A 57,671-nucleotide genomic window follows, 5' to 3' on the forward strand; every position below is an offset into this window, starting at 1 on the left:
GATCCCAGGTCGAATCGCGGCTATCTGCATCGCCGGCATGCTGAACAGCCGTGGTCGCATCGATGACCGACGTGGGCTTTGTGAGCAGCACCTTGCCGTCGTCATCGCGCCAGTCCACGGACATGGGCAGCGCCAAGCCGCTGGCGCAATCCACCCGGATTGTCACGGACGCACGACGCATGTTCACGACGCGCGATTCGTCCTTGGGGCTCAACTCGGGAAGCTCCATAAAACGCGCTGGCCGAACGTACTCCAGGACATCGCCAGGCAGCACGCGCACCGAGCCGATGTCGCTGGGCGTCGCTTGCTGCGAGTACGCGCTGAGCTGGCGCTCGATGTCGGCCCCATTCGGGGCCGCCAAGCTTGGCGTTGCAGCGGCGGGGCCGATTACAGACTGCCGCCATTGCGCCCACTGCTGGCGCACGCGACCAAACACCGTCTCGGCCGTGGCCGGCGGGCGTTGGTGCGGAGCATTCACGACGTAGTGCGGCCGGGCCCGGCCCATCAAGGCATCGCTTTCGGCGGCTAGGTCGGTGATGATGGGCTTGGACGACAGCAGCGGCTGCACCGTGCGCGCCGAGTGCGCACGGTGCTTCTTCAAACCGGTGTCTGATGCGGCAGCGCAGGCGAGCAGGATTTCGTCACGCTGGGGCCAGGGCTTGGTCTGACTATCTGCCAACTGCCGCTGCAGACTCTCGACCCAGTCCTGCGGTTTGAAGGAGCGTGATGCGATGACTTTGCCATCGCCGTCCAGCAACTGGACATCGGTCGTGACGTAGAAGCCCAGGTTGCAATCAATCAGCCGCCGCTCATAGTTGTACCAACCGCGGCTGGATTCTTCTTCCGACCAGGTCTCGCCCGAGTAGCGGGGATAGCGCGTGGCCGATGCCAACAGGCCATCGGGCCGCCAGCTCAGCGCACGCAAATCCACGGCATGTGCCGTGTCTCGTGCGTACATCGGAAAGTAAAGCCAATCCGTTTCATCGGCTTGCGCGGTGGTCATGCATGCCAGTACGGCAAGACCACACGCAGCCAGACGTCGTAGGACGGTTGTCACATTCGGCATCGTTGCTCTATCTCTTCGTTATCCCGTGCGGATGACCCGCGCCCGTCATCGCCCGCGCGTTCGACCGCGCGTTCGACCGCGAGAATAGCGTGCGCCCTGCGAGAAAGAGATTAACGATTCGAAACCTGCGCCGCATGGACCTACAAGCAATTGCGAACACCGAAGAGCTCGACAATAGACTGCCTGTTCGTACACCGGCATCCGTTGATGCCACTGCCAGTTGATTCAAGAATGACGCCCAATCTTGCTTCGATTTGATTCAGGGCTGCGCACAACGCTGGCAGCCGCGCCTTCGCAGCGGGCGTGAACTGTGGCTTGTTTTTTGATCCTCCAAACAATCTCACACCCAGTCCTAGCTTAAGTTGGCGGACCCGGCGGATTATCGCACCCGGCGTAACGGTGATCCCATAGGCGGCAGCAGCCTCGAGCTCAGGGGCTGGCGCTCAATTCGCGAACACCATGCCATCGTGATCGAACTGGAGCTGGCTTGCTACAGTGGGATATACGGGACGTCCACGAGCTTCGGTAAGCGGCCTTCTCCCTCGAATCGGGGTGGGCATCCCGTAGCCGCATTCTCACTCCATCCAGTAGCACTGGCGCCTTGCACGCTCTACGCCCATTCCTGCTAATTCAGCACACGACCCTCACGGCCGATGATGCCAATGTCAACGTACTGCGAGCCCTCAAACTGAGACAGGCCGTATTTCAGCTCAAAGCCGCCCAGATCGAAGGAGCCGCGCGTCTGCAATGCGGTACGTACTGCGTCACCCGTCACCGGGCCAGAGATCTTGCGTAGCACTTCCACAAACAGCCTCGCCGACACATAGCCCTCCAGGGCGGTCGTCGACTTCGCCAAGTCGGGGCGACCCACTGCGATCATGTCGGCCGCAAAGGTCCGCGTGAGCTTCGTATCGTGCTTGTCGAGCGCCGGCATGACTTCAGCTACGCAAACACCCCGAGCCAGATCTGCGCTTGATGCGCGCACGAGTTCGTCAGCTGACAACGCCGAGTTGGTTGTCACCAGTGCAGTGCCGCCACGTTCACGATATGTCTTCAGGAAGCCGCCAACATTGACGCTGTCCGAGAACATCAGGATCACGTCAACGTTCGCATTCAGCACCGTCTCCGCAATCTTGTTCAGCGACGAAGCATCCATCGCCTTTGTTTCGAGTGGAACGGTCAGGACCGGCTTGATACCAAGTGGCTGCATCGCAGCCGTACTTTTATCTCGCCCGTCCTCGCCAAATGCATCCCTCTGATACAACACGGCAACACGCTTGCCACCCACGGTAACGCTTTGCCGAACCATCCGCTCCGCCTCGGCCTTCACGCCCGCGCGAATGTAGAACACCCATCGGTTCTCTGGGCGCTGGCGGAGTTGCGTTGCTGACACAATGGCGCCAATAACTGGGGTATGAGCGGCATCTAGAACACCGCTTTTGATGAGGGCCTCGGTTCGGGAGGAGCCGTAATAGTTCAGCAAGGCTGCCGGATGCTGCTGACGTACGACCTCCGCGGCACGCTGCGAGGCGGTATCTATATTGCTTGAGCCGTTGATCGTCACGACTTTGATGGTATGTCCGTTCACACCGCCAGCCTCGTTGACACGACGCAGATACAGCTCAGCCGCCTCTGCTGTAGCACGCGTTGACGGCGCCATCGAACCCTCCAGCGGCAACACTTGAGCGACGGTGACGACATCCGCGCCAGCGTGACCGGAAAGGAGCGCAGCAACCAAAGCCCCCAGCGAGCCAATGCGTTTGATCTTCATATCAGGTGAACCATGCGCGTTCGTGACGTATACCTTTCCATCGTGAGCGGGCACACGCTCCAAACCAAGCGTGAACTGTCGGGACGCGACATCACGGTCAACCGCAGACGCAGCTCGATCGAACCGGCCATCGGGCATATCAGGGCTGACGGTAAGCGTGACCGGAATTGGCTCCAGGGTGCCCTGGGCTATGCGGTGCACGCGGAGTTGTGCGGCGCCGGCCATAACTTGCACGTGATCCTCACGAACGAAAAACGTGCGGAACCGATATGCTCAAAGATCGCTGGCATCGTTAGCTCGGCGGTGCAGGTAGGCGCGCACCGGTTCAAGTTTCACGAGCGCCGGCATCTGTGCCAAGGCCTGCAGGGCTGTGTTCCACGGATATGCCAGCTGGCCGAGCCAGTCATCGAAGATTGCCTGCGTGGTGTCAGGCGGTAGCACTTCCATGGCATCGATCACGATGTCCAGCGTTTGTACGCGCCACCCCCGTTCCTGCAGGGTGAATGTCCATACGTAGCTGCCGCAGCCAACGCGCACGTTGCCATCAACCTTGTTGGACATCCCGACGAGCCAGTCGCACTCATAGCGCGTTGTGTCACGAGCGGGGCGCGAATTTGTCAGGCAGAACGTGTAGACATTGTCGTAGGTCTGCCCGAAACGCCTGACAAGCACATCGGCGATGGCGGCCAGGCCTTCGCTGCGCGCGGGGAAACTGATGGCCTCCGACTTGACCGTCATCTGGAGTGTCGCGTCCGCTGCGAATGCATGCGGCATCAGGTGCGGGCGGTTCTCATCCTTTGCGCGCACATAAGTTCGGATCAAGGCCTCGGGATCAAGAGATGTCGGCATCTGCGGTGTCGTGAGTGTGTTCATGAACAGTATTGCAAGGCACTGATGGGACGAGTGCAGTCAGATTGTGATGCAAGCAATTGCCGATGGATTGGCGACCATGCGCGGGAGATCGCCTTCGACCAAAGACGCTACAACCGACAGCAGCGGTTGCGGCGTCTACCACAATCCATTGCGGACCTTCTTTCTTCTATGCAACCCACAACGCCCAAGGCTCACGGCGCGACGGCTGGGTCTGTTAGCAGCTCTTAGCGGGCTGTTCCACCTGAATAGCAACGCTGCGTCTCGCCAACCGATAACCCTCGCCCCGCACCGTCTGAATCAGGCCATCACAAGCAGTCCCGGCAAGGGCCACGCGCAGTTTTCGGATATGAACGTCGACCGTGCGCTCGCCGACGTACGCACTCCCGCCCCACACCCGGTCAAGCAACTTAGCGCGCGAATGCAGATGCTGAGGGTGCGTGGCCAAAAAGTGCAGTAGACGGAATTCCAATGGACTGACTGGAATTGGGCGCTGGCCAGACGGCGTCTCAGCAGTCACCCTCAGCGTGAGGGGGTCCAGTCTTAAGTCATTCAACCGAACACTGTTATCGACATGCTGTGTCGGACATCGACGCAGTATCGAACGAATACGCGCATGAAGCTCGGCAGGATCACATGGGTCGACGACATAGTCGTCGGCCCCAGCATTCAATGCTGAGATCTTGGCCGGGATACTACTGTGACGAGAGACTACGATAACGGGCAATCGCCGCAGGTGTGCATCAGAGCGCAGTGCCAGTAATTGGTCAATCGCTTGCTGTGACTGCGGCCAATCCCACTCCATCAGCATCATGTGTAGGCATGACTTGTACACCATGGCCTGAACCTGCTCAACCCCATCTGCGTACAGAACGCGATGTCCAGCGTCTCTCAGTACGAAGGACAGCCGGTCGCGCTGCGCCTGATCTTGAACCATCAATAAGATCTCATTGCCCATGGATACTGCTACTTTCTATCGCTCCGTCCCAGATCTACTGGCGTACCAGCCCCCGTTTTGCTTGCAGTGCACACCTCTTCGGTACGAGCGCGTCAAGACGCACGTTTTTTTTCAAGGGGCAGATCGTAGCGCCCTCAATAGAGTTCTTGTGCCTAGCAAACGGCAGTTGAGAGACTAAAGCAGCATCGTTTCTTTTGCCACCGAATTATTTCGATCGATCAACATCGACTTTATCGATGGCGGAGACTTACGTTATCGATTTATCTATTCTTTATTCAATCTTATAGGAACGTATCACGGCGTATGTTTTAACAATTGATAATCAGGCATTTCATCTGCCTGACATCCGGTTTTGGCGAAATGCGGCTGAAATTCCATTGCATATACGCAATCAGCCAATCACTCTCGCGCCCAACCGCCCTCACCATGAACCACGCCCTGAGCCCCCTCATGCACACCAAGATGCATGAGGCCTCTCGCCGATGCATCTACGCTCGACTCCTCACACGACATGACCTGCCTGCGTTGCTCAAGCTGGAGCACGACAAGTGGGACACCGATCAGGCGGCCTCGCAGATCGAATTGGAAGAGCGCATCGCAGCCTGCCCTGACCTTGCGCTGGGTGCCTTCTGTGCCCAGACGGGACAATTGCTTGCGTCTCTTTTCCTGAAGCCAGTAGCGCATGACTTCCATCGTCACGTCCGAACTTGGCGAGACTGTACGTTGCTACCCGCCCCTCAGGAGACAACAACACTTTTCGGTATCAGCCTGACCAGCCGCCGCGGCGACGGCGTTGACGCGCTGCTGGCATTCTTCTGGCCTTATGCGCTTAAGTGCGGCTGGCGCCATGTCTATCTTGGGTCTCCCATTCCCGGATTGGGCCAATGGCGGCAACAACATCCGCAGGGTCCAATCGAAGCGTACGTGGGCGCGCGACGCTCCGGCATGCCGCTCGATCCGCAATTGCGCTACTACCGTGGGCGAGGCTTCACGAAGATCGTCGACGTCAAGCCCAACTACTTCCCCCACAAACGCTCGCTCGACTATGGTGTGCTCTTGCGCGGCACCATTCCGCTCTCAAGCCTGTGCCCGCTTTGGCGGGTGATGCCGTTGCAGACGATCAAACGCGTCACGCGCCATCTGGCGTGCCTGCTGTAGGAGGAGCCATGTCGTCAACAGTGACGCACCATGGGCATCGGCAACCAAGCTGGCATGACGATCTGCCCAGTCTTCTCTTCCTCGCGACCGTGCTGCTCAATACGGCGTTAATCGCGGTAACGTCGTCTCCTTGGCTGCACGTATTGCTGGCGCTTTCCCAAGCGCTATTTCTGGCGGGTTGCCAAGAGGCAAAGCATATGGCCGTACATCGCACGTTCCTATCGCACCATGGCGCGAATGACGCGATCGGCATCGTTTGCGCTGCATTGTTCGGCGTGAACTTCATCGCGTATCGCTACTTTCATCTCCGCCATCATCACGCTACCTGCACCAATGCAGACCCCGAGGGCCGGCTTTATGTGCTGAGCTGGAAGACACGCTGGATCTGGTTGCTTGCACCGCTTGAGGTGCCTTGGGTTGCCTATCATCAGAATCGGGTTGGCTGGACGATGGTGCCGCCGTCACGATATTGGCAGCGAACCATGGCGCTTGCCTGGATGGTCATATTCATCGTTGCCATCGGCTTCGGTGCCTGGCAGTCGGCTGCGGTCAGACAGCTGCTCCTGTGGGCCTATGTTGTGCCTGTGACCGTGCTGTCATGGTTCGACTTCGTGCTGACGCAGGCCGAACACTATGGTGTTCCGGTCACAGCCACCGCCCCTCGACGCGATCCAGGCGCGATCACGCAAGACATCTTGCTTCCGCCTGCCCTGGGATGGATGACCTTACACCGTTCGCTGCATCGGGTGCATCACTGCTACCCGGCCGCGCGTTGGCATCACACGCCTAGGCTTCTGCACAGCGATCCAACAGCTGCTCCCATGACGTATCTGGCATTCGTTCGCCGCTGGATGGCGGAAGGGCCCCGGCTCTGGTGTCCCTCGGAGACGATGCCGATAGCGACCAACGTGGACACTCCGATGGTGGAAGGTGGGCAGTCGTCGTGAGTTGCTACACGTTCTCACTTGCGCATGCGAAAGATGACGCGCAGTTGCGCGAGCGCATGGCCTCAGATTGGATTGAAGGTGCGACCGCCATTAGCCTGCGCCGTGAGCCTTCCTATTTTTCGGCCAGTCGTCTGCAAGGTGACAAGGTGCAAGTCATCATGGGCCGCGATACCGTGACAAGGCGCGTGGTGGCCGCAGCCGCCCGTAGCATCACGACTGTTGTTCTGAACGGCAGTCCCCAGCGCGCGGCACTTCTTTCTGACATCCGCGTCGATCGCGCCCATCGCGGGCGAGGGCTGGCCACACAGCTGTTCTGTGCACTACGAACACTCGATGCTACCGACCCGTTGCCAACCTACGCGCTCGTCTACGATGACAACGAGCCGGCGCTTCGAAGTCTCACCGCCACGCGTGCCGGCATGCCTCAATGGAAACAGTTTGGCGAGCTGACCGTGTTGGCACTGCGCTTAGGACAACGACGGCCCGAACTGGAACTTGACGGCGTTGAACTACGGCGTGCCGATGCCAATGCGTTGCCCGCGGTCGTTCACTTTCTCAACGCTCACCGGACGCGTAACTGGGCGCCCGTTCTCGACATTGCCGACTTCCAACCGGGAGGTCGTTGCGATACCTTGAAAGCCCGCGATTTCTTCTTGGCAGTGAGAGGCGGACAACTGTGTGCCGTTATGGCTGCCTGGGACCAGTCCTCACTACGGCAGGCGCACGTGGAACGCTACGCGCGCCCATTGGCATGGATGCGTCCTGCCTACAACGCTTACGCATGGCTGCGCGGTCGGCCCCCTCTTCCTGCTCATGGACAGGCGCTCCCTTATCTCTACCTTGCCTTCATTGCTGTCGAGCACAACGATCCCTCTATCTGTGCTGCGCTACTGCGTTACACCCGAAATAGGCTGGCCGATGGTCCGTGGCTCTACGCATTGGCCGCGTTGAACAACGATGATCCGCTGCTGTCGGTATTCAGCGCCTACCCTGCCACCCATTCGGCAGTAAGGCTCTATGAAGTGGATTTCGAGACGGGAGCCGACACTACGGATGCTCCTTCTCCCCACTCGCGCTCGTGCGTGGAGTTTGCCTTGACATGAGCGCAGTCAGCACATCGAAGCCTAAGAGGCGGTACGCGAAACCTGGCATCGAATGCTGACCCTTGGTCGATTTGTCGATCCGCTTTGTTCGCGATATCAAAGGAGGTCTCTTAGGCAACAGGGCCGCTACTTTGTGCTGTGTCATGGCGTTGCACTGCGTCAGTCATCGCCCCTAGGAATGACAGAAAGATGACAACATCCTGAACACAATGCGCGCACCACGCCCAAAACAATCCATGGGTCTGCATCGTTACCATCGCAAGACACCAACCCACCACTGCGGAGCCGCTGACAACGGCAAAACCGGAGGCTTGCCCACGGACATGCGCCAGTGCGAAAAGAACCGCCGATAAGAGCGCGACTTGCGATGGCTCCCACAGCTCCCGCGCTACTGCAATGATCGCCCCCCGATAAATGAGTTCTTCTGACAGCGCATTGACCGCCGATATCGCGATCACCCAAAAACCAAACTTGCCGAAAAAAGCCGGCCAATTTTGAATGTTGCGCAGAGAACCGAACACGAGTGCCAACGTGGCCAGGCCGAAACCAAGTGTCAGCAAGCAGCCGCCCTGCACCCAAGAGACACCATCTACGTGAGGGAGGCCAAAAGCTTCCATTTGGACTGGCGACGCGAGTGCTCCAATACTGAACATTCGCGCGCGCTCCGGGGGAGATAGCTGGTGAGCAAGTACGACGACAATCGCCGCCAGCGCACCGAATGCGATTTGGTAACGCACCTGCCTTCGAATGAACCCCTGGGGGGATTCCCCGGCGGCACCTTCTGTAAGCCGCGCAGGATAGCGCCAAAGTGCCCACGCCGCTGAGGTGACGAGGCAGACAGCAGCAATGATCAGGACAAGAGACAGCATATTGATGGGGATCGTCGCTCACTGACAGCAGTGAGTGAAATCGATGGCTGGCCCGGCCAATAGCGGGAGCTGTGCATCAGACCGTCGGGATGAGGAAGCTCTGCTAGGGCTAGGCGAGAGTCGCTCTGGGTATCGATCGGGAGTGAAGTAGCGTTCGACTCCAATGCTGACGTCTCTCAATAGCCTGGGGCTGTGTCACACGCAGAGATCGCTTGCATCAGCACTTCGGTGTGCATGCCACGAACCTGGCAAGCATGGGGTCGAGCAATGGCGCCTGAACACGCATCGTCCGGTGCCTGACGACCTCATCTGCATCGCTGGCCAGTCGCGCCACCACATCCGGCGGCAGGTTCGGGATAACGGCGACGGCGCGGCGGACGACGGTACAGGGATCACCTGCCATCCGTATCACCCATTCGGCCAGACCACGGCCGTGCGCATGCACCACGGCCGCCCGGACGTCAGCCGCGGCGTCCACGGCGAAACCTGTCAACAGGTCGGAGGGACAGCGCGCGTGGCTGGCCACCGCTACCCTCACAACGTGCGCTGGATCATTAGCCAACTGCCGCAATAGCACTTCCGACACGTCTGGAGCGGTCGCTAGCGCCCAGCGCACGCGAGCATCGGAGTGGTCCGCTAGCAAAACCTGCAGCTCAGGCTCGAGCTTGGGGCGCATGGCCACGTCCCAGCCGTGGCTGGCAACCAGATCGACCAGGCGCGCGAGCACGGTATCTGGGTGCAGCGCTTCGCGCCAGACGGTGGCAGGAGCGGGCGCCGGTGTGGAAAAGGCCGAGCGCCGCTGGGCGTCAGCGGCCTTCACGTGAGCGATGACTTCGGCTGAGCTCGGGGTCTCGAAGTCATCGTATTCGTCCTGTTCTTCGTCTTCGCAGCCCTCGGCGCTCGCGGCTTCGACCTTGCACCCGTCCTCTTCGCATTCGAGCAGACCGAGCATTCGGTAGGGCCTAAGGCTGCTCTTCGCATCGAAGTCCAGAGTGGAGTAGTAGCCTTCGAGATCGGAACGATTCAGATCGAACAGGCACGACTTGTCGGCGCCGATGAAGGCCCGTGCGGCAACCTGCCCGCCGCACTCAAAGACCCAGTCGTTGTGATATTGCAGGTTCAGACCTTGCACCAACAGGTCGCGAGCAACATACAGCGTGTACCACGAGAAAACATGGCGGCAGCGCATGGAGCCAAATACGGCCAGCAACCCGCCTCCAAGGTAGTCGTCATACCAGCCGTCGACGATCACATCGCCAGTCACAATCAGGTTGATGTCGTTCACGACGTTGGAGGGCAAACGCAAGTCGCCTTCGTGGATCCACCAGGTCCAGTCCCGCAGATAGACGTCGACGGTACTTGCCCCGCCCGGTGCCACGCGGTGGCACGCTTTGATCAGGTCGCGGCATTCCTCCTTGGATGCGCGGCGGAAACGATATTGCAAGCTAGAAAGATTGATCATGGGACATTCGATGTCATCGCAATACCGTTGGCCATACGCCGTAGCAATTGGAATCCCTTCCCCGACGCGTCCGAGTCCTCCTTTGCGCCACGTCGTCAACACGGTACGGACCAGCGCTTGATGCCCCGGTGTTGTGGGCGGGTCGAATCATCATGGACCGTCAGACTGCACCGTCTCTGCCGATCCATTGGGTAGGTTCAGAAAGACAAAAAGGGATTCGAACAGTGCATCTAGATGTCCAGACGCCGGATCTTCCCGGTAAGTGGCGGAAAGAGGAAGAGGAGCCAGGGTTGCTGCGCTGCGCAGGCGTGTCAGTCGACTTCGCCCTTTTGCACGTGAGATGACGCTTTCCGGTAGCGTGGCGATACCGAAGCCGTCTTCTGCCAGTTGCACCAATGCGGAGATTGAAGAGATGGTGTGAATGCGAGGTGGCTCGACCCCATGCTGGCGAAACAGTTGCAGAAGCTCCTGGTGTGGTTGTGAGCCACGTTGAAACGTCAGGAGGTCGGAGCCCGCAATGTCGCTCAGCTCATAGGCGTGCGTGTCTGAAAAAGAATCGTCCCCAACGAAACACATTTGCATGGGTGGCAGCGCGAATGTTCTGAGTTCCTTTTCGGGCACCGCCCCCGCTGCAAAGATGATATCGAGAGCGCCTTTCTTGACGGATTCCATCAAAACCGGCGACGTTTCGATGGTGAGCTGCAACTCAAGGTTAATGTTCCCCTGGCGCACGTGCCTGAGCCAGGAAGAAAGCCAGCTATGGGCGACCGACTCGACAGCGCCCAACCGCAGCACGGTCGGCGTGTCATCGACGCCCCCCATAGCCAGCTTGATCTCGCGGTGCATTCCCAGCAGCTTTACAGACATCGTCAAGAACCGCTGGCCAGCGCTAGTCAGCCGGAACTGCTTGGACCGCCGATCGAGCAGCTTGACGCCAAGCTCGTCTTCCAAGGTGTTGATGCGGTTCGAGAGAGAGGACTGCGTGACATGCAGCTTTTCTGCAGCACGGGTAATGCTCCTGAGGGAGCATGCCCAATAGAAGGCCTCGACGAACTTTAGATTCATATCACCCGACGTGGTAAACCGCTTTTCCCAGGGCTTCGGAGCGCTCTCGGCCGTTCTATCGTCCAGTCGAGAGCGGCCCCGCGATCAGACGTGGTCGCTGCCGTATCCACCACCGCCCGGCGTCTCCACAATGAAGACGTCATCAGCCTCCATCGCCACGGATGCACAGGAGTCGAGATCCTCCGTGACCCCGCTGGCGCGCACCACCCTGTTTCGACCGACGCATCCGGGTGCTCCACCCTGAGCGCCGAAGGCCCCGTGGCTACGCCCGTTGCTCAGGATGGCTGCGATCATCGGCTCCAAGAATCGGATTCGGCGATGGCCGCCATTGCCGCCTTTCCAGCGGCCTGCACCGCCGGAACCGTGGCGGATCTCATAGGCGTCAAGGCGAACGGGATAGCGCAACTCGAGCACTTCGGGGTCGGTCAGGCGCGAATTGGTCATATGTGTCTGGACGACACTCGTGCCGTTAAATCCGTGGCCGGCCCCCGATCCACCGGAGATGGTCTCGTAGTACTGGTAGCGCTCGTTGCCGAAGGTGAAATTGTTCATCGTGCATTGGGCGCCAGCCATCACACCGAGGGCACCGTAGAGTGCGTTGGTAATACAGCTGGAGGTTTCCACATTGCCGGCCACAACGGCGGCAGGTGCGCGCGGATTGAGCATGCAGCCTTCCGGAACAATCACCTCGATAGGCTTCAGACAGCCCGCGTTGAGCGGAATCGCGTCATCCACCAGCGTACGGAACACATACAGCACCGCCGCCATGGTGATGGATTTCGGTGCGTTGAAGTTGTTGGGCAATTGCCCGCTTGTTCCCGTAAAGTCGAGTACCGCGCTACGGCGCTGCGCATCTACCTTGACCGACACGCAAATTTGCGCGCCGTTATCCAGCGGGAGCGTGAACTGGCCATCCTTGAGCGCCGTAATAACGCGCCGCACCGACTCTTCAGCATTGTCCTGCACGTGCTGCATGTAGGCGCTAACCGTGTCTCGCCCATAGTGGGCAACCATTGCGCGCAGCTCTTGCACACCCTTCTCATTGGCTGCAATCTGCGCTCGCAAATCCGCCATGTTTTGCGAGGGATTGCGTGACGGATACGTTCCGCTGCTGAGCAGCGCCACCATTTCAGCTTCGCGCAGTCGGCCTTGCTCAACCAACTTGAAGTTATCGATCAGCACGCCCTCTTCCTCAATCGACGTTGAGAATGGAGGGACCGAGCCTGGAGTCACCCCGCCGATATCGGCATGGTGACCACGCGATGCAACATAGAAGCGTGGGCGGGTGTCCTCCTCAAGGAACACGGGCGTGACCACCGTGATATCGGGAAGGTGCGTGCCACCGTGGTATGGGTCGTTTAGCACGAACACATCGCCAGCGTGCATATCGGGGTTACGCGTCATCACCGTCTTGATGGACTCGCTCATCGAACCCAAATGCACAGGAATGTGCGGTGCGTTGGCGATCAGGTTGCCCTGCGCATCAAACAGCGCACAGCTAAAGTCCAAGCGCTCCTTGATGTTCACCGAGTAGGCTGTATTCTGCAAACGCAGCCCCATCTGCTCGGCGATGTTCATGAACAGGTTGTTGAAGACCTCCAGCATCACCGGGTCGACATGCGTACCCGCTGCGTGCCCGCTGACGCGCGCGCGCACCCGCCGTAGTTCGAGACAACCTGAACCGCTCAGTTCGGCCCGCCAGCCCGGCTCGACAACCGTGGTGGCGTTGCGCTCGGCAATGACGGCCGGGCCGTCGACTGTTGCCCCGGGGGCCATCTCCTCCCGGATGTACAGGCCCGCATTGCGCCAGCCGGCAGGCTCGATGTCCGGCATACAGTACATCTTCACCTGCGAGCGCGGCGTTGCAGCATGCGAAGTCACTGTGCCGGCCGACGCCTGGGATACGGGCTCGCCAGGCAGCATGCATTCCACATTCACCGCCTCGATCACCAGTTCCCGGTCTGGCATCAGGAAAGCAAAGCGTTGACGGTACGCCGTCTCGAATTGATCGCGCAGCGCGGCAATGGCAAATTGCGCCGGGCTTTGCGGGTCGTAGGAGCATGTGAGTGCCGTGTCGGTGCCGTTATAGCGCACCTGCAGTTGATAGCGGCTACGAATGAGGTCCGGCGCAACACCTTGGGCTTCCAACTCGCAACGTGCTTCTGCTTCAAGCTTGCGTGCCTGCTCGAGGGCGGCGGCAAGCCCTTCTGCATCCAGCGCACGCTCAACAGAAATCTCGCGGAGGGCAATCTGGTCAGCCAAGCCCATCCCATAGGCCGACAGCACCCCGGCAAACGGATGTGCCAGGACATGCGTCATACCCAACGCGTCGGCCACCAAGCAGGCGTGCTGTCCGCCTGCGCCGCCGAAGCACTGCAACGTGTAGGTGCTGACGTCATAGCCGCGCGCCACCGAGATGCGCTTGACCGCATTTGCCATGCTGCCGACGGCGATCTGCAACGCACCGGCTGCCACTTCTTCGGCACACGTCGCGCGCCCCGATGCTGTGGTCATCTCACGCGCCATGGCTTCAAAGCGCTGGACCACGACGCCGCGGTCCAGGGCCTCGTCCGCGGCCGGCCCGAACACCTTGGGGAACCAATCAGGCTGGATACGCCCCAGCATCACGTTCGCATCGGTAGTGGCCAGCGGCCCACCACGACGGTAGCTTGCCGGGCCGGGGTTCGCTCCGGCAGACTCTGGCCCGACACGCAGCCGTGCCCCATCGAATTGAATGACGGAGCCACCACCGGCTGCGACCGTGTGGATGCTCATCATCGGCGCACGCATACGAACGCCAGCCACTTCAGTATCGAACGTACGCTCAAACTCACCAGCATAGTGACTAACGTCCGTGGACGTACCGCCCATGTCGAAGCCGATCACTTTCGGATGGCCCTCAGCCTGCGCGGTACGAACCATACCGACGATGCCGCCGGCCGGCCCCGATAGGATGGCGTCCTTCCCTTGAAAGCGTTGAGCTTCGGTCAATCCGCCCGAGCTTTGCATGAAGAACAGGCGAACGCCCGGCATCTGCTGCGCAACCTGTTCGACATAGCGGCGCAGGATCGGGGACAGGTAAGCATCGACCACGGTCGTATCGCCACGCGGGACGAACTTAACGAGCGGGCTGACTTTGTGGGAGACGGAAATCTGTGTAAAGCCGATCTCACGGGCAATAGCCTCGGCTTGCAACTCGTGCTCGTGATAGCGATAGCCGTGCAGGAACACGATGGCACAGGCGCGCAAGCCACGCTCAAAGGCAGCCTTCAACTGCGCTGTTAGCGCCTCGATGTTCAGCGCCTGCACGGTTGAACCGTACGCGCTCATGCGCTCGTCGGCTTCAATCACCTCTTCGTACAACAGCTCCGGCAAAACGATGTTGCGGTCAAACAGTTGCGGGCGTGCTTGCGTCGCGATGCGAAGCGCGTCGCGGAACCCACGGGTGGTCACAAGCAGCGTGCGATCCCCCTTGCGTTCGAGCAACGCGTTGGTTGCCACCGTTGTCCCCATCTTCACGCACTCCACGCGCTCGGGCGTAATCATCTCGCCCGCCGGCAGCGCGAGCAACCGTCGAATCCCTTCCACAGCCGCGTCGCGATACTGCTCGGGGTTTTCCGACAGCATCTTGAGCGTATGGAAGCCACCCTCAGGATCACGCCCCACAAGGTCGGTAAACGTGCCGCCCCGGTCGATCCAAAACTGCCAGCGTTTCGATGGGTGATTGGAGTACAGGCTCATATCGATTTCATCCTTCAACAGCAAAGTTATGCAACGCTCAGGCAATCGCGTGTCCCAATTCCTTGCCCCGTGTTTCGGGCAGTGCGAACACGGTCAGGATCACCGCCAGATAGCAGCCTGCGGATACGACGCCAATGCTCGCGCCGAGTCCATATGTACCGCTGGTCAAGCCGATGATGGCCGGACAGATTGAGCCGACGGCACGGCCAAAGTTGTAGCAGAAGCCCTGCCCTGAGCCACGCACGCTATTTGGGTACAGCTCGGCCAGAAATGCGCCCATGCCCGAGAAAATGCCGGACAGGAAGAAGCCCAGAGGGAAGCCGAGGAAGAACATCGCTCGATCCGTGATTTGGAACTTGGTGTACGCCAGCACCAGGACAATCCCGGCTGCAGCAAACACCGCGAAGCACTTGCGGCGGCCGATGGTGTCGGACAACCATGCGCTGCAGAGGTAGCCGATGAAAGACCCGGTGATCAGGATCAACAAGTAGGAACTGGTGCCCAGCACCGAGAGATGACGCTCGGTCTTCAGGAACGTCGGCAGCCAAGTCGTAACGGAGTAGTAGGCCCCCTGCATACCACTGGCCAAGAGGCTCGCCAGAATCGTCGTGCCCAGCAGGTCCTTGGAGAAGATCTGCATGAAGTTCGAGGATTCCTCGTGCTGCATGCGACGTTGCTTTTCCTGCACGAACACGGGCGACTCCGCCACGTTCCGACGCACATACACGATCAGAAGTGCTGGCAGGATGCCCACCCAGAAGAGCACCTTCCACGCCAGTTCCTGAGGCAGATACGCGTAGGCCATCCAAAATGCAATTGCCGACAGCGCCCAACCAACCGCCCAACTGCTCTGCACGAGACCTGCAGCTTTTCCGCGGTGCTTGGCGGCGATCGTCTCCGAGATCAGCACGCTGCCCACCGCCCACTCTCCGCCCATACCAAGCCCCTGAAGCGTGCGGGTCGCCAGAAGCTGATGAAAATTCTGGGTGAACCCACTCAGGCAGGTGAAGATTGCGAACCAGAACACCGTCCACTGCAAGACGCGGACACGACCATATTTATCGGCCAGGACGCCCGCCGCCCATCCACCGATCGCAGAACTGATCAGCGACGCAGTGGCGATATATCCCGCCTCAGCCTTCGTCATTCCCCAAAGTACGAACAACGTCGGAATGAGGAAGGTGTACACCATGTAATCAAATGCATCGACCGCGTACCCTAGAAAGCCTGCGGTCAACGTCCTACGTTCGGATTGCCCGATTTCCCCGATCCACATTTTCATTTCCTCCACACAGTAGGCACCCTGTCGAATGCCTGATTTATCTTTATTGTTCGACGATGTCTTTGTTCAACATGTCGGTAACCAGCATGCATCCCGGTGAATGGGTGATGCAGAAATCCAGCTTCGCCTGGAGAAGCGCGACTTGCGGCGTGACGCCACACCCCCAGAAAACGGGAATCTCATCTGCGTGGATGTCAACCGCATCGCCATAGTCGGGCGCTGCAAGATCTTGGATGCCAATGCTGTGCGCATGGGCAAGGTGAATCGGTGCCCCATGAACCATGGGCGTGCGGCTTGTGATCTGGACTGCTCGAATAGCGTCAGCTGGCCGCATTGGCCGCATGGTGACCACCATGTTTCCGCCAAATGGGCCGAATGGCGTGGTCTCGATGTTGGTGCGAAACATCGAGACATTCTTCTTCTGCTCCACGTGGCGCAGCTTGATCCCCTCTGCAAGCAGCGCGTGTTCAAACGAGAACGAGCATCCCAGCAGAAAGGTGACCAAGTCCAAGCGCCAGTACGCCGTGATGTCTGGCACCTCGTCGACCATCTCTCCGGATCGCCAGACCCGATAGCTCGGGATATCGGTCCGGATATCGAGATCGGCCCCACACGACGGCAAGGCTGGATTGCCCGCATCCGAAACTGCCAATACCGGACATGGAACCGGGTTGCGCCAGCAATACGCAAGGAAGTCGCTAGCGTGTGCCTTTGGGACGATGACGCAGTTCGTTTGAACGTACTCAGACGCCAAACCGCTTGTGTGGCCGCGCAATCTTCCACTGCGGGCCGCGAGACGCACGTCCAATCCGCTGGACCGCTCGTTCAAGTCATTCAATGAGGTCATAGATCAGTAGTCGGTCGACCGTCGCAATAGAGAAACTTCACTCAGGCCGCCGCACGGGGCGACCCGGTTCGGCACGTATTGTTTGAATGTTTGATGAACAAATCCAATGGGAAATATGCGTATCCTGCAATCGAATTTTTCGATGAGGCAGACGCAAGGCTAGTTCGATGCAAGAATCAAGGGTTTTCCCTGAATTGAAATGCCCACCTCAATCTGATCGGGTGAGTGCTGGCCAACGCGAAAACATCAGCTTTATCGATTGCTCGCGATAACAATTGTTTGGTGCCCAGGCAATAAATGTGTGTGTTGTGCAGCTGCTTGGTGCCCCCCTCCAATGCGCACTCCCGCTTTGTTGATCGATGGGGAAAACGACCAAATACCCCCCGATCAAAAAAAATTGATGGCAAAAAAAATTTTGCCAATTTAATCTAAATAAAGTCAGTCATTCATAACACCGCGTCCTTATGTGGCGAGCCTAGGTGCAGGTCGTTTTTTCCGATAATTTTGGGTGGATTGCATTCATTCGTAACCACAGATAGGAAATGCTTCTATATCACCGGCCAACATCAGGGCATAGCTACAAAGCTTGTCTTCTGCTATCGATTCTTGGAATCAAGTTCGAAAGTGTATTTGTTCAAGCAAATGGCGGGAAAAACATCGTCAATGACGAATATCTGGAATTGAATCCGCGAGGGCAAGTTCCCACGCTTGAGGATGACGGAACGACCATCTGGGGCTCAACGGCGATTCTTGTGTACTTGGCCAGCAAGTTCGACAAGCATCGAACCTGGTTGCCCGCCGATCCTGGCCAGACTGCAGCCGTGATGCAGTGGATGGAGTTTGCGCAGAATGAAGTGAATGGCTTGTTCCTCTCGCGCGCCATCCAAAAGTTCGGATACTCGGGGGACCTTGTCGCTGCGCAGCGCGCTGGCAATGCCGCATTGGATATTCTCGAGGACCGGCTCGGCCGGCATCACTGGCTGGCTTGCGACTGGCCTACCATCGGGGACATCGCATGCTTTCCCTACGCCGCGGTCGCCGATGACAACGGTTTTGATCTACAAGGCAGACCCGCTTTGAATCGCTGGTTCAAACGCATGATTCAACTGAGAGGCTTCTTTCCTATGCCGGGTATGGAGCCGCTTGTCGCCAGATTGACTGAAGAACGGAAGCTGACTGCCTCGGTCAGCGCCACCAACTTCTAAAACCGCTTTACGACCATCCCGGCGCCGCCCGCCTCCTTGTTCTCTCTCCACGAGATTGGCGCCGGGCTTTTTTTGAATCACGACACGCCGGCCGCAAGACTGGCGTTCTGGTGAAGCGCATCCATTGAGGCGCGGCGCTTCTACGTCGCCCTTGGGATCTCATAAACCGCCTCCCCCCAATTTCATTGCACGCTGATCCAAGACTTTGGACATTGGCGACCGCCGACCCATGAAGCTAACCGCTATCCTTTGTTCCGCGGCGATGGCGCTCGCCGCTACTGTTGAGGCCGCAGTCGCGGCGCAGCCCACGGCAAGTGATAAGCCAACACACTGGCGCATGGCAACCGAATACCCCGCAAACACAATGCCCGGCGAAGGATTGGCGGAGTTTGCCAAGGAAGTGAAAACCCGCACGGCCGGCACCCTGGACATCGTGGCATCCTATGACGGCTCCGCAGGTATCCCCGCTCCTGAAATACCGTTGGCTGTACGTGATGGGCGCCTGGAGGCTGGCGACGCCTACGGAGGGGCATTGGCAGAGTTGAATCCGATCTTCTCACTGTCTTCCCTGCCATTCGTGACCAACGAGGTCAAGGACGCGCAGCGGCTGGCAGACCTCGCGCGCCCGCTCTATGTCGAGGCGTTCGAGCAACTCGGCCAGCATCTCCTCTATGTGACACCCTGGCCGGCATCGGGGCTCTGGTCGGCCAAACCGATCGCCAGCGCTGATGTGCTGCGGACGCTTTCCATCCGCACGTACGACGCTACGTCGGCCAAGGTCATGCAGACAGTTGGCGCCCGGGCGGAAGCCTTGTCATTTGCGGAGGTGCCGGCTCGCTTGGGAAACGGCTCCATCAATGCCGTGCTGTCATCAGGTGACGGTGCGGCCGGTCAAAAGCTGCTGAAATGGTTGCCGTACTTCACGACCATCGAGTACGCAATGCCACTGTCGTTCGCCACAGTCAACGAGAAGGCATACGCGGCTCTGTCACCCAAGCAAAGGCGCGCGGTCGACCAGGCAGCCGAAATCACTGAATTCCGACAATGGCTGCGGCTACAGCATCGCGCCGCCCAGAACCGCCAGCACTTGCAAGATCTGCACATAGCCGTGGACGAGTCGTCGGCTCCGCTGCGCGCGTCGCTGCAGATCGCGGCCCAGCAGGCCATTGTCGAATGGGAGCGTGTGGCTGGCCCCGAGGCGACCGCAATGCTTGAACAATTTAGGCACCGGACCACCCCGTGAGTGCGATTGCCTTCGGATCAGGCGGGCCTATTCTGCACACCATTGGTGCGGACCACGGGCGATAAAAAATCCCTAACGCCACCGAGCAATTTTTTTTGCGCCAACACGCTGTCAAGTTGCACGCCAGCCCGACGATGAGAAAGATCAGAGCACGCGCCGACCCTCATCGTGCAGCCCGAAGACCTTTGGAGAATGCAATTGAACAGACTCAGCTTCCGTCAGAAACTCTGGCTGCCTCTCGTGTTCAGTTTGATCGCGTTGACATTGCTGTCGGTCTTCAACGCCTATCAGACACGCGAGATCCGCATGGATGAGCGCAAGAATAATCTTGTCAGCGTGACCACTGAGGCCTTCAGCATCATTAAGCAATATGGTGATCTCGCACGCAGTGGATCCCTGAGCGACGAGGAGGCTCGCAAACAGGCGCTCGATCGCATCCGCGGGTTGCGCTACGACAAGGATGGCTACTTCACCATCACGTCGTCGCAAGAGGTCGTGATCATGCATCCGATTGCACCCGATCTGAACGGCAAGAAGCGGACCGATTTCAAGGATGTGCAAGGTAACGCTCTGTATGTGGACATCTCGAATGCCGGCAAGCAGCCCGACGGAGGTTTTATTCGGTACGTCTGGCCGCACGTAGGAAGTACCGAGCCGGCTCCGAAGCTCGCCTATGTCCTGCAATACCAACCGTGGGACTGGAACCTGACGACAGGCGTCTACATTGACGACATCAACACAGCGTTCATGCACTCGCTGTACGGAATTGCGGGACTGTTGGCAGCAGTCGTGATTTCCATGGTCATCCTGACAAGCTTGGTGACCCGCAACCTGCAGCGCACGCTGGGTGGCGACCCAGCCTATGCGGCGGACGTCGCCAACCGCATCGCTGGCGGCGACTTGACGGTGCCAATCACAACGCACCCGGATGACCGCAACAGCCTGCTCTACGCCATGAACCGGATGCGTGCCGCATTGGTGGAGATGATCGGTCGCATTAAAGATGCATCCGATACGATCGGTACGGCCACGCGAGAAATCGCGAGTGGTAACCTGGACCTGTCATCACGCACGGAGCAGCAGGCGAGCTCGTTGGAAGAAACGGCTTCGGCAATGGAGCAACTCATGTCTGCCGTGCAGCAAAACGCCGACAACGCCAATCAGGCAAATCAGCTCGCTGTATCAGCTTCGGATGTGGCGGTCCGCGGCGGTGAAGTGGTGACACGCGTGGTGGAGACGATGAGCTCGATCAACGCCTCCTCACACAAAATTGTCGACATCATCGGGGTGATCGACGGCATTGCGTTCCAGACCAACATCCTCGCGTTGAACGCGGCAGTAGAGGCCGCCCGCGCCGGTGAACAAGGCCGCGGATTCGCCGTCGTAGCAGGTGAAGTGCGCAGCTTGGCGCAACGCAGCGCCGCTGCGGCCAAAGAAATCAAAGCCCTCATTGACGATTCCGTGGCCAATGTGAATGCCGGCAGTACGCTTGTCGATGAAGCTGGCACGACCATGCGCCAAGTCGTCACCAGCGTAAGGCGGGTCACGGACATCGTTGGAGAGATCACAGCGGCCAGTCAGGAACAGCGTTCGGGCATCGAAGAGGTCAGTCACGCCGTTACGCAACTGGATGATGCGACGCAACAGAATGCGGCCCTGGTAGAACAAGCCGCGGCAGCCGCACAGTCACTGGAGGAGCAAGCACAGGAACTGCTGGCGATTGTTGGAGAGTTCCGGCTTCAAGCCTGAGACTGCTCGATGCAACCACTGCACAGCGAGATGCAGCGGATTTTCGCCAACCCCTGTCAGTTCTCTAGCGGCTTGCAAATTCCGCAGCTACAAACATCAAATCATGGATACCAGACTACGCGAATTGGGCATCGAACTCCCTCCGCTCCTTCCGACACCGGGCAGTTTTCTGCCTTACATCATTCGTGGCAACTCTCTCTATCTATCTGGGAAAGGCGCACCTCGCCGGCAGTTGCATTCTGGTCAAGCGGTGCCCAAGGTGGGAAGAGAGGTCAGCACCTCTGAGGCAAGTGCTCATGCCAGAGAAATTGGCATCTATCTCCTAGCGCTGATGAAGGACGCGCTGGGCAGCCTGGATCGCGTAGAACGGGTCATCAAGGTGCTGGGGATGGTCAACGCGGTGGAAGACTTTACCGAGCACACAGAAGTGATCAATGGCTGCTCTGACCTGCTGGTTGAGGTTTTCGGCCTCCGAGGCGAACACACTCGCTCTGCGGTAGGGGTCAATTCCTTACCCAAAGGTTTTGCCGTGGAAATTGAAGCAATGGTGGAGATACGCAGCGCTTAGCAGATTCCCGGCGATTCATCCCGCTGAGCGTCTCCAGACGAGGAGACACGGAGCGCCGGCGGTGCTCAGGAACGCCAAGGTGCCGCGACCAGCGAATGCGGCCATCGTGCCTCAACTCGTGTGATCGTCGGTATCGCGCTTAGACGCGGATGCCAGCGACCGGAACCCTCACCGCTGCGGAACCGTGAATGTTACGGTACTGCTGTCGAGCACCTGATGCTGGGCGTCAGCAAGGTCTACCCGCAACGTCCTTGGCTTCGGGGAATTGATTCCCTCAGTGGAACGCGGACGATACTATCTAAGATCAGCAGAAGGAAGGACGCTCGAAATGAATCTCCGGTTCTTGGAAACCTTTGTTTGGGTAGTGAGACTGCGTAGCTTTAGGTTGACGGCAGAAAAACTGTTTACTACGCAGGCATCTGTTTCTTCGCGCATTGCGGCACTTGAGGAGGAACTAGGCGTACGCTTGTTTGACCGCGACGCGCGTGGTGTGAAACTCACGCCGGACGGACACAAAGTCCTCGAATACGCTGAGCGCATGGTGACTACGCTTCACGAATTGCAGGCGGCCGTTACGCAACACACCGGATTCGAGGGCCGCGTTCGGATAGGCGCCATGGATAGCGTGATACACACTTGGCTTAGCCCCTTAATTTCGCGGACTGTAGAGCAATTTCCCGCTTTAGAGATCGAGTTGGTGACAGACAGCGCCACGCACTTGGTAGAGCAACTAAAGAAAGGGACCTTGGATATTGTCTTTCAGACCGAAATCTTGCGACAAGAGAGTATCCGCAATGTCGAATTAGCGAGATATCCCATTCGATGGGTCGTGGCGAGCAACTCTCGGCTGGATCGTCCTTATGCGTCATTGAAGGATTTGGCACAAGAGCGGCTAATCACGTTTGTCAGCAATTCTCGTCCGCACCAAGATTTATTGAATCTATTGCACTTGAACGGCATTGAGTCACCGCGCATCAATTGCGTCAACTCCATAGCGGCGATGACGAGGCTTGTGGATGATGGATTCGGTGTTGGCGCACTACCCACAGTATTGGTACGGGATAAAATCGACTGCGGGACACTGACTGTGCTCGACATCGAACCGCCATTACCCGCACTTCCAATCGTCGCCTCATGGCGAATTGGGGCAGGCCTGCAGGCACACGAGACTATCGTGGAGTTGGCGCGCAGCATGGTGTGCGAATTTTGTAAGATCGCGGGTCCAGTCCATGCACTGTCCGAAGCAGACGGGCGGTAGAGCACCGTATGAAGCAATAAATGAAAACCCTTTTTGACAACGCCGCGGTGCTCACGGCCCATCAGAATGTTCCAAATTTGGCGATCGATTGAGTCTTTCCAAATTCGCGACAGCACCTAGCGTTTGTCATCCCCGCGAAGGCGGGGACCCTGTGGCTTTAACGACGCCGGCTTCCTGCCTTCGCGGGAAAGACAGCACGTTCAGCTCAGCGTGCCGTGAAATTCCAGTGTCTCGCCATCGGCTGGAATGCGTAGTCGCGCTTCGACCCCCGCTTGTGCGGCGGCGCGCCTGAGGTCGTTACGCGTCACGGGACAGTGGCTCAGTGCTTCGACGTGATTCGCAATCACGATGCCCGGGGACAGACGCGTGAAATCGATAACATCCTCGATGCCCATGATGATCTCACCGCCGAGATCGAAGCGCGCACCGCCTGCGGGTACCACACAGACTTGGGGGCGGTGTTGCACAACGAAGTCCCTGACAGTGGGCGTCAGCACAGTATCGCCACTCAAATACAGAGAGGGCTCGCCGGGCGACTCGATCAGGTACCCGACGCCATGCTCCATCAGCCTACCAATCAGCCCGCGTCCGTGTGTACAACGTACGGTCCGTATCGTGCCACCTAGGAAGGGGCCCGGCAGCTCATGCTCATGATGCAGTGGTTGCGCGTTCAGACCACGCTCGATCAGGTGGCCGGCATCATGGGGCGTGCAGCTGACGGGAATCTTCCGTTCACGCAGCCACTGCTTCGCCGCGCGGTCCAGGTGGTCGAAGTGACCTCGCTGACAGTGGGTAATCAGACAATGCGTCACGGATTCCAGAGCCGGCCAGGCGAAGTCGGGAAGCTCGATCAGCGGATTGCGCTGCCGAGCGCCGGACAGCCGCAGTGGCGGTAGCGCATGTCTGGGCGCAAGCATGGGGTCGATCAGGATGCGGTTGGCGCCGGTCTCCACGATGATGGTGGCGTTGCGTAGCTGTTGGATTTTCATGAACACGTCTCCCCGGATACGCATTCATTGTGCAGAGTTTCATTGGCTGCCAGAATGGCACGATTAGACATATTTGATTCATTTTCTGCCATGCCGCCGCCGCTTCGCATTGGCTTGCTTCTCTATCCGCATTGCATGCCGGCGGGCTTGCTGGCCTTCTCCGATCTACTCCATGCGGCCAACCGCCGTGCAGGAAGAGCGGTCTTTGAGTTGCGCTATGTTTCGCTGCAACCTGCTGAGGTCGTTTGCCCACAAGGGCTCTCCCTACATGCCACGCATGCATTGGAGAAAACCGCGCTCGACGCTGTGTTGGTGCCGGGTTTCTGGGCTGAGTCGGCTGCGCAGATAGAAGACGTGCTCGGCGCGAGTGCGGCGTTGATCAGAGCCCTGGCGACGTTTGACCGCGGCAAGCGGCTCTGGGGTTATTGCACCGGCGTCTGCCTGCTGGCCGCCAGCGGCAAGCTGAACGGCCAGCCAGCCACAGTGACATGGTGGGCGGCAGAAGTCATGGAAAGACACTATGGCAAGGTCCGATGGCAGGTCGAGCGGAGTTGCATCGTCAACACGCGCACGGCAACGGCTTCCGGCGTAAGCGGCTATCTCCCTATCGCCCAGGAGCTCATCAAGCAACACGTAAGCGCTGAGGCATTGCATGACCTAATTACGCTGATGGTGCTTCCGCGTCCGGCCCCGACGCACGAGGCGTTCCGGGCGATGAGTCTGATGGAACAGGCTAGCCCGATGCTGCGCCGGCTGCACGACTTGGTTGGGCGGCTTCCGGCAGAATCGATCACCGTAACGTGCCTGGCAGAAGCACTTGGCATGTCAGCGCGCACATTGGCGCGCAAGGTTATTGGCGAGACTGGCGTCACGATCGCCGAGTATGCGCGCCGGGTAAAGCTGAACCAGGTCAGCGAGCGCCTCGTGTTGACATCCATGCCGGTCAGTACCATCAGCGCGGACCTCGGATTCAGTAGCGACTCGAATATGCGTCGTATGTTCAAGGTCCTGACGTCGATGAACCCCGTCGAGTTCCGCAGGAAGTATTCGCGCCAATCGTGAGGAAACTGACACACGTAAAACATGGAGTGGCTCGCCTTACCTTGATGCCGGACCACAGACTACCACGGCTTCTGCTGAGTCTCGGCGTCCTACGAGATGCATTGCTTCCGGTTGCTGAACGCGTTGGGAGACTGTGGCCGGGCTGGTAGCGAATCCTGCTGACCCCTAGCGAGGAATCCTTCTTGCAGTATGCGCTGATGGCGGGAGGTAATACTGCTGCGCCTCGCTAAGAGTTCGTCAATTGGTTTGGGGGAAATGCGTACTGGGTGCGATCAGGAAACAAGGCTCCGACGGCATTAAATCGTCTCTTGGTGCTCACAGCCACCATTCGGCGAATAGCGGGAGCATCCGAGGAACGGCTTGTTGAAGTGGCTCGGGCGGGGCAGCAAGAATCCTTTGCCACACGTGCCACAGCGTTTCGGCAACGGGCCTGCTCGATACGTAATGGCTTTGCTGAATTCCGGGCTCATCAACTCCAGAGCGAACGGCGAAATATCTCGCTGCCTGAAAAAGACAAAGCACTTATTCTTGGCACGCGTCAGTGCAACATAGAACAGCCGCCGCTCTTCGGCGAATGGAAACGTGTCGTGCATGGACAGCATCATTTCCAGCAGTGGATCGTTTTTGATCGTGGACCGGAAGGTCTTGGACAACAGATTTTCGGAGGTCGCGCCAAAAACCTTCTCGAACCCCATGAACAGCTGAAGATCTGAGCCGGTAAATCCGTAGATCGCCTGCCAGTCGTCGCCCACCCCAAAAAGCACACTGTCCCTGTGCTGTGCCAACAGTGCCTTAACCAACCGCGCACGGCCCGGCGACATGTCCTGAAATTCATCGACCATCGCCGGCATGCTGCCCATCGCGCTGGGCCTGGGCGCGGATGCTAGTTTCCGCCAGCCCATGGCTGTTGCAGTGATCGGTGGACTCCTCACCTCAACCGCGCTCAGTCTGCTGGTCGTCCCCGTGGCGTTCACCTATGTGGACGACCTGGCGCCGCCTGCTGCATCGGTGGTTCGGCAGAAAGTCCATGACGGTGCGGGCGGTTGAACAGACGGAACCCGCATCCAGTGCCAGCAACGCGTGAGAGTGGTCTGCCGATCATCCCTGTCGAGCCATGCGCGCGCATCGTCAAGGATCGCCCCGGAGCCAGAAAGTACCTCTTGTGCATGTGTTGCAGAAGACGGCCACGGCGCTCGCGCTTTTGAGGCCCACAGCCATTGGCACGGCAGTGGCCGTCGGGCTCGGGCCGCTGTCGCTCACCATTGATCCGGCAGGCAAGTACGTGTATGTGGTAAGCGTCCGAGAATCGACGTCCTAGGGATGGTGTTCAGAATGTTAACGCGCGAGCAGAATTGACCCCCCGTGGGTCAAATTTAGCTGCGCGCCAACACCCGGAGATTAATACGCTGACGATGTAGAGTCCATTCCGAAGAGGAGCGGTCATGAAGAAGCGATTCACCGATGAGCAGTTTATTAACGTGCTGAATGAAGCCGAGGCAGGTCTGAGCCGGCAGGGCTATGTCGCAAGCACGGCATCTCGGAAGCGGCCTACTGCAACTTTGATTTGGACAGCAGCTGCCCTAACCACCGTTGCCATCCAACTCCTCCATGAATGCCGTGATGGCCGCCATCTCTTCTTCCGTAGCTTGAATACCCTGATTCAGCCCACCCCATTCGTTCAACATGTCCTGCGGCGGCATGCCAGTGCTGCCCATTCCGCTCAATGTTTTTCCGAGTTCTTCTGAGCGAGATCGCATCTGCTTGAGCTGCGACTCAAGTGATTTCATGCGTCTTCGGAGTGTTGCGGCGTCCTGGCCCGCCAGTTGAGGGAAGGCAGCACGATAGTCCATGTACTTGTCGCCATAGACGGTACGCCATCGCAGGAAGCCCCACATCTGCCACAGTTCGCGGCCACTGGTTTGCTGCGGCAACTGTTCGGTATAGGCCGGATCTTTGAGTGCGTCCTCTTCCGACTGTCCTTTGGCTTCGCGTTGCTGCTTAAGACGGGCCTGCAGTTGCAACTGCTGCTGTTCTTCTTTCGTTAACGGTGGGGGTGGCGGCACTCCGACCTTGGCAGTGAGCGCAGTGATCTTCACCGGAGGCGGATTCTTCAGCGCGGCATCCTTGGCGGCTACCGCATCGAGCGCGCTCTGCTGTTTGCGATACCAGACGTCGTTGTCGTCGCCCAGCGGCTTGAACCAAGCCCGTGAGTCATGCACGTAGCGCGAGAAGAACAGGTCGACCGCTTGCGGCACGTCCGTGTTCTCCCATGCGCTTTGCACCGCACCCCAACTGTCGAACTTTAAGCCGAGTGCCTGCTTGGCGCGAAAGAACAGCATCGCGCCTTGCACAGCGCCGACGGCGGGAATATAGGCGATAGGCCCACCCGGCGCCTCGGGTACGGTATTCTGTAAAGCGGGACGACCGCCCACGCCGGCGACTCCAGATATCAGCGCACCCAAACTGCTTGCACCGGCCTCGACCGACCACTTCCCGCCTTCCATGATCCAGCCGAGATAGTGGCCCTTGGCCCAGCTCGGCACCAAATTCTGGTAGCTCGAATAGCGCTTGACCCACTTCAATTCCTCAGCCAATTCGGCATCGGAGGTCAGCAAGTCGGTCTGATCTGTTTTGGCGGCGTGCTGCACGCTCGGCATGCTGCCCACCTTGCCGAGCCACCGATGGCGCCAGCGCAGGAAGTAGCCATAGTGGAGATGAACCAGGTCCGGAGTGGTCGTTGCGCCGGTATCTGAGGTCGCTGTGCGGTACGCATTGAAGGCTTTGATCAAGTCTGGGTCAACGCGGAACTGCTTCTGCAATTCCGCTGGCGCCGCTTTTGGGCTCTTCAGAGGAACTCCCGAGATGATGGCTTCACGGTACATGTGCGATAGCGGGACCTGCGACAACTTGGCGCTATCGTCTGGCGTCCAATCGATGCGGCACCCGCGCCCTTGTTCACCGGGCTCGTAGCCTCCGCCAAGATCCGAGTGCACACCGGGGTAGACGAACTCTTCGACGTTGTCGCCATGTGCACTGTCCAGCGGGAAGGAGCCACGCACTTCATGGCCTGACACCAAGTGAACGCAGCGCTTGACGAGATCGGGGCCCGGGATGCGCATCCAGCGCTTCTGGCCCCAGGCGCCGTGCCCTGACGCCATCGTCTCAATCATGCTTTGGGCGATGCCGACCGATGCCACGGTATCGAATAGGCCCAAGAAATCGATCTGGACTGGAATGCCGCAAAGGCTGAGTTTCTCTCCATTGGCGTCGCAGGCATCACGAAGCCAGTTGCAGAACACGCGCGCCTGCGCGGAGCCGCGCGAGAAGCCAAAGACGTGCAGACGAATGCGCTTGATGATCGGTTTGCGCTCCTTGGGTAGGTTGCCCAGAGCTTTGGCCAGCGCTGCCTTACGCTCGTTGAGCACACGACGCCGGCCCTTGGTGTTGACTTCGCGCCAGTTGGTGCGCGCGACCGTTGTGAGTGAAGCGAATGAGCCAACGGTCGCGCGTAGGTTACGGTCGAACTCACCACGGGCGCGATACTTGCCTTGCAGTTCGCGCTCGATCGTGGCGCTGCTACCGATGTTAGACATCTGGATCTCTGGCGCGTTGATGTCAGCGCTCATTTGCTTGACGAGTTCACGATCCGAGGGACCATCAGTCAGAGGCTGGCCGTGGTAGTGGGCATGAACGTGGTTATGTAACTGCAGCAAGCCCCAGTTAATGCGGCACTCCCCACCCCAGCCAGCTGCCGCGCCAGCGACGGCGTGGATGCCGATACCAAGGTCGCCAACTTGCTTATAGAACGGCGTGCCGACTCCCGCGGCGTAGCTAGCAAATCGGTATTGCCGCAATTCGGTCTGCTTGAGTTCAACGTCAAATAGGTCAGCTAGTCGGGCCACGTTACTGTGTGCCTGCCTTGGCCGATCATTGTCCGAGTTATTGCGCGTGCCATCGAAAAAGAAGCCAAAGTGCAGTTCTTCTTCGCATGGAGGAGGAACCTTAAGGTTGACGTTCAGCAAAGAATTCTTGCGCGACATCTCCTCCTGCGAGAGTTCGAACGGCTTGTCTGGGCACGTCGGAGCAAAGCGAACAATGGTCATCGGCAAGTTATGGTCAAAGGCGGCAACGGAAGAACTGATGCATCAAAGCTATTTCGCCTGCGGGGCACTTGCGGCTGATGCGCGGTGATCTGGGCTGTAGCACAGATCCCGATCCTTCCCCGCTCGACGTTTGAGGCAGGCTTGCTTTGGTTCTTCAAGATGGTATGGATCGCCTTCCCAGCCGGGTAGCCAGTCGGTCAAATACACCTTTACCTCGTGATTCGGGAAGAACGCGACATAGATGTAGGAGCCGCCTTTGGGCGGATACTTTTCAAGAGGCACCTTTTTCTCGTAGAGCGCCTTTTCGTCTTTGTGGAACAACTCGTCGTCACTCCACTTGACTGTCACCTTGAAGTTCGGGTCCCAATGTCTGGGCACGGACACGCTGCCGATCCATTTGGTTCCCCCTGCGTTCGCAACCATCCCTCCCGCCCATTGACCGTTGACATAAACCGCGCCGATCGGGATATCGGTGTAGTTGATCACGCCGATGGAGCCGCCTAGTGAATCATCTTCCTCGACGGCCGCCGCCTTGGGCGCCTCCGCTTTGCTGCACGCAGTGAGACCTAACAGCGCGCCTGCAAGCACTACTGCACACAATCGTTTTATCGTCTTTGCATTCATGCTGAACCCATCTCGATAGCCGTGTCTTTGGTCGCACGCAAGTAATTCTGTAACGCCCCCGGCTCACGGTGAGCGTCGCCCAGCAAAGCCAAGAACCCTGGCTCCCGCAGGTCTGCTCCATTGCTCGCGAGCGCGTGCGCCGCGAGTTCAACAGTATCCGGTGTCGAGTCGATCGAGTACTTCTTGGCCAGCGCACAGGCTTGGGAGACAAGGCGGTAGCCATCAGCCCTGCCCGTAGCAGGAAGGCTGCCCGGTGATTCCCTATCGATCAGGTCGAGGATGGCGTCCGGCATGGCTGCGTCGATCATCCGGTCAATGTCTGCTTGTGGCAACACGAGTTGCTCGATCGGATACGTCGCTGGTTCTGCATGCGATTCTGAGAGCCACAGCGTTTCCAGTTCGCCGGCCCGATCGACGTAACACCAGTGCAGTAGCGGCGCAGTGATTTGCGACCATCCAGTAGGGTTCATTGCTCCCGGAAGTGCCAGCAGGACGCGCGTGTCGGCAAAGCGCAGTAGATAACGCGACCCGTCCTCGACCACCATCGGCTGTAAGCAGGGCTGCCACAGGCGCACTAGGTGTTCTGCCGGTTGCCACGACGCGACAAAGCTGAGCATCGGGCGTCCCTGACAGTGCTTGCCCAGCGCGTTTAGGATGCCGCCCAAGTCCACGCCGGCACGCCGGTCTAGCGGCAACAGATAGGGCGAGGCGGGCAGCAACTCCTGCAGCCTGCTGGTAGCCCCGTACAGTGGAAAGGATTGCAGTGGTGCGGCGAAGGGCTTGCGGCCGTAGTCGAACACACCATCGACCAGGGCAAACCAGTGCGCGTCTGGCGCAGCGTCGATGGTCTGCAATAGGCTGTCTACCCACACATCAGGATCACGGGAATCAACCGCGAAATACATAAAAGACCTCTTCAATTACCTGTCTACACTCGCGCCACGGGAGAACCCGAGGTGGCCGCCTTCAATAGACATTCGAGACAGACGCTTTGCGGGAACGTCGGCAGCGCGTAGGACTGATTCACCGGTCCGTCGAATTTGCGTTCCGCTGATTTGTAGGTAATCGGCCCCGCACACTCCACGGTGATATTCCCACCTTCGAGCGTGATCGACGCTCCGCCGGCCGTGGCGATGCGAATCCGCTTGGCGGCTGCAAAATCCACATTCATATTGGCCGACACCAGCTTCAGGTCCTGCTTGGCCATCAGCTTGAGTACGTCGTGCTGCGCCTGCACGTCGATGTTGTCTTGCCCAGCCGTCAGTTGCAGGCCGACGTTGTTGTCGGCAGCTTTCGACAGACCTGCCGCTACGCCGATCGCCTGACCAGCGTGCATGCGTGCCTGCTTGCCGACGGCGAGGTTGGTGTCCTGGCCGCTGCCCAGCGCGATGCTCTCGCCGTTGGCGAGCTGCAGGTCTTGCCCCGCCACCATGACGAGGCCCGCGCGGCCCGCCAGGTGGGCAATGGCCTCGCCCTGATGCGGCACCTTGCCTTGCGTGGCGGTGTTGCCAGCGCTGGCGTCCTGCTTGGCGGCGTCGAGCGCCTTGCCGTCGACCATGCCGGCCACCGCCTTGGCTTGCTTGGCCAGCGGGGCACCGTCGTTCTTGGCGGTGTCAAGTGAAGTCGACTGATGCGTGACCGCGCCTTGCCCCAGCGATGACGTCAATTCCTTGGCTTGCTTGATCAGCGCAATGCCTGCCGCGTTGTCGCCGGTGGGCACGGCTTTGCCGTTGCTGGCGTCGCGGTAGGTGGTCAGCAGCAGGCCTGCCTGGCCGCGCACGGCGGCGTGGCCATCGGTGCGCAACTCGAAGCCTTGGCCGCGGAAGCTGCCGCGCCGATTGTCTTGCTGATGGACGAGATGCCCAAGGTTGAGCTGGCTGAATTGCTGCGTGGTAGCGAGCTGCGTGCGCAACTGGCCGTCGCTGTCATCAAAGACGAGGTGGTTGTAACCGCTGCCACCGTGTTCCGCGCTCTTGAAGCCGGTGTGAGCGGCAGCGTTGCGGTGGCCTTCGGCCTCCGTGCCCATCCCGTGCCAGGCGGGGCTGTGGCCGCCGGCCACGTTGCCTTGCGCGCTCGCAGCGCTGTCGCTGCCTTGCTTGTAGAGGGCTGTGCTGTCGTTTTGGTCGGATGCGCCCTGCCCGCCCGGCGTGGGCGCAATGCCGGCCTCGCCCTGGCCGTTGTACAACGAGCCGATCACGACGGGCTGATCGATGTCGTCTTCGCTGAACTTGACGAGCACTTCCTGCCCGATACGCGGCAGCCATTGCCAGCCCATGCCGGAACCGGCCTGCCGCTGCGCGACCCGCACCCAGCGGCTGCTGCGGTCATCCGCACGCTCGCCTTGTTGCCAAGGGAAGCGCACGCGGATTTCGCCTGCGGGGGTGGCGTGGTGTTCGCCCTCTCCGCCTGCCTGCGTCTGGCCGTCCGGGCCGACCACGATAGCGCTGTGCACGCCTTGCGCGGTAGGTGCGGCGTACAGGCGGCCGCAATCGGGTTCCGTCACAGCGGGGCGCCACGGCCGACGTGCATCGCTTGCGCGGAACATTCCCGCGTAGCCGTGCGTGCGTGCGGCCTTGAGCAGATCGCCAGTTGGGGCGTTGCGCTCGACGGGGCCTTCTGCCTCCTGGAAACCGAAGATGCCAGGGCCGGATTCCGGTGCGCTGGGCGGCGTATCGAATTCCAGCGCGGCGTCGAGCCCCCCCAAACGCTGGCTGAGCGCGTTGTGCGTATCGACGGTCAGGTTGTTGATGCCGCAGTGTTCGACCAGATCCATCAACAGCGGATAGGCGCCTTCCACGTCTTGCGGCAGGTGCGGGCAATCCACCACCTGCAGGCGCGTGCCGCTGCGTAGCGTACGCACCGTGCCACGCCCCGAAAACAACAGCGCGCGCGCCTCCAGGCTTTCCATGACCTGTTCGGCAATGCGCTGGGCATTGGCGGAATCGGGGGCCAGCGACGGACTGATCGACAGATACGCATCCGGGCTCCCCGCGCTGGTGGCGAAGCGGGCAGGCGCGTGGGCGCGAGCGCTCTGCTTGCCTTCCGGGTCCCACGCTGCCACCGCCACGCCGCTCACCGTTGTGCGGCTATGGCAAGCGAGTTGCTGAATTGCGTCGCGCTCTTCCAGGCTGTGCGCGCGGTGGAAGCGGATACCGCCCGCCGCAGCTGATTCCGCGTCTTCCTGTAGTTGCGTGCTGTCGGCAAAGATCACCAGCGTGTGGCCGCCATGCGCCTGGTCGTCTTCCACCGTGGTGAAACCGAGCCCCGCTTCGGCCAGCAGGCGCGTAACGAAGTGGTAGTCGGTCTCGCGAAACTGGGCGATGTGTGCGCGTGTACCGAAGTCGGCCATGCGCGCTTCAGCACCGGCCGCGTAGCGCCACGAGGCATACGGCTCGTACGGCGACAGCATCTGTTCAATGATGTCGGGCAGGGGCCGGTTTTGGAACACCTGGCTATGGCGCTGCTGCGTGGTCAGCCAGAACCAGGGCACCATGGTCAGGCGATAGCGCGTGAGGCTGCCATCCGCGCCAAGCTTCTCAGCCAAACGGATCAGGCCTGTGCGCTTGGTCTGCGTGCCATCGGCCAGCGTTGTGACCAGCGTGACGCGCTGGCCCAGCAACGATTTGAGTGCGATGCGCGCATTGGCGCTTACGGCCACCACACGCCATTCGAACAGCTCGGACAGCGCCTCCCGACCGAGCCAGGCTTCCACCGCAAGGTCCGCAAGCGGTCCATCGCCTTCCAGCGTGTATAGGCGGCGTGTTGGTGCGAAGAGGTTCTGAAGAAGGGTCGTGGCGTCCATCAGTGGCATGTCAGTTGTTGCTAGACGCCCGACGTACTGCAACAAGGCGGGCGCATTATTCTAAATGTACGCCACACCCAAAGCAGTAAATAATAGTCGCCACCAGGTTAAGGAAGCGAAATAATTAGATTTTTTGAATACAGATATTCGCGCATCTAAAATCAGACAGCATTGGAGGAAGCTGATTGCCGAAATTTGGCCGACAGCCGGTGGCGCGCAAGCTCGCAACTGAACGCCGCGCTGCGTGACTATGCGCCGTGCTTACGAACGCGTTGCCGAATAGCTTCGTCGCGCGCAGTCGCCGCATCCTTCCGCATTTGCCGGCTGATGCTTTTCGCCCGAGAGAGCGCGGTCATGCTCAGGAGAATCAGGCACGCCAGAACCGCCAGCGGTGTCGGAAAAACTCCGCCCAGCTTGCCGTGCAGGTCCATGATCGCTGGCCAAATTGCTGCACCAGGCACGTTGCTGGCCAGCGGACCAAACGTTCTATCCATGTGCAGAAAATCCTTGTCGCCGGCCGGCACAGCCAACGCCGCCACCGCCAAGGTGACTGCAGCGTATAACAGCAGTGCAGCGAACAGGTACAGAAAAGCAATAGACTTGGTCCGATTTTGTAGCATGATTATTCTTAAAACTCACCAGACGTTCACAAAATAAATGCAGCTATTTCACCATACAGGTCTGTGGCAAGCAATCAGCATAATCAAATCGGCGCGATTTATTCCGTTCAGTACCTCTGCATGGAACGGGGACAGCGGTCTGAACTGTTACGATTCGCGACCAGGTTACCGGCACAACCAACACGAGGCGGACGAAGTCATTCTTGTATTCGAGTGGATGGGCGCCCCTCCACAGCGCGGAGGCAATTCGCTGCCGTATCCGCCTGGCGTATTGTTCGACATGCATCCATGGCGCATGTTTGTGTCAGCGCCACTGCATGACCGCAAGGTTTTGAGGGTGTCGCATTTACGGTTCAAGTCCGCCGAAGCGCGCAATCATTTCTTCGGCAGGAACGATGGGCGGCGATGGCCTCGCCAGATTCGGATGTTTTCGGGCGCGCGCAGGCGAAGGTTGGAGTTCTTGAAGGAGCTGCGCGCTGTCTACCGTTCCAACAACTGTTGGGTTTCCATCCACTGAATAACGTTCGCAAACTGGAGTGGGGGTGCGCCGGCGACCATTGGTGGTATGTAGCACCCCAGAAAGATCCGCGCAAATCACTGAAGTGCGCAAGGTCACCTGCTGTTCCTCGTCACGCTGCCGCAAAACGGGCGGTAAGCGGCGCTACGAAGCCGCCGACGTATGGGTGGGCGACTTACGCTGACGCTCTTTGCAAGCGCGTGATCTTGTCGAAGGTGGCCATCTTGGCGTCTGGCAGGCTGGCGAAGCCGGACTTCGACCAACTCGCCGGCTCGCCCTTAACCGTCTCGATGTTGTAACTCCATGAGCGACCCGTGAAGGACACCAGGATGCGGAAATCACCCGCGTAGAGCGTCGATGCCCCGTCAGCTCTGCGTCTCCAGGCGCGGGTCAACCAAAGTTCGCGCTTCGCAGCCCGATCCGGCGTCGGAGCCGCCGTCTGCTTTAGCGGTTTCGCGACCGACGGTGCCGACCGGACCCAGCCGCCGCTGTGCCAAATCATGGGAGGCGTTGCCTTCTGTCCCAAAGCGATTTCCTTTGCAGCCAGCGGGCTATCGCGCCCTGCTGTGATGGAAGTACAGGTAGCCGAGGCCGATCGGGGCGATGAAGATCGCCAGACTCCAGCAAAGTGCCATCGTGACCAACTTCCACCACAGGGCGATGAAGGCATTGACGAACAACACGTTCGAGCCCATCAAGAAGCCAATCACGCCCTCGTAGACGAACCGTGCGTAGGGATAGAGAACGGTATTGAGGATCGCGATAATCACGAGCGTGAAGGGGAACGCGTGCTGCCCGGACGATGGCTTCGCGTGCGACAACATCCAGAAGATGAAGACGGGAAAGATCAGGCCGTATACAAAATGTCGGAAGTAATACGGGCGGGAGAGCCCACCAAAGGTTTTACTCAAAACTTGTTGCACGCGCGCTCCTTGTGCGTGAAGGTTGTGCTGACCGTTAATGCCGGCCGGTTGCCATCCATGACCGGCTACCGGACCGCGTCACCGAGATTTGCAGTTGACGGGCCTCACTGAACGACCTTGGCAGTCTTCAGCAAGTTTCCGACTACCTGTACCGTGGCGCGTTCGAGTTCCGCCGTCTCCAACGCCTGCTTAATGGCCGGCTTTACGGCGTCATATGCAGGCACTTGCGTCGGCCGCATCGCATCGAGCTTCACGATGTAGCGCTGGTTACCCACTTCGACTGGGGCAGCGCTGGTCGCACCCAACTGCAGTGCAGAAATCTCGCGCGCAAGTGCCAGCGGCAAGTTCTGCGTCTTGCCCTCTTCGGCCGGCACCTTGAAGCTCACCCAATCCATCTCGCCGCCACGCGCCTTGTTCGGCGCCGTGCTGTACTGCTGTGCCAACTTGGCGAAATCGCCGCTCTGCTTCAGTTGCGCGATGACCTGCGCGGCGGTGACATCGTCGCCCACCTGGATCACACGTGGCTTGTATTCTTTGTCGCCCAGGCTGGAGACGATCGCGTCATAGCGCGCTTTGACTTGCGCATCCGTCACCGGCGCGGGCTTGATGTTGTCTTTCAGCCAAGCCTGAGTGATGGCCGCGTCATGCGCCTCCTGTACGGCTTGTTTCACCGCCGGCAGCTTTTCGTAGGCTGCATTCTTGGCAGCCTGCTGGCGGAACAGTTCACGCGCGATCAGCTGCTGCTTGAGCGCTTGTAAGACGTTCGGATTCGCGGCCACACCAGTCTGTGCAATCGCTCGGTCCAACTGGGCTTGCGTGATCTGCGTGCCGTTGACGACGGCCACAGCACCCGCCGGCAGGGCGTCAGCCCATGCGGATGAAATCGATGCTGCGGCCAATGCAGTTATGGCGAAGCGGTGGATCGTTGTGTTCATGTCAGAAATCCTTGTCAATAAGTTCAGTGCAAAGTCGGCGTCGACAATAGCGGCGCGTGCCATTTAGCCAAGTGGGACAGCGTCGCTCGGTGCTACCTCATCAGGTCCACTAGGGAAGTCCAACCCGCCCAGCAAGTTCTGATAGATCGCCGAAATGGACCCCACGACCAGGAACGTTGAGATCACTGCGGTCGCCGCCTGTAACACCGATCCAATCGGCGTCTGAGAAACGCCAACCATAGAGACCTGTCCCGTTGTCAGCATCAGCACGGACGCCACAATGATGGGCGCCGTGCCAGCGGTCATGACGACAAAGATCGACCAGACGCGCCCTGCCGTCGCATTCCACGAAAGGCGGAGAGGGGAACGTCCAGCATCCGTCGCCAAAGCGGGCAAAGCCAGAATGAGGCGGTAGTACAGGTAATAGAGCCCAAACTGACCAACCGCACCGATCAAGCCCAACATCAATCGCAGCTTGGCGATCAACATGAACCCTGCGCCCGACAACACCGCAAGAAGACAGAAGGCGACCGTCTGAAGCGACCACGCTTGGTTATTCGCCTCTCGGCGCAGGACGAGTCGATATCCGGCCACTTGCAGCGGCACCGTTACGAGTGTCTGCGCCATCATGAGCAGCGTCATGAAAAACCAGGGTCGGAACTCCCCGTTGGTACCCGCTACGGTCAGCATCAGAAGACCAACGGTGGTGAGCACCGTAAGCAAAGGGTGACGCAATGGAATTTGAAAGGCTGAACGGTATGCAGCCTTGATCGTTGCGCCTTTGGGAATCTTCATGTTCATGATCCTAGGTGTCGGATTGGCGTACCCGTTGCTCAATAAGTCCAGTTCAAGGTCGCCAACAGGACCGTCGGCTTGGCGCCGAGCTCGGCCGGCTGCACCAGCGCACGGCCAAGCAGCAACTCACTGGTCAGCACGTTCTTGCCATAAGCCGCCGATAGCCGCACCCCTACACCGGTACCCGCCACGTACTGCCAGTGCTGCGTGGCCACCAACTGCGTCTGGCCTCCATCCAGGAAGACGTAGGGCTCGATCCGCACGCCCCCAGCCGAAGGCGCATTCGCCCACACGGCTTCGTTGCGCAAGGTCAGTCCACGGTCTCCGCTGATGAGGCCCTCGCGGAAGCCCCGAACCGAGCTCATACCACCCGCAAAGATCTGTTCCGAACCGAACAGCGCCACATTCGACCACTGCGCAGACACCTGGCCGCGGTACGCCAACGCAGCCTTGCCAAAGCTCGGAAGGGGCAACTGCGTACTGGCGTTGCCATCGAGCTTCCAGAACTGGCTGTGCGCTTCGTCACGTCTGATATCTGGGGCATCCTGGCTAGCGCTGAGCGTGCGCATGCCGCGCGTGACGCCGACTTCCCAGGTGGCATAGCCGCCTTGGTTGTTCACGGCGAACTTGCGCAGCCCGTTGATGGCGACCCGCACCACCGTCAGAAACTGCGGATCGAGCAGCAGATTGTTGACCTCGCGCTCAGTGCGCCGGTGCGTGAGCGTAACGTCAAACGCGGTGCGCCCGGCTTGGTCGCGCTCGATTACGCGGTTCCAACCAAAGGTGTGCGCAAAGGTGCGGCCGTAGACGAGCGCCGTATCGCCGATGAGGTTGTTGTACTCCGAGAACGAGCCGGTATAGCTGAAGGTGTTGTAGCCGAACGGCACCGCCGCCGAGGCAATGGCGGCATTGGTGTCGGTCGTGCCGATGTAGGACAGCGACAGCGCCTCCTGGAAGCCGAGCGCATTGTCTGCATCGATGCCGGCACGCAAACGCGTGGTGCCGGTGGCACGGCTGCCGTAGTTGTCCGTTCCCACGTTGAAACGGAAGCGGTCGCCCGGCTGGTTGGTCAGCGCAATGACCGAGGCGCCAGGGCTCTGGCCAGGCAGGATCTGCACCTCGGCCTGGTTGCGGCGCAGGCGGTTGATCTGGTCGACACCCTGCTCCAGGTCAGTCAGCTTTAGCGTCTCACCCACGGTGGGCATGGACCAGACGGTACCGGCGTCGGTCAGCCAACCACCGTTCTGCGTACCGCTGGCGGTCGGCTGGTTCGGCACGGAGGTCCGGACCGTCTTCCCGTTGATCTGCAGGCTCTCCACCTTGCCCGGCACGACGGCGATGGTCAGAACGCCCTCTTTGAGGTTCTGCGGCGGCAAGTAGGCGCGCGTGGTGACGAAGCCGCGTTGCACGAACGCTTCGGTGAGCCTGCGAAGCAGCAGGTTGATGCGGTTGGTGCCCAGATCGCGATCGACAAACGGCTGGGTGATGCCCGCCACCGTGGCGTCGTCAAGCACCGTATTGCCGCTCAATTGGATCCGGTGAATGGCAAAGGTGGTGCCGGGCTCAGCCACGGATTCGACGTTCGCGGCGTCCGGCACAGCCTGCGGCACCTGAATTTGCGGCGGAGGTTGGTTGGCCTCGCGGCGGCGCTCGGCCTCCTGGCGTTCGCGCAAGGCACGCTGGGCCGGGTCTTCGAGCGGCGGGGTCTGGGCGTGGGTGGTCGTTGCAAGCAGCAGTGCTGCCAGGGCCAGCGGCGTGAATTTCAGCAACATACACATCGCCTCACTGCCACAGCCACGAGGTCAAGCCCACGTGCGAATCGATGGCCACCGGCTGACGCGACCTGGCGCGCAGCGTCACGATGCCGTTGCTGGCCGTGACGGTCTGCCCGTCAAAGCTGCCACCTTCGATCTGGCCTTGGCCGTTGATCGTCAACGCCCCGCCGATGGCCAGCCAGTTGCCGCCCACATCAGCGGAGTACAGGCGCGCCCAGTTGTCGCCAAAGAACGCCTTGAACCCGCGGTCACGGGCGAGTGCGGTGTAGCCTGTGATACCGACCGCGCGCACCTTGGGCGCCGTGACCGTCATGTCACCGACCGAAAGCACCTGGCCGCCGATGTTCTCGGCGAGCGTTCCCGCATGGATCGTCAGATTTCCGCCAGCGGAGATCGCGCCACCCGTGGTCGCAATGGTGCTCGATGCGCTGCTGCGGCAAAAAATCATGCAGCTGCGGCTGAAGTGAGCAGAGCCGCTGGCCAGCGCTTCGTTGTGGAAGACGTTCGCGGCCGTGATGCTGATGTCGCCGCTGCCGTTGGCCAGCATCTGCCCACCGATGTTGCTGACGTTGCGCCCGGTGATCGTAGTACCGGCTTGCGAGACGAGGTACGGAACTTGCCCGACTGTCGGGATGCTGCCGTAGTCCACGTCAAAGCCCGCACTGTGGTTGCGCAAGAAGAGCCAGCGGGTGCCGCTGCTGGTCCAGGTCGCCGGTTGTTCGCCGTTCACGCCAATGGTCTTGTCGAGCAGATTCTGCACATCGCCCTGGGCAGCCAGAGTCAGCTTGGCGTTCGACAAAATTCGGCTCTGGTGGTTGACGATGTCGCCACCGGCGCGCAGCACCACGTCGTCGTTCTTGCCGAAGAGGATGCCCTGCGTACCTGCCGACGCATCGATGCGAATCGTGCCGCCGGCGAGCAGCGTGACGGCACCCTCGGAGGCTGCTGCACCGGTATTGCGCGTCTGGCCCTGGATCAGGCCCGCCGTGTTCGTCAGATCGGTATCACTCTGGATCAGTACGCCGCCAGCCGTGGCCGCGACGGCGGCCGGCAACGCAGACGACGCGATGGCGACGCTGCTGCCGTGAATCGTGGCATTGCCTGCGGCGATGACGCTGGAATCGGTCTGGCTGTAGCCAGCCGTGGCGTTGAGCGTAACGTCGCCTCCCGAGGACTGCGCGGTGCTCGCGTTGCCGTTTCCGGACATCAGTGCGATTGACCCCCCCTGAACGGATGTGCCCCCCACGCCATTGATCTTGCTGCCGGTGAGCTGCACTGCCCCGGGCGCGGTGATCGCTACCGTGCCCTGTTGCGAAGTCCACTGGCTCGTGCCGGACACGTCTGCACCCAGCGTCAGTGAATTGACCTGCGCGATCACGTTCTGCGTCGCGTTCAACTGGGTCGCCGTCATCGAGACGCCGGCACCTGCATCGAACAGACCAACGCCACCGGTTGCGCTTAGCGTGCTGTGGTCGACGGTGACGAGCTCGGTATGAAGTTGGCCCGTGCTGCCGATGACGATACTGCCAGCCTGGACGGCCGTGCCCGCCGACAGGGTGCTGCTGTCAAGGTGCACCTTATTGGAAGCGATCTGGAGGTTGCGCGCGGCAGTCAGTGCACCGCCACCCGTCAGACCGGCTGAGCCGATCAGCACGTCGTTGGCCGCCCGCACGGTGCCGCTGACAAGTTGCAGATCCCCGGAGCCGCTGACCACGAAGTCCCCTGCCGTGGCGAAGGCAGAGCCAGCGTGGCGCACACCAGCGCCTTGGTCGGTGGCGATCAGCTCGATGCGGCCGCCGGTCAGTGATCCGCCCGACGCAATATCGATGGCGTAGCCCAGCGGCGTACCGCTGCCCGTGCTGCTGTAGCTGACCCAGGGGTCCAGGTTGTCGGTGGGCGAGACGCTGGTGTCGACTTCAGCCCGGCTATCCCCGGCGACGATACGGACCTTGCTATTGGGGTTGGTGAAACTGTTCTGCACGGCGCCGGCCACGCGCACCTGTTTGGCGATCAGTTCCAGGTTGAGCATCGCTCCGGCCAGACCGCCCGGGCCGATGTTGATCGCGCCCGAGCTGGTGTTGAGCACCACGTTGCGTTGCAACTGGCCGGTGCCGTTGGTGAAGTCGTTGAAGGAGACCTGACCCGTCGTGAGCGCGACGTTGCCGGTGTTGGTGAACGAGCCGCCGTCTACCGTGATGCCGTTCGGGTTGGCAATGATGACGTTGGCACGTGGACCTAGCACGGCGATGTTGCCTTGGATGAGCGACGGGTTGGTGCTCGTGACCTGGTTGACGATCGTCCGGGCGGCGACCGTGGTGTTGTTCAGGTCGGCGCCTGCCGTGCCCACGTTGAACGATGTGTAGGTGTTGTGTGAGACACCGCCAACGCTGGGGGCGATGTTGACGGTTTGGCGACCGTTGGCGCCAGCGCTTACCGACGTGGCGGTGCCGCCATCGGTGACGATGCCGGCCGCTAAGGCGACCGGTGGCACGAAAACGGCGCATAGGCCAATGAGCGCGGCCAGCTTGGCTGGGCGGTGTTGTGACTGCACGGAAACTTCCCCCTGAAACTGCTCTTTCTGTTGATGTGGTGGCATTTGGCCCCTACATCGCGTCACACGACGCTGACTTGGCTACCGGGTCGCTGTATGAGTGCCCTATAGCCTTGCTGAAGTAACGATCTACGCACCCAATGGCTCCCACGGATTGCGCAGTAGAAGTTTTTTGCGATGAACAGAAGCAAAGCACCGCCAATCGCCGATGGGTGACCGGTTTGGTCTCCATAGAGGGCAATCAGGGCAGCCATCGCGTCTGTGGCTACCAGTCGGCCGCCGTGCGCAATCAAGCCTTCCGAGTACGCCCAAGCGGTTCCAAACAACAACGCAGGCCAATAGAAACCAGCCTTCACTTTGCGCTCTCGCTTTGTCGGGCGAATAAAGACCGTTGAAGTCGGCATCAATCGAAATAGCTTGTCCTCGGCTCTTGATAACATCGGCTTCATCGCCCTATTTCAGACTGTGGACGAATACCATCGCCGTCGATCCGGCAGCACCACTTTACGTGCGCGGCCCAGCTGAGTTCCGCATTCCTTACAACAACGCCGTTGGCCACAAGAATGTCAACGTTTCCGTGCTCGTCCAGATCATCCATATACACAGTGATGGACATGCCGGGTCGCAAGTGAACGATCACGCCAGACACGTCAACCTTGGTGTCATCGATCGACAGCAAAACAGTATTGGAATCGACCGTTTCGTTGAAGTCGACGCAAAAAGCCGATTGGAGGGAGCGGTGGGTCACCGCTCCCTCTCTATTTGAGGGCAAGGCCAGGGTCTACGTCACCATGTCGAGCCTTTTCCACACATCGAAGCCAATCCCTCCATGCTGCAGGATCGGCTGTCGTTCCATCTGACAAGAGACTTAAGTCTCCCAATAACGCCCCCAGTTCGTCGGATTGGGTCCGTTCGTAGAGTTCGACCAAGAACTCGAACATTGCAAGATATGCCTCTTTGTAAGAAAGGAGATCTGTAGGCGCATTCATTTAGTCGCTCGCGAAAGTCCACTTGCAGGATTGAAAGGTCGTGGGGTTTCATTCAAACCGCCGTTCTGAATAACTCCGTTTCGAACGCTACCCCAAAGCTGCGACCCATCAGGCAAGATCTTGGCAAACCATTGGTTGCCAAATCTATCAGTCCCTAGGCTGTTGGCCGAGTCATTAACCAAAGAAACCAGTGTGCGCTGATTTTCCGGCGTATTCGTCAGGTGGCCTACATCATCGCGGAAAATGTGGTCTAACTGCGAAGGATTCGACGGTAGAGTGCTTCCATTCGTCGACGGGCTGCCTGAACCGCTACCGCTTTCCCCGCTGTTATTACTCGATGCAATCGCGTTGTTGGGTGAGCGTGGCGATGGTGCGGCGCCAAATAGGAACTGCAATGCACACCCAAATCCTCCCGTCTCCATGCATAGTAGCGCCCCCGCCGGAGTCACAGGCGCAGTGCCTGTGGGACCATTGCGCGGCCCGCTGGTAGGATCAATTTGCTGACTCGGGTCGCCCGATTGAGCGTCCTGTCCGTTGCGGCTTCCTGTCGCCAAGAACGTTCTTATCGCACCCGGAAGATCGCGCGCACTTTGCAATACGGAAATCGCAAATTCCGATGGCGACAAGATGAGTTTCTTGTCAGACGTCGCATTGTTGATGGACTCGTTTTGCGCCGCGTTTGCCGCTGACAACGCGTTCGTACCCAAGGCGCTCGCAAGCCCACCGCCCGCGAGCATCGAAATCGCCGTTACCGCTGCGTTGTAGTTAGCGTTGTTGTAGCTCGTCGAGATCGTTGCAGAGCCGTCCGGATTGTTGGTCGTCGAAACGGTCTCGCTGCCGTCATACAACGCATCGCGAACGAGTGGCGCCACCACAGCACTTGCTGCACCACCAATCGCCCCACCTGCACATTCATTGCCGGACAGACTTGCGGCGGCGCAGCCGAGCAACGCGTGAGCCGTCACGTTGGCGAGAATACTTCCTGGCGTCGCGCCTGCCGCGCCGATGCCGGGCAGTTCCGCCCCAATCGCATTCGCACCCAACGCCGCCGCATCAGCCACCAGACCATTCGTAAACGCCTGCCCGAAGCTGCCACCATACGCGACAGTATTCACGCCCGCACTGATAGCTGAACGCACCAGACTAGCTTCCGCGAATCGGCCTAGATTGGTCCCAGCCGTTGCCCAGTCTCCAACGCTAATGTTGCTGCCAATCGTCGAAACGCCCGCGCCACTCAGGTCCAACGCAGACAGCGCTCCATCCGTAAGCCCTGCCGTAACGTCCGCCACCACCCCCGCGATAACGGCCTGCTTGAAATCGATCGTGCCGGTGGTCAGCACCTGGCTGGCCATGCTGGACAGCATGCCGGACAGCAAAACTCCCATCACACCGACGCCGGCGCCCATCGTCACGATCGAGATCGCTACTGCAGCGACAGCTCCGACCCAGCTTGGGAATGGCCCCTGTTCCTTGATGAAATCCTGGTGGATGTCGTCCGATGCCGTTCCAGCCGTGTACTTCAAGCCGAGGTTGGACGACAACTGCGAAATCAGCGCATCAGTCGCGGCCTGATCCTTCGTGCCATCCGCATTGCGCACGATGAACGCATCGTTGATCGCATTGATGGCATTGGCCTGCACGTTCAGGTTCACCGCGCTCATGAACCCGCCCGGCTGCACCTGCGTGCCGGTCACCTGCAGCCATCCGCCATCCACCTTGTAGGCCGACGTACCGATGTCCACCACATTCGGCGCGTTGTCGATCGTGCCGGCCTTGACGTTGAGCGTGTCGCTGGCGGTGACTTGGCCGCTATTGCGCAGCGTGCCATCGACGTTCAGGTTGACGTTCTGCCCCGCGATCACGCCACCTGCCGGCTGGGTGACGGCATCTGCGTAGCCTGCCGGCAAGTAAAGCTGCGGCACCAGTGCGCTCACAATCGGGCAAGCGGTGCTGGCGACCGTATTGCAGTTCGGGTCTGGCACCTGCTGCGTGACGTACCACAACATCGGCTTATCCAACTCGGCGATCTGCTGTTGCGTCAGCGCCTGGCCGAGCTGGATGTTGTGTGCTTTCGCGTAATCAGCTGCGTCCTTGTACAGGATCAGCTTTTCCTGATCCGTGACGGACAGCTGATTCTGGTTGTCGTACGTCAGGCCGTTGATAAAGCTGCTCTGGCCGGTCTGCTGCTGAGCGGCCTGCAACAGCTTCTGGTCTTCGGTGAACGGATCGAAGTAGAACGGTGTGCTGCCCGGCTGCAGATTGGCTGGCAATTGCGCCAAGAGGGAATTCGGCGTCACGCCCGCCAACACCGAGGTCGCCGGGTTCGGGTTCAGATAGGTCGCGCCGTTGACGCTGGGAGTCGGCGAACTGGTCGTATTGCCAGCCGCCGGCGCGTTGAAGTGCCAGGTCACCTGCGAGCTGCCTGGTACCGCAGGCGTCGTTACGATTGCAGGCTGGAAGCTCCAGACCGGCGCTTGCACGGGGGCCACATTCGCTTGCGGCGCACCACCGGACGCACCGGACGTGGTCGGAGCCGGGCCGCCCGATTGAGCGGACGGGCCACTACCCGCAGTGCTTGCTGCCGGCAGCGCTCCAGTCGGACCCGCAGGCGGCGCCAACGAGATCACCTGCCTGCCTGCCACGGTCGGCGGTGTCGGTTGATTCGGATTCGTAATGCCGTTGGTTAGCGCGGCTCCGCTCACGTCGACGGTGCTGCCCAGCAAGTTGCCGGTATTCAGCACTTGTCCACCGGAGGTCACCGACAGTGCATTGCCGGCTTGAATCCCGGAAGCCAAGTTGCCGAGCACCGCAACGCCACTGGTGTTGTGGCGGATATCCGAACTGAACAGCCCCGTCTCTTCGACCCACAACCCATGCCAGTTGGCGTTGAGCGCGATGCTGGTGTTGTCAATGCCACCGGCCATGCTGACCGTGACATTGCGGCCCCCGGTAATCAGCGCCCCGTTGTTGGTCAGCGTAGTACCCGACAGCTTGACGTCGCGTGCGGCCGAGATGACGCCTGCGGGGCCCGCCTGAGTCATCTCATCAGATGCACACTGGCTTTCCTTGTAGGTGCCTCCGGCGTTACAGCCACCCGCGTAGCTCGGGTTCATGTTCCCGTAGCTCTTGTGCAGCGTCACGGGTGCCATGGTAGTGTTGACCACCGTCGGTGCACTGATGGTGACATCACCCGCCGTCGACTGGATCGCGCCGGACGTGTTCGTCAGCCCATTGGTGGCCGTCAACGTTACATTGCCGACAGCGGCCAACGTGCCATTGTTGTTCTGGATGTTCGCGGCGTTGACGGTCAGCGTGTCACCAGCTGCTACGGTATTGGGGGTCTGTTGCCAGGCGAGGGTATCCACATGAGCGCCACCTTCCTTACAGGTAGCGGCTCCCGGCAGGCAGCCCGGCGTAGTGGTGACCTGGCTGATATAGGCGCCTTGGTTGGTGAACGTGCCGGGCGTCGTGATCGTGACCTTGGCGGCGGCTGCAATGTCCCCCGCGTTCACCAGGTCACCGTTTCCGGTGAGCGAGAGATTGCCGCCACTCAGAATCTGTCCCGCCTTACCGAGCGTCTGCGTCACCGAGGATTGGCTCGGCGCCGATGTCGTGTTGCCGGAGGCATCCTGGTTCAAGGCCACCTGGGACGCCGTCGGTGCCGGCGTGGTGCAGCTATCGCAGCTCGACGGATAACCCTGCGGCTGGCCGTACTGCAGTTGGCGCGGCTGGAACGGATCGACAACGCCATTGGAGCCGCTCTGCCCCATGTGCTGTAGCTGCGCGATGAACGCCGCGTACTCGCCCGCATTCACGACATCCGTCACGCTGCTGGTCAGCGTTGCAGAACGACTGTTGTCCAGCGTGCCTACGTTGAGCGTGACATTGCCCGCCGCCTGAATCAAGCCGCCCTTGTTTGAAAGGCTGGCGGCAGTGATGTCCATCGCCTTGCCGGCGACGATCTGACCGGCGGTGCCGTCGGCTTGGCGGATGATGGTGCGGTCTACAGTCGGCAGCGCTACAGACTGCGTGCCCGATTGAGCCCCCGCCGGCAGCAGATGCCACATGTCGACATAGCCGAGCGAGGCGCCATTGTCGCCGCCCCCCGAATAGACGCCAATGTAACCCGTCGCCAACTGCACGGATGCGCCGTCCGGCGTGCGTGCCAGATCGCCAATTGTCAGGTTCGTGGTCGGGCCGGGCGCATACGGGCTGGAGCAGGTGTCGCAGCTGCCGGTGCTCACCCACGGTGCGTAGCTGCCAATGATCGTCGAGTTCAGCAGTGAGTCGTTGAGCACCTTGCCGAAACTGCTGCCGGCATCCACCGGGCCACTACGATCGTTGATGACGTTCTGCGCGGCGATATGAATATTGCCGTTGGCGCCGATCGTGCTGGCGACGTTATTCAGCGTGCCGCTCAGGTCAAACTTGAGGTCGCCATTGGCTTGGGTCTTGCCGCCCCGGTTGTCGTAGTTGGAGCCGGTGACGGTGATATTGCCCAGCGCCTCAGTCGTCCCACTGTTCTGGACGTTGCCGGCGAGCGCCAGATTGCCATCAGCATGAATCGTCCCGGAATTGGCGAGATTGCCGGCCGACAGCGACACATTGGCGCCGCCCACGATCTGACCGCTATTGGCCAACGTGCCGGCAGTGGACAACGACAGGTCGCCCGCCTTTTGAATCGTGCCGCTATTGGTGATGCCCTGCGCGGCATTGATCGCCACGTTGGAACCCTGCACGTTCCACGTCTGCGTGTTGTTGATCGACTGGACCGACACCGTCAGGAGGTTGTTGGCATTGAGCGTGCCGGTGGCGGCCGCCGACGGATCGAACCCCTGATTCGGGGTGTTGACCGTCAGGTTGTTGCCCGCCAGCACTTGGCCGCCAGCGTTGTTGAAGCTGCCCGCGCCGCCGTTGACCGTGAAGGTCATGTTTCCCGTGGTTGGGGATTGGCCGCTCAGGTCTCCCGCGAAGAACGTACCGCCCTGGTTACTCTTGAGCGTGTTGGTGCTGACGTTGAGTGTCTGCGTGCCAACCACGAGGCCATTCGCGTTATCGACGCTATTGGCCGCGGTCAGGTTGACGGTCTGGCCACCGACGGTTCCGCGGTTCAACACATCGGTCGCGTTGACGGTCAATTGGTTCGCCGCGAGCGTGCCAGTGTTGTTGAGCGTACCGGTGGTGACGGTGGCCTGCTGGGTGGCAAGCGTCGAGCCGTGGTTGGTGACGGCCGCACCACCCAGCGTCAGGTTGGCTGCATTGCTGCTACCGGTGAGCGTCAAACCGTTGGTGGCAACCGCATCCAGCGTGCCTTGCACGACATTGGCCTGGTTCGCTTGCGAGCCGACCGTGATATTTGCACCACGCAGTGTCGCATTGCCGCCGACATAGTTGAGTTGGCCAACAGTGAGTGCCTTAGTGGCACCGGCTTGCAGGTCGGCACCGGCTTGCAGCTGACCGGTCAGGGTTGTGTTTTGCCCGCTGCTGATGCTGGTCTTGCCCTGGCTCGCCAGGTTGCCCGAAACGGTGGTGCTGCCCGCCTGCGACGCAAGCGTCGCGTTCTTCCCGGCGTAGACAGCGCCACCGATGTTCAAGTCCTGGGCCGCGCCGGCGTTGACGTTACCGCTGTAGGCGAGGACCGAACCGGTACTAGTCAGTTGCCCGGTCTGCGCGTTCAGGCTGACATTACCCCCGACACTGGCGGCTGTGCCGTTGACGGTCAGGTTGCGTCCGGCCGTGGCCTGCAGGTCAGTGCCGGACGCCGCTCCGCCGTCCAAGGTCGCATCACGCGCGGCGGAGATCGAGACGGTCCCCGGTGCGCTGACAGCGCCGCCCAGGTGCACGTCGCCCAAAGTGCCAGTGCCATTGGCGGTCAAGTTGACCTGGTTGCCCTTGACTTGGCCACCAAGGTCAATGCTGCCTGCGGTGACGGTGGCCGTCTGGGCCGCGCTCAAGGTACCCGTGCCCGTAGTCGTCTGGCTGGCAGAGAGTGACGCATTGCCACCAGCGGCGACGTCGCCGGCCAGCGTGATGGATTGGCCTGCCGTCACGCTGGTGTTGCCCGTACTGGACACCGCGCCGCTCACGGAAACCGCGTTGCCCGCCTGCAAGTTGGCATCGACGCCGCTGCCGACTTGGCCGCCCACCGTCAGGTTTTGTCCCGCACTGAGCGCGAGCGTGCCATTACTGCCGATCTGGCCCGACGTGGTCAGGTTGCTGCCTGCGGTGACGGTGGCGGTGCCCGCTGCGCTGACAAGACCGCCCAGGTTCGTGTCGGTGCCGGAGGTGACGTTCAGGTTGCCGGGGGTCAGGACGGCACCGCTGGTGGTCACGGCGCCGGTGCGCCCTGTCAGACTGACGTTGCCCGTAGTGCTGCCGACCGTACCGCCAACGGTGAGATTGCGTTGCGTCGCGAGGTTCAGGTCGCTGTCAGAGACCGCGCTGCCGTTGATGGTGGTATCACGCGCGGCCGAGAGTGTAATCGCGCCCGGTGCGCTGACGTTGCCACCCAGCGTGATGTCGCCGATACCGTCATGACCCGCCGCCTGCATCGCGATCTGGCTCGCCTTGACGTCGCCGTTGACGCCGATGCTGCCGCCCGCCTGAATGCCAATCGCTTGGCTCGCGGTGAGATTGCCGGCACCGCTGACGGTGTTGCCAGTGGTGACGTTCAGGTTACCGCCGGCCTGGGTGGCGCCGCCGAGCGTCGCGTTCCGCCCAGCGGTGAGCGCGATGTCCTTCGCCGCATCGAGCGTACCGGCCGTTGTGATGTTGCCGGCCGCAGCGTGGATGGTCGCGTTGCCATTCACGGCCGTGGTGCCACCGAGGCTCACGTCTTGTCCGGCGCTGGCGTTCAGGTTGCCCTGGCTTGTGACCCAGCCTGTCGTGGACAGCGTGCCGTTGGCGGCCGCCAGTGTGAGGTCGCCAACGCTGCCAATGGCGCCGGCCACCGCCAGATTTCGACCTGCGTTGATCGTCGTGGCACTGCCACCGGTTAGTTGCCCCGCGACGCTCGCGTCGCGCGCCGCTGTCAGCGCAATGGCGCCCGGCGCGGAGACGGTGCCGCCCAGCGTGACGTCGCCTGTGCCGTCCAGACCTTGGGCCGTGGTGGTGATGGCGGTGGCGTTGAGATTGCCGGTCAGATTGACGCTGTTGGCCGCCGTCGCAGCAAGTGCCTTAGTTGCCGAGAGATTTCCGGAACCTGTGACACTGCCACCCGCGTTCAAGGTCAGATTGTTGCCCGCCTGCGTGGCGCCGCCGACGTTGACATCGCCGCTTGCGGAAACGGATACGTCTTGCTGCGCCTTCGCCGTGCCCGTCGTGGAGACCCCGCCGGTCGAGACAATGCCGACGTTTTGCTGCCCGTAGACATTGCCGACCGTCACGTTGCCGTTCGCATCGATATTGACGTTGGACGTGTTGGCGGCCAAATCGCCCGCCGCCCGCACGCCCAACCCCTGCGCCGTGCTGATGAGCTTGATCTGCCCTGCCGTCATGGCGCCGAACGCCGTGGCGTCGATGGCCAGGCCGTTCTGTGCGGTCGCGCTGTTAGCGGCGTTGTTCTGGCCGGTGCTGCTGACCTGCCAATCGGAGCCGGCGTGGCCGGTGCCCGTGGCCACGGGCGTCACTTGCTGGTTACCGGCGATGAGGTTGATCTGGTTGCCGGCATACAGCGGCGCGTTAACGCCGATCGTCTGGCCGATCAGATTGATCGCCCCCACTGTGCCCTCGATGCCCGCACCATTGGGGCTACCCGCCGCGGGGTCGATCTGGATGCGGCCGCCGTTGACCGTATAGCCGATCGCCGTTGCTTGGTCGAAGCCGACCGGGGCACCACTGCCGTTCAGGAACTGCGGCGTGCCGGTGACAAGACTCACTGCGGGCGTGTTCGTAAAGCCCGCACCCTGCAGATAGACGCCCGCGGGTGCCGCAAAAATGACGCTTGCCGGCGCGCCGAAGACTTCGACCGTACCGTTGATACGGATCGGTGCCGTGCCCGTGACCTGCGTCAGGATGGTTGACGCTGGGCCGGAGGAAGCGAGATTCGGGTTGCCTGCGACGTTGCCACCCAGGAACGTGCCGCCGCCGGTGAGGCTGTTGTTCATTACCAGGCCCACGCCATTGTCGACCGTCAGCGACTGCAGCAGGTTGTACGACAGACCGGCCTGGTTCGGCGTCGTGATGTTGATGGTCGGGACACCCGTCGTCGTCTGGGTAATGGCGGGCGTAAAACGAATGGGGGCGGTGGGGTCGGTAATTGGCGCGGCTTCGGCCTGCTGGATACCCCAACGAACGAGAATGCGGCCCGTGGTTTGCCACGACGCGATCAGGTTGCGAAGTGACTCGCTGGCATCGTTGCCATGTGTCGCAATGATCGCCGCGCTCTGTTGAGCGGCCTGCCACGAAATTTGTACGGGGCCCAGCCAGCTGAGGACGGCAACAGCACCTGCAATGGTGCGGGCGAGAACCGAGCGCCTGGCGCGGTCAGTACGACTGACAAGGGTGTCGTCCCCGCCCGAAATGCCTGGTTCTTGTTGTTGTACTGCCGCACGCGGCTGCGCAAGCGCGGGCCGCGCATTGGCCGATACCGGCTCGCGCATTGCAGAACTCCCCAAACCTGTTGTTTAGCGGGGTCGCTGCATGGCCATCAACGGAAGATGTCAGGCGCCCCTTCTTGGACTTGGGGCGGGATGGTAGAGGAACACAATGTGGTGCGCATCCCCCATCGGATGGGAACCGATCTGAAAGTTTCTTATGTCAGATCTTTGCCGCTCGCATCGTGGAATCACACTAGGCGCGCCCCGCCGCGAGCGGTATCCCAGCCAACGCCATCAGACGACCATACACGCGCTTGCGCAACCTATCGTCCCGGTCGGCCTGCTCGCCGTCGTTCCGGACTTCGTGCTCGATGATCGCACCGCGCTGCCGCATGATGGCGTGCGTGGCCGCCTTCTGGTCCAGGTATTCCTGCGAATCCGCCCCCATGGTTTCGACCAGGACGCGACGCGACTCCCCATTCGCTCCCATTGGCGCATGGACTTGCAGCTCGAAATCCGCGCGGCAGTGCGTGATCGTGCCATCGGCCAATGTCACCTCGCTATCGAACAGTGGCTTCTTGAGCGTGACTGTGACGCCCTTCTTTTTCACCCACTGCATGGCGTCCAGAAGCAGTTTCAGTGTCTGCCGCTCATAACTGCTGTCCAGAGGTATTGGTCGGTTCATCTTGAAGGCATGCTGAGCGAAGGCTTCGCGCACGCGAGCGACGCCGTTGTCGTCCCGATCGATGACTGCAAGCACCCAGTACGGCGGATTCGCAAAGTTCTGGTCCCGGCCCCCGATTCGAATCCCACTTGCCGGCGACACCACAGCTGGCTTCAGACGGGTCAACTTGGTGGCGGCCGACGCAGTCACCTTGTCTGCGACAAAGAGGAGATAGCCCATGCGCTTCTTGCCCTTGGGCCACTGCAATTTGTCGATGTCGGCCATGAAATCGACCGGTTTGGTCCACGCGCGGGTCTTCATCATGTCCCAGAGCGTGAGCGCCTCTGTCACCTCTTCCTCAACGGCAAATCGCTCCAGGCGGTCCCAATGGGTCAAGGATGCTTGACTGGTGTCCAGGTCATCCGTGGAAACCGCGCTGAATCCTGCCTGTTCCAAGAGGGTGTAAAGGATGCGCCCGAGCTTTGGCAAACGGCGTCCGCGATTCGGACCACTACCGCCACCCGCGCGTTTGCTGGGGCGCTTGCCCCCCATTTCGTAGACCTTATCGAGATAGTCCAGCGAGTTCCGGATTGGGTGCAGCGCCGGGTGCTTGCCTGGCTCTCCTTGAGGATCGTCCTCGTCTTCGGAGGGATCGGTGCGAAAGGTCTTGAGCACGCAGGAATGCGCATCACGTCCAGCAATGCGCACGAAGTGCCGAGGTCCATCGGCTCGAATGCGCGCGGTCATGCGCGGCCGCTCCTCGATCGCCTCTCCATCCCGGCAATCGCACTCCAGCCAATAGCGCGGCTCCTTGCCGTTATGCATCTCGGCAAGGATGGCCTCGACAACCTGTGCGTCGTGCGCCTGCGTTTGCATGCCGGCGCCGCAATACCGCCGAACCGATTCCGCCTCTGCCTTCGTGAGTTGACGCAGGATGGTGTTGTTACCGGTATTCCGAATCAAGCGCATCGATTCCCGTCATCTGTTCCTAGTTCAGCACCCGCCCTTCGCGGCCGATGATGCCGATGTCAACGTATTGCGAGCCCTCGTACTGCCTCGGGCCGTAATTGAGCTCGAAGTCGCCTAGGTCAAAGGGGCCACGTGTCTGCAGCGCCCCCCGAATCGCGTCTGCGGTCACCGGGCCAGTGACCTTGCGCAACGCTTCAACAAACAGCCTAGCCGATGCGTAGCCCTCCAGCGCGGTCGACGATCTGGCCAGATCGAGGCGGCCGGCTGCCGTCATGTCGGCCACAAATGCGCGGGCTAACCTGGTGTTGCGCTTGGTGAGCGCCGGCATCACCTCTGCGATACACACACCGCGCGCCAGGTCCGGGCTCGATGCCCGCACCAGCTCGTCGGCAGATGGGGTGGAATCCGTTGTCACCACCGCGTTGCCACCCCGCTCCCGGTAAGCCCGCAGGAAACTGCCGATGTTCACGCTATCGGAGAACATCAGGACGACGTCGATGTCGTCTTTCAGGACAGTTTCGGCGAGATTGACCAGCTTGCCCATCTCCATCATCTTCGCTTCCAACGGCACCGCCAGCACCGGCTTGATCGAAAGCGCTTGCATGGTCGCCATGCTCTTGTGCAACCCATCTTCACCGAAGGCGTCTGCCTGATACAGCACGGCAATCCGTTTGCCGCCAAGCGACACACTTTGCCTGACCATCCGGTCCGCCTCGGCCTTCAGGCCCGCGCGGATATAAAACACCCAATGGTTCTCGGGCATCTGGCGCACCTGAGTCGACGAAACAATGGCACCGATCACGGGGGTGCGGCCTGCATCCAGGACACCGCTCTTGATGAGCGCAGCAGTACGTGCAGATCCGTAATAGTTGAGGAAAGCCGCGGGGTGCTGTTGCCGAATGACGTCTCCGGCACGTTGCGCCGCCGTTTCCAGGTTGCCGGAAGCATTGAGGGTCACCACCTTGATGGTGTGGCCGTTCACACCGCCAGCGTCATTGACCTTGCGAAGGTACACCTGCGCCGCATCCGCAGTGGCGCGCGTCGAGGGTTCCACCGATCCCTCCAGCGGCAGCACTTGTGCAACCGTCACAACGTCGGCGATAGCGTGACTGGCCAGGAAAGCAACGGCCACAGTCCCCAGCATGGCAAAGCGTTTGATCTTCATTATTGTTATCACCTAAAAAAGCGCCGGCTCACGCCGGCACAATGGGAATTCGCTTCGTCGCGTTTCAATCGGCGGTCGCAAGCTGCTTACCAAAGTGAGGCTGGCAACTTTGCTTCAATCGCCTTGAGCGTTGCCAGCGTTTCCAGTTGCGTGGCTACCAACGTGGCAAGAAGGTCGCGGACATCCTGGCCATGCTCTGGCTGCGACATGGGCAACTCCAGCTCGGCATTCGAAACTGATGTTGCGTTGCTCTTCGTCATCGGTTCACTCCTCCGAAATACGCATTGGTATTGGCCTTCTGCTACCTGTGGTCAAGCGGTGCTTCCTATTTGGTCGCCTCGCTATCCCCAACCCAACGCGATGGCTCGCCAGACGCGACCGCAGGGGCACACGTTTGTCCGTTGAGCTTCGAGCCAATCGAGAAAGCCTTGCTGTCGAAGTAGCAATATTTCGGCTCACGCGGCGCTCCCTGCGACGCCAATAGCGCGCGAATGGCATGCAGTTGCTCCAATTGCTGGAGCTGAATCGAACTCATATTGACCGGGTCGGCACTAGGAACTTGAGCACATACCTGTGTCGTCGCCAGGAGCGCGCTCAGCTTGGCAAGCGTCCGAAGTTTCATCATCAATATCCTCCAAAAAGTTGTGTTGATGTGTCATTGGCAGTCGACATCTGGGCATGCGCCGCGCCGGCGCCAACATCAGCGGTCCGGCCTATTCAATTGGTTTGGGTGCGTCCAGATCCCCGGATGGTCGATTGGCAGCGGGTTTCCTCCACCTGCTGTCAGGCTGTACTGGCGGTCTAGAGCCGCCGTTTGAGCACGATGGCGGCAACCGCCGCCAGACACATCGCAGAGGTGCTCACCACCCAGACGCGCCAATCCACGATGTGCCGTATCGAGGTGCAAGCCATCTGCGCCGTTTCATTGGGATAGCGGGCAAGGATCGGAGCCATACTCATCAGGAACGCATATCCAACGAGCAGCAATCCAAATGCTGTGCGTTCAGCTTTCCAGTCCGACAGCAGTTCATCGTCTGTCACGTGCGCTTCGGCGTCCCCGTCTTCACGTTCAGACAAACTTTCACGCCCCCTTCTGCCCCACAGACAGCGCCGCTGATAGGTTGCATCTTCCGTCGCTTGCCGCTGCGTATCCGAGTCAACAGCCGGCCGATCTTCTTGCTTCTTCTGCATAAACTCCCCCCCACTGGTATGTTGAACGCCACCTACCAATGCACGCGCTGCTGCCAGACGTTGTCCAGGTAGAGGTCTATGGCGCGCGGACTCTGGGCCTTCTGCCAGACGACCTGGTCATACACGTTGACTGTCGTACCATCGTCAGTGCCGCCCATTAGGTAGCGGCCGACGAACCTGCCGACACACGCCCGCTGCCCTGTAGTCGCGCCCAGTTGCGGCGCAGCCGCCTGGCTGTATCCAGAAACACTGCTTGCCGAGGACTGACCCTGCACCACGTATTGATCGGGTTCGGCCGGTTGCAGCGTCGACGGGCATGGGTCGAACGGATCGTTGACCGGTACCGCCCGATTGCCAGTGGCCTCCGCCTCTTCACAGCGCGGGAATGGGCGGCCATGAGCGAGGTCGTTGTAAAAGCGGTTGATCGGGTCAACGCATTCGGCAACCCCTTTTGGACCTCCGTTGGAGGCAGGGTTGGCCAGGCACAGCAGCACCTTGCAACCGTAGTCGCTCGCGCTCGCGTGGCCCGATGCAACAAGCATGGCGAGCGTGCCGATTCGAGCCAAGGATTGGATGGGCAATTTCATGGAGTCAATGTGAAACAAGTCCTACAACAATCCAGGTGGTCAGCACACTCGCCACGGCCGCGCTGCAAAGCCCCACCACAATGCGGTCCAGGTATCGGCCGACGCCTTTGGCTGAAGGTGAGGTAGGCGGTTTGCCAAGCACGTCGCGCACGACTTCAAGCAGTTGCGACCGTGCCTGCTCAGAGGCCTTCACAGTGACCGCGCCGACGAGCATCTCGCGCGCGGCGCTCGCGTCCTTGACTGCGGCGGCCATCTGCACGATGCGCTCAGCCAGAAGCGTGTCAACGCGGGTGGTCTCCTTCGCAAACTTGAGCGCTGCAAACTCGCCAGCGCGCTCGATGGCCTCCCGTGCCTGCGGCACCACCTGGCCGAGCGCCGCGACTTCCTCACGCAGCTTGTGCACGTCGCCCAGCAGCTCGGCTAACAGCGCCTCTTGTGCAGATGTTTCCGCCATCGCTTAGCGCATCAGGGCCGCGAAGACGCCATCGAGCTGCGCGTTCACGCCAACCGCGAGCCGACGCATGGCGACCTTGCGTGCCAGTTCGGTCTTTTGCTCTGACGTCTGAGCTTCGCGGATCATGGCCTTGTAATCCGTGGTGTCGGCCAGCAAGTCACCGATGGTGATCGGGCTGTTGGCCAACTTGCCGAACAGCTCGTTCTCGTGGATCGCCGCGTCTTCGCGCAGCACAAAGCCGCGATGTTCGTCGTGGAATGCAAACAACGAGGCAAACTTGGACCGCAGGGCATCGCGCGGATCGACCATGTTCAAAACAACACGGATACGGTCACGCTCAATCCCGATCTCATCGGACAGCGCCTTGATCGTCGCGAGCGTGTCACGCTCCTGTTTCGCATCCGGCACCGTCGGCACCACGAACAGGTCGAAGTCCTCATGGGAGCCGCTGTAGCTCTTCATGCGGTTCACCAGATCTTCCACATTGGACGCGCCAATATCGACCACGGCATCGTCCAGTGCCAGGAGCTTCTCCTGCAGGGATCCGAATTCACTACCGCGCATGGTGGGTCCGTCATTGTCATCGGCGTTAATCGACTCGATGGAGATCACCGACGCGTCGCCCAGCCGCGGCGCCAGAAGATGGCGCGCCACCATGCTCTTGCCCACGTTGCCGGAGTAATTCATTACTGCAATGATCATTTTTAGGGCTCCTCTACGGTTCCAAATTCAAAGGTGGTATGTGTCACCGATCCATCTCGATGCCCGGCTCAACCGCCGCCCGCTCGGGGGCTTTGGTCGCTTGGCTGGGCTGGCCTGGCGCTGCCTGCTTGGTACGCTCCACTTCCGGGCGCTGCGCAGAACGCCGCTGTGCCATGGTTCTCTCGGAAACCTGCGGTGTCGGCAGGTTGACCTTGCGGTCCTTGTAGGCCGCAGCGCTGGCGATCACCTCTTCAAACTCCTTGCGGCACTTGTCCTGCGTGGCGGCGGGCCAGTTCGCAATCTGGCGCTCCAGCACCATGCGGGCGGCGGCGATACCGATGCTTTCCTTCTGGTTTCCGCCCTTGTCCGGGGCGGCTGCCGGCGTTGGCGTAGCGGCGCTTGTCGGCTCAGGCTTCTCGGCCGAACGCTCGGCCGGCTTCCCGTCGTCGGCCTCGACGCTGTTTTCCTTCTCGGTGCTGCGCTGTGCACCGCTGATGCGCATCTCCTGCCGGGCAGCTTCCAGCATGGCGCGGTCCTGCGCACGCGGTCTAAAGC

At 60.5% G+C, this 57,671-nt stretch carries 43 protein-coding genes and 2 pseudogenes (2 of these 45 cut by a window edge); 11 read left to right on the forward strand and 34 right to left on the reverse strand.

The window, feature by feature from the left end:
* Together ACEN9T_RS00260 and ACEN9T_RS00265 are read right to left on the reverse strand one after the other, a co-directional pair.
* Window positions 1–1,003 carry the 5' portion of a hypothetical protein gene (locus ACEN9T_RS00260; RefSeq protein ID WP_045204876.1) on the reverse strand. The gene continues 215 nt to the left of window position 1, outside the view, so the window shows 1,003 of its 1,218 coding nt (coding positions 1–1,003); its start codon is at window positions 1,001–1,003; its stop codon lies beyond the left edge, outside the window.
* Between the two features lie 688 nt (window positions 1,004–1,691).
* On the reverse strand, window positions 1,692–2,837 hold the full coding sequence (locus ACEN9T_RS00265; protein WP_413705637.1) for an ABC transporter substrate-binding protein: 1,146 nt from the start codon (window positions 2,835–2,837) through the stop codon (window positions 1,692–1,694).
* Window positions 2,838–2,939: 102 nt separating this feature from the next.
* Between ACEN9T_RS00265 and ACEN9T_RS00270 the strand changes: the two are divergent.
* A pseudogene (locus tag ACEN9T_RS00270) lies at window positions 2,940–3,080 on the forward strand (IS5/IS1182 family transposase); the annotation flags it as partial.
* A 30-nt stretch (window positions 3,081–3,110) separates the two neighbouring features.
* On the opposite strand, the gene ACEN9T_RS00275 reads toward ACEN9T_RS00270, so the two are convergent.
* Together ACEN9T_RS00275 and ACEN9T_RS00280 are read right to left on the reverse strand one after the other, a co-directional pair.
* Window positions 3,111–3,686, reverse strand: coding sequence for a nuclear transport factor 2 family protein (locus ACEN9T_RS00275; protein ID WP_052672830.1), 576 nt, complete (start codon window positions 3,684–3,686; stop codon window positions 3,111–3,113).
* Between the two features lie 238 nt (window positions 3,687–3,924).
* Window positions 3,925–4,665 (reverse strand): winged helix-turn-helix domain-containing protein, encoded by a 741-nt coding sequence (locus tag ACEN9T_RS00280; RefSeq protein ID WP_413705638.1) that lies wholly within the window; start codon window positions 4,663–4,665, stop codon window positions 3,925–3,927.
* A gap of 450 nt (window positions 4,666–5,115) precedes the next feature.
* Between ACEN9T_RS00280 and ACEN9T_RS00285 the strand changes: the two genes are divergently transcribed.
* From ACEN9T_RS00285 to ACEN9T_RS00295, 3 genes are read left to right on the forward strand one after another with little or no spacing between them, the layout of a single operon-like run.
* Window positions 5,116–5,823 carry a hypothetical protein gene (locus tag ACEN9T_RS00285; RefSeq protein WP_413705639.1) on the forward strand — a complete coding sequence of 236 codons (708 nt, stop codon included), beginning with the start codon at window positions 5,116–5,118 and terminating at the stop codon, window positions 5,821–5,823.
* Between the two features lie 8 nt (window positions 5,824–5,831).
* Window positions 5,832–6,770, forward strand: a complete 939-nt coding sequence (locus ACEN9T_RS00290) for a fatty acid desaturase family protein (RefSeq protein ID WP_045204880.1) — start codon at window positions 5,832–5,834, stop codon at window positions 6,768–6,770.
* Window positions 6,767–7,873, forward strand: coding sequence for a hypothetical protein (locus ACEN9T_RS00295; protein WP_156158407.1), 1,107 nt, complete (start codon window positions 6,767–6,769; stop codon window positions 7,871–7,873). The genes ACEN9T_RS00290 and ACEN9T_RS00295 overlap by 4 nt, the downstream gene beginning before the upstream one ends.
* Window positions 7,874–7,983: 110 nt before the next feature.
* On the opposite strand, the gene ACEN9T_RS00300 is transcribed toward ACEN9T_RS00295, so the two are convergent.
* From ACEN9T_RS00300 to ACEN9T_RS00325, 6 genes are all read right to left on the reverse strand, one after another.
* Window positions 7,984–8,742 carry a CPBP family intramembrane glutamic endopeptidase gene (locus tag ACEN9T_RS00300; RefSeq protein ID WP_045204882.1) on the reverse strand — a complete coding sequence of 253 codons (759 nt, stop codon included), beginning with the start codon at window positions 8,740–8,742 and terminating at the stop codon, window positions 7,984–7,986.
* A 217-nt stretch (window positions 8,743–8,959) separates the two neighbouring features.
* Window positions 8,960–10,204: a hypothetical protein gene (locus tag ACEN9T_RS00305; RefSeq protein WP_045204883.1), complete on the reverse strand. Its 1,245-nt coding sequence runs from the start codon at window positions 10,202–10,204 to the stop codon at window positions 8,960–8,962.
* Between the two features lie 150 nt (window positions 10,205–10,354).
* Window positions 10,355–11,269, reverse strand: a complete 915-nt coding sequence (locus tag ACEN9T_RS00310; protein WP_413705640.1) for a LysR family transcriptional regulator — start codon at window positions 11,267–11,269, stop codon at window positions 10,355–10,357.
* Window positions 11,270–11,353: 84 nt separating this feature from the next.
* Window positions 11,354–15,010: a hydantoinase B/oxoprolinase family protein gene (locus ACEN9T_RS00315; protein ID WP_413705641.1), complete on the reverse strand. Its 3,657-nt coding sequence runs from the start codon at window positions 15,008–15,010 to the stop codon at window positions 11,354–11,356.
* A 37-nt stretch (window positions 15,011–15,047) separates the two neighbouring features.
* A complete protein-coding gene (locus tag ACEN9T_RS00320; protein ID WP_413705642.1) occupies window positions 15,048–16,286 on the reverse strand; it encodes an MFS transporter in 1,239 nt (412 codons plus the stop codon).
* Window positions 16,287–16,335: 49 nt separating this feature from the next.
* Window positions 16,336–17,139 (reverse strand): putative hydro-lyase, encoded by an 804-nt coding sequence (locus ACEN9T_RS00325; protein ID WP_413705535.1) that lies wholly within the window; start codon window positions 17,137–17,139, stop codon window positions 16,336–16,338.
* A 542-nt stretch (window positions 17,140–17,681) separates the two neighbouring features.
* Here ACEN9T_RS00325 and ACEN9T_RS00330 point away from each other — a divergent pair.
* The 5 genes from ACEN9T_RS00330 (at window position 17,682) to ACEN9T_RS00350 (ending at window position 23,162) form a co-directional block, all read left to right on the forward strand.
* On the forward strand, window positions 17,682–18,344 hold the full coding sequence (locus ACEN9T_RS00330) for a glutathione S-transferase family protein (RefSeq protein WP_413705536.1): 663 nt from the start codon (window positions 17,682–17,684) through the stop codon (window positions 18,342–18,344).
* Window positions 18,345–18,573: 229 nt separating this feature from the next.
* Window positions 18,574–19,587 (forward strand): TRAP transporter substrate-binding protein, encoded by a 1,014-nt coding sequence (locus ACEN9T_RS00335; RefSeq protein WP_413705537.1) that lies wholly within the window; start codon window positions 18,574–18,576, stop codon window positions 19,585–19,587.
* A gap of 198 nt (window positions 19,588–19,785) precedes the next feature.
* Window positions 19,786–21,336: a methyl-accepting chemotaxis protein gene (locus tag ACEN9T_RS00340; protein ID WP_045204973.1), complete on the forward strand. Its 1,551-nt coding sequence runs from the start codon at window positions 19,786–19,788 to the stop codon at window positions 21,334–21,336.
* Window positions 21,337–21,439: 103 nt separating this feature from the next.
* Window positions 21,440–21,904 carry a RidA family protein gene (locus ACEN9T_RS00345; protein ID WP_413705538.1) on the forward strand — a complete coding sequence of 155 codons (465 nt, stop codon included), beginning with the start codon at window positions 21,440–21,442 and terminating at the stop codon, window positions 21,902–21,904.
* A 328-nt stretch (window positions 21,905–22,232) separates the two neighbouring features.
* On the forward strand, window positions 22,233–23,162 hold the full coding sequence (locus tag ACEN9T_RS00350; RefSeq protein WP_413705539.1) for a LysR family transcriptional regulator: 930 nt from the start codon (window positions 22,233–22,235) through the stop codon (window positions 23,160–23,162).
* 200 nt (window positions 23,163–23,362) lie between these two features.
* On the opposite strand, the gene ACEN9T_RS00355 is transcribed toward ACEN9T_RS00350, so the two are convergent.
* On the reverse strand, window positions 23,363–24,151 hold the full coding sequence (locus tag ACEN9T_RS00355; RefSeq protein WP_413705540.1) for an MBL fold metallo-hydrolase: 789 nt from the start codon (window positions 24,149–24,151) through the stop codon (window positions 23,363–23,365).
* 54 nt (window positions 24,152–24,205) lie between these two features.
* Here ACEN9T_RS00355 and ACEN9T_RS00360 point away from each other — a divergent pair, with 54 nt between their 5' ends.
* Entirely contained in the window at window positions 24,206–25,213 is a 1,008-nt protein-coding gene (locus tag ACEN9T_RS00360) for a GlxA family transcriptional regulator (protein ID WP_413705541.1), read from the forward strand.
* A 296-nt stretch (window positions 25,214–25,509) separates the two neighbouring features.
* Here the strand turns inward: ACEN9T_RS00360 and ACEN9T_RS00365 are convergent, their stop codons facing one another.
* Window positions 25,510–26,115 carry a UvrD-helicase domain-containing protein gene (locus tag ACEN9T_RS00365; RefSeq protein WP_413705542.1) on the reverse strand — a complete coding sequence of 202 codons (606 nt, stop codon included), beginning with the start codon at window positions 26,113–26,115 and terminating at the stop codon, window positions 25,510–25,512.
* Here ACEN9T_RS00365 and ACEN9T_RS00370 point away from each other — a divergent pair.
* Window positions 26,054–26,297, forward strand: a pseudogene (locus ACEN9T_RS00370) (efflux RND transporter permease subunit); the annotation flags it as partial. The gene ACEN9T_RS00365 and the pseudogene ACEN9T_RS00370 sit on opposite strands and share 62 nt — an antisense overlap.
* Before the next feature lie 496 nt (window positions 26,298–26,793).
* Here the strand turns inward: ACEN9T_RS00370 and ACEN9T_RS00375 are convergent.
* From ACEN9T_RS00375 to ACEN9T_RS00480, 22 genes are all read right to left on the reverse strand, one after another.
* Window positions 26,794–29,316 carry a T6SS phospholipase effector Tle1-like catalytic domain-containing protein gene (locus ACEN9T_RS00375; protein ID WP_413705543.1) on the reverse strand — a complete coding sequence of 841 codons (2,523 nt, stop codon included), beginning with the start codon at window positions 29,314–29,316 and terminating at the stop codon, window positions 26,794–26,796.
* A 48-nt stretch (window positions 29,317–29,364) separates the two neighbouring features.
* The gene (locus ACEN9T_RS00380; protein ID WP_413705544.1) at window positions 29,365–29,940 is read right to left on the reverse strand and encodes a DUF3304 domain-containing protein; all 576 of its coding nucleotides are present in this window, start codon (window positions 29,938–29,940) and stop codon (window positions 29,365–29,367) included.
* A complete protein-coding gene (locus ACEN9T_RS00385; protein ID WP_413705545.1) occupies window positions 29,937–30,845 on the reverse strand; it encodes a DUF4123 domain-containing protein in 909 nt (302 codons plus the stop codon). The genes ACEN9T_RS00380 and ACEN9T_RS00385 overlap by 4 nt, the downstream gene beginning before the upstream one ends.
* 23 nt (window positions 30,846–30,868) lie before the next feature.
* The gene (locus ACEN9T_RS00390; RefSeq protein ID WP_413705643.1) at window positions 30,869–33,742 is read right to left on the reverse strand and encodes a type VI secretion system Vgr family protein; all 2,874 of its coding nucleotides are present in this window, start codon (window positions 33,740–33,742) and stop codon (window positions 30,869–30,871) included.
* A 248-nt stretch (window positions 33,743–33,990) separates the two neighbouring features.
* Window positions 33,991–34,362 (reverse strand): hypothetical protein, encoded by a 372-nt coding sequence (locus ACEN9T_RS00395; protein ID WP_413705546.1) that lies wholly within the window; start codon window positions 34,360–34,362, stop codon window positions 33,991–33,993.
* A gap of 692 nt (window positions 34,363–35,054) precedes the next feature.
* The gene (locus ACEN9T_RS00400; RefSeq protein WP_413705547.1) at window positions 35,055–35,381 is read right to left on the reverse strand and encodes a hypothetical protein; all 327 of its coding nucleotides are present in this window, start codon (window positions 35,379–35,381) and stop codon (window positions 35,055–35,057) included.
* Between the two features lie 49 nt (window positions 35,382–35,430).
* Window positions 35,431–35,802 carry a hypothetical protein gene (locus tag ACEN9T_RS00405; protein ID WP_413705548.1) on the reverse strand — a complete coding sequence of 124 codons (372 nt, stop codon included), beginning with the start codon at window positions 35,800–35,802 and terminating at the stop codon, window positions 35,431–35,433.
* Between the two features lie 104 nt (window positions 35,803–35,906).
* Window positions 35,907–36,737: a peptidyl-prolyl cis-trans isomerase gene (locus tag ACEN9T_RS00410; protein ID WP_413705549.1), complete on the reverse strand. Its 831-nt coding sequence runs from the start codon at window positions 36,735–36,737 to the stop codon at window positions 35,907–35,909.
* A gap of 63 nt (window positions 36,738–36,800) precedes the next feature.
* A complete protein-coding gene (locus ACEN9T_RS00415) occupies window positions 36,801–37,532 on the reverse strand; it encodes a hypothetical protein (protein ID WP_413705550.1) in 732 nt (243 codons plus the stop codon).
* A 38-nt stretch (window positions 37,533–37,570) separates the two neighbouring features.
* On the reverse strand, window positions 37,571–39,304 hold the full coding sequence (locus ACEN9T_RS00420) for a ShlB/FhaC/HecB family hemolysin secretion/activation protein (RefSeq protein ID WP_413705551.1): 1,734 nt from the start codon (window positions 39,302–39,304) through the stop codon (window positions 37,571–37,573).
* A 10-nt stretch (window positions 39,305–39,314) separates the two neighbouring features.
* Window positions 39,315–41,858 carry a filamentous hemagglutinin N-terminal domain-containing protein gene (locus ACEN9T_RS00425; RefSeq protein ID WP_413705552.1) on the reverse strand — a complete coding sequence of 848 codons (2,544 nt, stop codon included), beginning with the start codon at window positions 41,856–41,858 and terminating at the stop codon, window positions 39,315–39,317.
* Between the two features lie 445 nt (window positions 41,859–42,303).
* Window positions 42,304–42,606, reverse strand: coding sequence for a hypothetical protein (locus tag ACEN9T_RS00430; RefSeq protein ID WP_413705553.1), 303 nt, complete (start codon window positions 42,604–42,606; stop codon window positions 42,304–42,306).
* Window positions 42,607–42,843: 237 nt separating this feature from the next.
* Complete coding sequence (locus ACEN9T_RS00435) at window positions 42,844–51,447, reverse strand: hemagglutinin (RefSeq protein ID WP_413705554.1); 8,604 nt, start codon at window positions 51,445–51,447, stop codon at window positions 42,844–42,846.
* A gap of 190 nt (window positions 51,448–51,637) precedes the next feature.
* Window positions 51,638–53,011: a hypothetical protein gene (locus ACEN9T_RS00440; protein WP_413705555.1), complete on the reverse strand. Its 1,374-nt coding sequence runs from the start codon at window positions 53,009–53,011 to the stop codon at window positions 51,638–51,640.
* Window positions 53,012–53,036: 25 nt separating this feature from the next.
* The gene (locus ACEN9T_RS00445; protein ID WP_413705556.1) at window positions 53,037–54,182 is read right to left on the reverse strand and encodes an ABC transporter substrate-binding protein; all 1,146 of its coding nucleotides are present in this window, start codon (window positions 54,180–54,182) and stop codon (window positions 53,037–53,039) included.
* 86 nt (window positions 54,183–54,268) lie between these two features.
* Window positions 54,269–54,442, reverse strand: coding sequence for a hypothetical protein (locus ACEN9T_RS00450; RefSeq protein WP_413705557.1), 174 nt, complete (start codon window positions 54,440–54,442; stop codon window positions 54,269–54,271).
* A gap of 65 nt (window positions 54,443–54,507) precedes the next feature.
* Window positions 54,508–54,807: a hypothetical protein gene (locus ACEN9T_RS00455; RefSeq protein ID WP_413705558.1), complete on the reverse strand. Its 300-nt coding sequence runs from the start codon at window positions 54,805–54,807 to the stop codon at window positions 54,508–54,510.
* A gap of 176 nt (window positions 54,808–54,983) precedes the next feature.
* Entirely contained in the window at window positions 54,984–55,373 is a 390-nt protein-coding gene (locus ACEN9T_RS00460) for a hypothetical protein (RefSeq protein WP_413705559.1), read from the reverse strand.
* A gap of 32 nt (window positions 55,374–55,405) precedes the next feature.
* Entirely contained in the window at window positions 55,406–55,960 is a 555-nt protein-coding gene (locus ACEN9T_RS00465) for a hypothetical protein (RefSeq protein ID WP_413705560.1), read from the reverse strand.
* 4 nt (window positions 55,961–55,964) lie between these two features.
* Window positions 55,965–56,414, reverse strand: a complete 450-nt coding sequence (locus ACEN9T_RS00470; RefSeq protein WP_413705561.1) for a hypothetical protein — start codon at window positions 56,412–56,414, stop codon at window positions 55,965–55,967.
* 3 nt (window positions 56,415–56,417) lie between these two features.
* Entirely contained in the window at window positions 56,418–57,116 is a 699-nt protein-coding gene (gene stbB / locus ACEN9T_RS00475; RefSeq protein WP_413705562.1) for a StbB family protein, read from the reverse strand.
* Window positions 57,117–57,159: 43 nt separating this feature from the next.
* A protein-coding gene (locus ACEN9T_RS00480) for an LPD7 domain-containing protein (protein ID WP_413705563.1) crosses the window boundary here: on the reverse strand, window positions 57,160–57,671 show its end. Its footprint extends 862 nt past the window's final position; only the last 512 of its 1,374 coding nucleotides appear in the window; its start codon lies off the right edge, out of view; the stop codon is at window positions 57,160–57,162.

The organism is Ralstonia sp. Ralssp110, from assembly GCF_047325135.1.
Classification (GTDB): Bacteria; Pseudomonadota; Gammaproteobacteria; order Burkholderiales; family Burkholderiaceae; genus Ralstonia; species Ralstonia mojiangensis.

Excerpts from the sequence above, each read along its gene's own strand:
- ACEN9T_RS00265 (WP_413705637.1), bottom strand. The coding sequence starts at position 2,837 with ATGAAGATCAAACGCATTGGCTCGCTGGGGGCTTTGGTTGCTGCGCTC.
- ACEN9T_RS00275 (WP_052672830.1), bottom strand. The coding sequence starts at position 3,686 with ATGCCGACATCTCTTGATCCCGAGGCCTTGATCCGAACTTATGTGCGC.
- ACEN9T_RS00280 (WP_413705638.1), bottom strand. The coding sequence starts at position 4,665 with ATGGGCAATGAGATCTTATTGATGGTTCAAGATCAGGCGCAGCGCGAC.
- ACEN9T_RS00285 (WP_413705639.1), top strand. The coding sequence starts at position 5,116 with ATGCACACCAAGATGCATGAGGCCTCTCGCCGATGCATCTACGCTCGA.
- ACEN9T_RS00290 (WP_045204880.1), top strand. The coding sequence starts at position 5,832 with ATGTCGTCAACAGTGACGCACCATGGGCATCGGCAACCAAGCTGGCAT.
- ACEN9T_RS00300 (WP_045204882.1), bottom strand. The coding sequence starts at position 8,742 with ATGCTGTCTCTTGTCCTGATCATTGCTGCTGTCTGCCTCGTCACCTCA.
- ACEN9T_RS00305 (WP_045204883.1), bottom strand. The coding sequence starts at position 10,204 with ATGATCAATCTTTCTAGCTTGCAATATCGTTTCCGCCGCGCATCCAAG.
- ACEN9T_RS00310 (WP_413705640.1), bottom strand. The coding sequence starts at position 11,269 with ATGAATCTAAAGTTCGTCGAGGCCTTCTATTGGGCATGCTCCCTCAGG.
- ACEN9T_RS00315 (WP_413705641.1), bottom strand. The coding sequence starts at position 15,010 with ATGAGCCTGTACTCCAATCACCCATCGAAACGCTGGCAGTTTTGGATC.
- ACEN9T_RS00320 (WP_413705642.1), bottom strand. The coding sequence starts at position 16,286 with ATGTGGATCGGGGAAATCGGGCAATCCGAACGTAGGACGTTGACCGCA.
- ACEN9T_RS00325 (WP_413705535.1), bottom strand. The coding sequence starts at position 17,139 with ATGACCTCATTGAATGACTTGAACGAGCGGTCCAGCGGATTGGACGTG.
- ACEN9T_RS00330 (WP_413705536.1), top strand. The coding sequence starts at position 17,682 with ATGCTTCTATATCACCGGCCAACATCAGGGCATAGCTACAAAGCTTGT.
- ACEN9T_RS00335 (WP_413705537.1), top strand. The coding sequence starts at position 18,574 with ATGAAGCTAACCGCTATCCTTTGTTCCGCGGCGATGGCGCTCGCCGCT.
- ACEN9T_RS00345 (WP_413705538.1), top strand. The coding sequence starts at position 21,440 with ATGGATACCAGACTACGCGAATTGGGCATCGAACTCCCTCCGCTCCTT.
- ACEN9T_RS00350 (WP_413705539.1), top strand. The coding sequence starts at position 22,233 with ATGAATCTCCGGTTCTTGGAAACCTTTGTTTGGGTAGTGAGACTGCGT.
- ACEN9T_RS00355 (WP_413705540.1), bottom strand. The coding sequence starts at position 24,151 with ATGAAAATCCAACAGCTACGCAACGCCACCATCATCGTGGAGACCGGC.
- ACEN9T_RS00360 (WP_413705541.1), top strand. The coding sequence starts at position 24,206 with ATGGCACGATTAGACATATTTGATTCATTTTCTGCCATGCCGCCGCCG.
- ACEN9T_RS00365 (WP_413705542.1), bottom strand. The coding sequence starts at position 26,115 with ATGGGCTGGCGGAAACTAGCATCCGCGCCCAGGCCCAGCGCGATGGGC.
- ACEN9T_RS00375 (WP_413705543.1), bottom strand. The coding sequence starts at position 29,316 with ATGACCATTGTTCGCTTTGCTCCGACGTGCCCAGACAAGCCGTTCGAA.
- ACEN9T_RS00380 (WP_413705544.1), bottom strand. The coding sequence starts at position 29,940 with ATGAATGCAAAGACGATAAAACGATTGTGTGCAGTAGTGCTTGCAGGC.
- ACEN9T_RS00385 (WP_413705545.1), bottom strand. The coding sequence starts at position 30,845 with ATGTATTTCGCGGTTGATTCCCGTGATCCTGATGTGTGGGTAGACAGC.
- ACEN9T_RS00390 (WP_413705643.1), bottom strand. The coding sequence starts at position 33,742 with ATGGACGCCACGACCCTTCTTCAGAACCTCTTCGCACCAACACGCCGC.
- ACEN9T_RS00395 (WP_413705546.1), bottom strand. The coding sequence starts at position 34,362 with ATGCTACAAAATCGGACCAAGTCTATTGCTTTTCTGTACCTGTTCGCT.
- ACEN9T_RS00400 (WP_413705547.1), bottom strand. The coding sequence starts at position 35,381 with ATGATTTGGCACAGCGGCGGCTGGGTCCGGTCGGCACCGTCGGTCGCG.
- ACEN9T_RS00410 (WP_413705549.1), bottom strand. The coding sequence starts at position 36,737 with ATGAACACAACGATCCACCGCTTCGCCATAACTGCATTGGCCGCAGCA.
- ACEN9T_RS00415 (WP_413705550.1), bottom strand. The coding sequence starts at position 37,532 with ATGAAGATTCCCAAAGGCGCAACGATCAAGGCTGCATACCGTTCAGCC.
- ACEN9T_RS00420 (WP_413705551.1), bottom strand. The coding sequence starts at position 39,304 with ATGTTGCTGAAATTCACGCCGCTGGCCCTGGCAGCACTGCTGCTTGCA.
- ACEN9T_RS00435 (WP_413705554.1), bottom strand. The coding sequence starts at position 51,447 with ATGCGCGAGCCGGTATCGGCCAATGCGCGGCCCGCGCTTGCGCAGCCG.
- ACEN9T_RS00445 (WP_413705556.1), bottom strand. The coding sequence starts at position 54,182 with ATGAAGATCAAACGCTTTGCCATGCTGGGGACTGTGGCCGTTGCTTTC.
- ACEN9T_RS00450 (WP_413705557.1), bottom strand. The coding sequence starts at position 54,442 with ATGACGAAGAGCAACGCAACATCAGTTTCGAATGCCGAGCTGGAGTTG.
- ACEN9T_RS00455 (WP_413705558.1), bottom strand. The coding sequence starts at position 54,807 with ATGATGAAACTTCGGACGCTTGCCAAGCTGAGCGCGCTCCTGGCGACG.
- ACEN9T_RS00460 (WP_413705559.1), bottom strand. The coding sequence starts at position 55,373 with ATGCAGAAGAAGCAAGAAGATCGGCCGGCTGTTGACTCGGATACGCAG.
- ACEN9T_RS00465 (WP_413705560.1), bottom strand. The coding sequence starts at position 55,960 with ATGAAATTGCCCATCCAATCCTTGGCTCGAATCGGCACGCTCGCCATG.
- ACEN9T_RS00470 (WP_413705561.1), bottom strand. The coding sequence starts at position 56,414 with ATGGCGGAAACATCTGCACAAGAGGCGCTGTTAGCCGAGCTGCTGGGC.
- stbB (WP_413705562.1), bottom strand. The coding sequence starts at position 57,116 with ATGATCATTGCAGTAATGAATTACTCCGGCAACGTGGGCAAGAGCATG.